Origin of the sequence: Rouxiella sp. Mn2063, from assembly GCF_049319665.1 — a bacterium.
GTDB lineage: Bacteria > Pseudomonadota > Gammaproteobacteria > Enterobacterales > Enterobacteriaceae > JBMOUD01.
This window is the reverse complement of record NZ_JBMOUD010000022.1, coordinates 1-55274: the sequence shown is the minus strand read 5'-3', so window position 1 is coordinate 55274 and position 55274 is coordinate 1. Positions and strand designations below refer to the sequence as shown.

53 protein-coding genes and 2 tRNA genes are annotated in these 55274 nt (G+C 47.6%); 20 read left to right on the top strand and 35 right to left on the bottom strand.

The window, feature by feature from the left end; all coding sequences use genetic code 11:
* Positions 1-97: 97 nt before the first annotated feature.
* The gene (gene gmhB, locus ACL9RG_RS21220; protein ID WP_422794647.1) at positions 98-664 is read right to left on the bottom strand and encodes a D-glycero-beta-D-manno-heptose 1,7-bisphosphate 7-phosphatase; all 567 of its coding nucleotides are present in this window, start codon (positions 662-664) and stop codon (positions 98-100) included.
* 177 nt (positions 665-841) lie between these two features.
* Between gmhB and metN the strand changes: the two genes are divergently transcribed.
* From metN to proS, 6 genes are all read left to right on the top strand, one after another.
* On the top strand, positions 842-1873 hold the full coding sequence (metN, locus tag ACL9RG_RS21215) for a methionine ABC transporter ATP-binding protein MetN (protein ID WP_422794646.1): 1032 nt from the start codon (positions 842-844) through the stop codon (positions 1871-1873).
* Positions 1866-2519: a methionine ABC transporter permease MetI gene (locus ACL9RG_RS21210; RefSeq protein WP_422794645.1), complete on the top strand. Its 654-nt coding sequence runs from the start codon at positions 1866-1868 to the stop codon at positions 2517-2519. The genes metN and ACL9RG_RS21210 overlap by 8 nt, the downstream gene beginning before the upstream one ends.
* A 76-nt stretch (positions 2520-2595) precedes the next feature.
* A complete protein-coding gene (locus ACL9RG_RS21205; protein ID WP_422794644.1) occupies positions 2596-3411 on the top strand; it encodes a MetQ/NlpA family lipoprotein in 816 nt (271 codons plus the stop codon).
* Positions 3412-3615: 204 nt separating this feature from the next.
* Positions 3616-4023, top strand: a complete 408-nt coding sequence (gene rcsF / locus ACL9RG_RS21200) for an Rcs stress response system protein RcsF (RefSeq protein WP_422794643.1) — start codon at positions 3616-3618, stop codon at positions 4021-4023.
* On the top strand, positions 4020-4727 hold the full coding sequence (gene tsaA / locus ACL9RG_RS21195) for a tRNA (N6-threonylcarbamoyladenosine(37)-N6)-methyltransferase TrmO (protein ID WP_422794642.1): 708 nt from the start codon (positions 4020-4022) through the stop codon (positions 4725-4727). The genes rcsF and tsaA overlap by 4 nt, the downstream gene beginning before the upstream one ends.
* A gap of 118 nt (positions 4728-4845) precedes the next feature.
* On the top strand, positions 4846-6564 hold the full coding sequence (proS, locus tag ACL9RG_RS21190) for a proline--tRNA ligase (RefSeq protein ID WP_422794640.1): 1719 nt from the start codon (positions 4846-4848) through the stop codon (positions 6562-6564).
* A 92-nt stretch (positions 6565-6656) separates the two neighbouring features.
* Here proS and nlpE read toward each other — a convergent pair whose 3' ends face one another.
* From nlpE to ACL9RG_RS21170, 4 genes are all read right to left on the bottom strand, one after another.
* Entirely contained in the window at positions 6657-7340 is a 684-nt protein-coding gene (gene nlpE / locus ACL9RG_RS21185) for an envelope stress response activation lipoprotein NlpE (protein WP_422794639.1), read from the bottom strand.
* Positions 7341-7611: 271 nt separating this feature from the next.
* A complete protein-coding gene (gene arfB / locus ACL9RG_RS21180; RefSeq protein ID WP_422794637.1) occupies positions 7612-8028 on the bottom strand; it encodes an alternative ribosome rescue aminoacyl-tRNA hydrolase ArfB in 417 nt (138 codons plus the stop codon).
* A gap of 2 nt (positions 8029-8030) precedes the next feature.
* A complete protein-coding gene (locus tag ACL9RG_RS21175; protein ID WP_422794636.1) occupies positions 8031-8594 on the bottom strand; it encodes a YaeQ family protein in 564 nt (187 codons plus the stop codon).
* 99 nt (positions 8595-8693) lie between these two features.
* Positions 8694-9485, bottom strand: a complete 792-nt coding sequence (locus tag ACL9RG_RS21170; protein WP_422794635.1) for a MipA/OmpV family protein — start codon at positions 9483-9485, stop codon at positions 8694-8696.
* A 367-nt stretch (positions 9486-9852) separates the two neighbouring features.
* Here ACL9RG_RS21170 and ACL9RG_RS21165 point away from each other — a divergent pair, with 367 nt between their 5' ends.
* Both ACL9RG_RS21165 and rof read left to right on the top strand, forming a co-directional pair.
* Positions 9853-10053 (top strand): YaeP family protein, encoded by a 201-nt coding sequence (locus tag ACL9RG_RS21165; protein ID WP_422794634.1) that lies wholly within the window; start codon positions 9853-9855, stop codon positions 10051-10053.
* The gene (gene rof, locus ACL9RG_RS21160) at positions 10040-10300 is read left to right on the top strand and encodes a Rho-binding antiterminator (RefSeq protein ID WP_422794633.1); all 261 of its coding nucleotides are present in this window, start codon (positions 10040-10042) and stop codon (positions 10298-10300) included. Before ACL9RG_RS21165 ends, rof begins: the two co-directional genes overlap by 14 nt.
* A gap of 75 nt (positions 10301-10375) precedes the next feature.
* Here rof and tilS read toward each other — a convergent pair whose 3' ends face one another.
* The 20 genes from tilS to rpsB all read right to left on the bottom strand — a co-directional run bounded on the left by tilS (position 10376) and on the right by rpsB (position 34354).
* Positions 10376-11695 carry a tRNA lysidine(34) synthetase TilS gene (tilS, locus tag ACL9RG_RS21155; RefSeq protein WP_422794632.1) on the bottom strand — a complete coding sequence of 440 codons (1320 nt, stop codon included), beginning with the start codon at positions 11693-11695 and terminating at the stop codon, positions 10376-10378.
* A gap of 32 nt (positions 11696-11727) precedes the next feature.
* Positions 11728-12120 carry a VOC family protein gene (locus ACL9RG_RS21150; protein WP_422794631.1) on the bottom strand — a complete coding sequence of 131 codons (393 nt, stop codon included), beginning with the start codon at positions 12118-12120 and terminating at the stop codon, positions 11728-11730.
* A gap of 98 nt (positions 12121-12218) precedes the next feature.
* Positions 12219-14360 (bottom strand): lysine decarboxylase LdcC, encoded by a 2142-nt coding sequence (locus ACL9RG_RS21145; RefSeq protein WP_422794630.1) that lies wholly within the window; start codon positions 14358-14360, stop codon positions 12219-12221.
* Positions 14361-14525: 165 nt separating this feature from the next.
* Positions 14526-15485 carry an acetyl-CoA carboxylase carboxyl transferase subunit alpha gene (gene accA, locus ACL9RG_RS21140; protein WP_422794629.1) on the bottom strand — a complete coding sequence of 320 codons (960 nt, stop codon included), beginning with the start codon at positions 15483-15485 and terminating at the stop codon, positions 14526-14528.
* A gap of 12 nt (positions 15486-15497) precedes the next feature.
* Entirely contained in the window at positions 15498-18980 is a 3483-nt protein-coding gene (gene dnaE, locus ACL9RG_RS21135; protein WP_422794628.1) for a DNA polymerase III subunit alpha, read from the bottom strand.
* Between the two features lie 30 nt (positions 18981-19010).
* On the bottom strand, positions 19011-19607 hold the full coding sequence (gene rnhB / locus ACL9RG_RS21130) for a ribonuclease HII (RefSeq protein WP_422794651.1): 597 nt from the start codon (positions 19605-19607) through the stop codon (positions 19011-19013).
* The gene (gene lpxB, locus ACL9RG_RS21125) at positions 19607-20770 is read right to left on the bottom strand and encodes a lipid-A-disaccharide synthase (protein ID WP_422794627.1); all 1164 of its coding nucleotides are present in this window, start codon (positions 20768-20770) and stop codon (positions 19607-19609) included. Before lpxB ends, rnhB begins: the two co-directional genes overlap by 1 nt.
* A gap of 18 nt (positions 20771-20788) precedes the next feature.
* Complete coding sequence (gene lpxA, locus ACL9RG_RS21120) at positions 20789-21577, bottom strand: acyl-ACP--UDP-N-acetylglucosamine O-acyltransferase (RefSeq protein WP_422794626.1); 789 nt, start codon at positions 21575-21577, stop codon at positions 20789-20791.
* 3 nt (positions 21578-21580) lie between these two features.
* Positions 21581-22036, bottom strand: a complete 456-nt coding sequence (gene fabZ / locus ACL9RG_RS21115) for a 3-hydroxyacyl-ACP dehydratase FabZ (protein ID WP_422794625.1) — start codon at positions 22034-22036, stop codon at positions 21581-21583.
* A 161-nt stretch (positions 22037-22197) separates the two neighbouring features.
* Positions 22198-23220, bottom strand: coding sequence for a UDP-3-O-(3-hydroxymyristoyl)glucosamine N-acyltransferase (gene lpxD / locus ACL9RG_RS21110; RefSeq protein ID WP_422794624.1), 1023 nt, complete (start codon positions 23218-23220; stop codon positions 22198-22200).
* Between the two features lie 2 nt (positions 23221-23222).
* Positions 23223-23720 (bottom strand): molecular chaperone Skp, encoded by a 498-nt coding sequence (gene skp, locus ACL9RG_RS21105; RefSeq protein ID WP_422794623.1) that lies wholly within the window; start codon positions 23718-23720, stop codon positions 23223-23225.
* A 133-nt stretch (positions 23721-23853) separates the two neighbouring features.
* Positions 23854-26277 (bottom strand): outer membrane protein assembly factor BamA, encoded by a 2424-nt coding sequence (gene bamA, locus ACL9RG_RS21100; RefSeq protein WP_422794650.1) that lies wholly within the window; start codon positions 26275-26277, stop codon positions 23854-23856.
* A gap of 37 nt (positions 26278-26314) precedes the next feature.
* Complete coding sequence (gene rseP, locus ACL9RG_RS21095) at positions 26315-27670, bottom strand: sigma E protease regulator RseP (RefSeq protein WP_422794622.1); 1356 nt, start codon at positions 27668-27670, stop codon at positions 26315-26317.
* Between the two features lie 41 nt (positions 27671-27711).
* A complete protein-coding gene (cdsA, locus tag ACL9RG_RS21090; RefSeq protein WP_422794621.1) occupies positions 27712-28560 on the bottom strand; it encodes a phosphatidate cytidylyltransferase in 849 nt (282 codons plus the stop codon).
* Positions 28561-28569: 9 nt separating this feature from the next.
* Positions 28570-29328 carry a (2E,6E)-farnesyl-diphosphate-specific ditrans,polycis-undecaprenyl-diphosphate synthase gene (ispU, locus tag ACL9RG_RS21085; protein ID WP_422794620.1) on the bottom strand — a complete coding sequence of 253 codons (759 nt, stop codon included), beginning with the start codon at positions 29326-29328 and terminating at the stop codon, positions 28570-28572.
* A 242-nt stretch (positions 29329-29570) separates the two neighbouring features.
* Positions 29571-30767 (bottom strand): 1-deoxy-D-xylulose-5-phosphate reductoisomerase, encoded by a 1197-nt coding sequence (ispC, locus tag ACL9RG_RS21080; protein WP_422794619.1) that lies wholly within the window; start codon positions 30765-30767, stop codon positions 29571-29573.
* Positions 30768-30929: 162 nt separating this feature from the next.
* Positions 30930-31487: a ribosome recycling factor gene (gene frr / locus ACL9RG_RS21075; RefSeq protein WP_422794618.1), complete on the bottom strand. Its 558-nt coding sequence runs from the start codon at positions 31485-31487 to the stop codon at positions 30930-30932.
* A gap of 106 nt (positions 31488-31593) precedes the next feature.
* Entirely contained in the window at positions 31594-32325 is a 732-nt protein-coding gene (gene pyrH / locus ACL9RG_RS21070; RefSeq protein WP_422794617.1) for a UMP kinase, read from the bottom strand.
* 180 nt (positions 32326-32505) lie between these two features.
* A complete protein-coding gene (tsf, locus tag ACL9RG_RS21065) occupies positions 32506-33357 on the bottom strand; it encodes a translation elongation factor Ts (protein WP_422794616.1) in 852 nt (283 codons plus the stop codon).
* A 271-nt stretch (positions 33358-33628) separates the two neighbouring features.
* Positions 33629-34354, bottom strand: coding sequence for a 30S ribosomal protein S2 (gene rpsB, locus ACL9RG_RS21060; protein WP_422794615.1), 726 nt, complete (start codon positions 34352-34354; stop codon positions 33629-33631).
* A 407-nt stretch (positions 34355-34761) separates the two neighbouring features.
* On the opposite strand from rpsB, the gene map reads away from it, so the two are divergent.
* The 4 genes from map (at position 34762) to ACL9RG_RS21040 (ending at position 39841) form a co-directional block, all read left to right on the top strand.
* The gene (gene map, locus ACL9RG_RS21055) at positions 34762-35562 is read left to right on the top strand and encodes a type I methionyl aminopeptidase (protein ID WP_422794614.1); all 801 of its coding nucleotides are present in this window, start codon (positions 34762-34764) and stop codon (positions 35560-35562) included.
* A gap of 216 nt (positions 35563-35778) precedes the next feature.
* Positions 35779-38499: a bifunctional uridylyltransferase/uridylyl-removing protein GlnD gene (gene glnD, locus ACL9RG_RS21050; RefSeq protein WP_422794612.1), complete on the top strand. Its 2721-nt coding sequence runs from the start codon at positions 35779-35781 to the stop codon at positions 38497-38499.
* A gap of 56 nt (positions 38500-38555) precedes the next feature.
* Entirely contained in the window at positions 38556-39380 is an 825-nt protein-coding gene (gene dapD, locus ACL9RG_RS21045) for a 2,3,4,5-tetrahydropyridine-2,6-dicarboxylate N-succinyltransferase (RefSeq protein WP_422794611.1), read from the top strand.
* Between the two features lie 71 nt (positions 39381-39451).
* Positions 39452-39841 (top strand): DUF3461 family protein, encoded by a 390-nt coding sequence (locus tag ACL9RG_RS21040; RefSeq protein WP_422794610.1) that lies wholly within the window; start codon positions 39452-39454, stop codon positions 39839-39841.
* 157 nt (positions 39842-39998) lie between these two features.
* Here the strand turns inward: ACL9RG_RS21040 and ACL9RG_RS21035 are convergent, their stop codons facing one another.
* Genes ACL9RG_RS21035 through ACL9RG_RS21025 form a run of 3 tightly spaced genes read right to left on the bottom strand, consistent with a single transcriptional unit; the run spans position 39999 to position 41583 of the window.
* Positions 39999-40451, bottom strand: a complete 453-nt coding sequence (locus ACL9RG_RS21035; RefSeq protein WP_422794609.1) for a flavodoxin — start codon at positions 40449-40451, stop codon at positions 39999-40001.
* A gap of 18 nt (positions 40452-40469) precedes the next feature.
* Positions 40470-41267 carry a tRNA pseudouridine(65) synthase TruC gene (truC, locus tag ACL9RG_RS21030; protein WP_422794608.1) on the bottom strand — a complete coding sequence of 266 codons (798 nt, stop codon included), beginning with the start codon at positions 41265-41267 and terminating at the stop codon, positions 40470-40472.
* A gap of 1 nt (position 41268) precedes the next feature.
* Complete coding sequence (locus ACL9RG_RS21025) at positions 41269-41583, bottom strand: YqcC family protein (protein ID WP_422794607.1); 315 nt, start codon at positions 41581-41583, stop codon at positions 41269-41271.
* A 267-nt stretch (positions 41584-41850) separates the two neighbouring features.
* On the opposite strand from ACL9RG_RS21025, the gene ACL9RG_RS21020 reads away from it, so the two are divergent.
* Complete coding sequence (locus tag ACL9RG_RS21020) at positions 41851-43041, top strand: MFS transporter (RefSeq protein WP_422794606.1); 1191 nt, start codon at positions 41851-41853, stop codon at positions 43039-43041.
* A gap of 695 nt (positions 43042-43736) precedes the next feature.
* Here the strand turns inward: ACL9RG_RS21020 and syd are convergent.
* Positions 43737-44288, bottom strand: coding sequence for a SecY-interacting protein (gene syd, locus ACL9RG_RS21015; protein ID WP_422794605.1), 552 nt, complete (start codon positions 44286-44288; stop codon positions 43737-43739).
* A 126-nt stretch (positions 44289-44414) separates the two neighbouring features.
* Here syd and queF point away from each other — a divergent pair, with 126 nt between their 5' ends.
* The 3 genes from queF to xni all read left to right on the top strand — a co-directional run bounded on the left by queF (position 44415) and on the right by xni (position 47692).
* Positions 44415-45260 carry an NADPH-dependent 7-cyano-7-deazaguanine reductase QueF gene (gene queF / locus ACL9RG_RS21010; protein WP_422794604.1) on the top strand — a complete coding sequence of 282 codons (846 nt, stop codon included), beginning with the start codon at positions 44415-44417 and terminating at the stop codon, positions 45258-45260.
* Between the two features lie 187 nt (positions 45261-45447).
* On the top strand, positions 45448-46812 hold the full coding sequence (gene ppnN / locus ACL9RG_RS21005) for a nucleotide 5'-monophosphate nucleosidase PpnN (protein WP_422794649.1): 1365 nt from the start codon (positions 45448-45450) through the stop codon (positions 46810-46812).
* 127 nt (positions 46813-46939) lie between these two features.
* Entirely contained in the window at positions 46940-47692 is a 753-nt protein-coding gene (gene xni / locus ACL9RG_RS21000) for a flap endonuclease Xni (protein ID WP_422794603.1), read from the top strand.
* Positions 47693-47772: 80 nt separating this feature from the next.
* Here xni and rlmM read toward each other — a convergent pair whose 3' ends face one another.
* The 4 genes from rlmM to ACL9RG_RS20980 all read right to left on the bottom strand — a co-directional run bounded on the left by rlmM (position 47773) and on the right by ACL9RG_RS20980 (position 50922).
* Positions 47773-48876 carry a 23S rRNA (cytidine(2498)-2'-O)-methyltransferase RlmM gene (rlmM, locus tag ACL9RG_RS20995; protein ID WP_422794602.1) on the bottom strand — a complete coding sequence of 368 codons (1104 nt, stop codon included), beginning with the start codon at positions 48874-48876 and terminating at the stop codon, positions 47773-47775.
* Positions 48869-49264, bottom strand: coding sequence for a DUF423 domain-containing protein (locus ACL9RG_RS20990; protein ID WP_422794601.1), 396 nt, complete (start codon positions 49262-49264; stop codon positions 48869-48871). The genes rlmM and ACL9RG_RS20990 overlap by 8 nt, the downstream gene beginning before the upstream one ends.
* An 83-nt stretch (positions 49265-49347) precedes the next feature.
* The gene (locus ACL9RG_RS20985) at positions 49348-50256 is read right to left on the bottom strand and encodes a transcriptional regulator GcvA (RefSeq protein ID WP_422794600.1); all 909 of its coding nucleotides are present in this window, start codon (positions 50254-50256) and stop codon (positions 49348-49350) included.
* Positions 50257-50700: 444 nt separating this feature from the next.
* On the bottom strand, positions 50701-50922 hold the full coding sequence (locus ACL9RG_RS20980; RefSeq protein WP_422794648.1) for a YgdI/YgdR family lipoprotein: 222 nt from the start codon (positions 50920-50922) through the stop codon (positions 50701-50703).
* Positions 50923-51149: 227 nt separating this feature from the next.
* Here ACL9RG_RS20980 and csdA point away from each other — a divergent pair, with 227 nt between their 5' ends.
* Both csdA and csdE read left to right on the top strand, forming a co-directional pair.
* Positions 51150-52364, top strand: coding sequence for a cysteine desulfurase CsdA (gene csdA / locus ACL9RG_RS20975; RefSeq protein ID WP_422794599.1), 1215 nt, complete (start codon positions 51150-51152; stop codon positions 52362-52364).
* Between the two features lie 44 nt (positions 52365-52408).
* Positions 52409-52852 carry a cysteine desulfurase sulfur acceptor subunit CsdE gene (csdE, locus tag ACL9RG_RS20970; protein ID WP_422794598.1) on the top strand — a complete coding sequence of 148 codons (444 nt, stop codon included), beginning with the start codon at positions 52409-52411 and terminating at the stop codon, positions 52850-52852.
* Here the strand turns inward: csdE and tcdA are convergent.
* Both tcdA and mltA read right to left on the bottom strand, forming a co-directional pair.
* Complete coding sequence (tcdA, locus tag ACL9RG_RS20965; protein ID WP_422794597.1) at positions 52815-53636, bottom strand: tRNA cyclic N6-threonylcarbamoyladenosine(37) synthase TcdA; 822 nt, start codon at positions 53634-53636, stop codon at positions 52815-52817. The two genes, csdE and tcdA, sit on opposite strands and share 38 nt — an antisense overlap.
* An 82-nt stretch (positions 53637-53718) precedes the next feature.
* Entirely contained in the window at positions 53719-54822 is a 1104-nt protein-coding gene (mltA, locus tag ACL9RG_RS20960) for a murein transglycosylase A (RefSeq protein WP_422794596.1), read from the bottom strand.
* 222 nt (positions 54823-55044) lie between these two features.
* Between mltA and ACL9RG_RS20955 the strand changes: the two genes are divergently transcribed.
* Together ACL9RG_RS20955 and ACL9RG_RS20950 are read left to right on the top strand one after the other, a co-directional pair.
* Positions 55045-55121, top strand: a tRNA-Met gene (locus ACL9RG_RS20955).
* Positions 55122-55201: 80 nt separating this feature from the next.
* Positions 55202-55274: transfer RNA gene (locus tag ACL9RG_RS20950), tRNA-Met, on the top strand.

The window sequence follows — 55274 nt, the reverse complement described above, 5'->3', positions numbered from 1 at the left end:
GGAGGCGCATTATAGGGAGTTTCAGAAAGCCTGCAACCCCCTTTTGATAAATAATCGCAAATAATTATCTGACCGTTTCTTTTTTACTCAAAACGCTTTATTTAACACCTTTGCGAATTGCCTCTGGAAGAGTGGCAACACTGTCGAGAACCGCGTCCGCCAAGGCTTCGCCCTCTTTTGTGACCGGTTTTCCGCTTCTGACTAAAATTTTGGTTCCAACGCCAGCTGCCACAGCTGCCTGCAGATCTTCGATTTTATCACCTACCATATAAGAAGCAGCCATATCTATATTTAGCTCTTCTTTAGCAGTAAGGAACATCCCCGCTTCCGGTTTACGGCAATCGCAGACTTGTTTGTATTCTGCAACGCTGGCCTCGGGGTGATGTGGACAGAAATAGATACCATCTAAATCAACGCCGCGGTCTGCCAAAGACCAGTCCATCCATTCGGTCAAAGTAAAGAACTGCTCTTCGGTAAACTTACCGCGAGCAATACCAGATTGGTTAGTGACCAAGACGAGCGCGAAGCCCATCTCTTTTAATTTAATCAGCGCTTCAATAACGCCATCGATAAATTGGAAGTCGTCAATTTCATGAACATAACCGTGATCGACATTAATGGTACCGTCACGGTCAAGAAAGATTGCTGGAACAGATTGTGTCACGTAGTAGCTCCTGGGGACTGGTTAACATTATCAGTATCGCATGATTACCGAGGTGAGAGAATGTCAACTTGGTTGACTTAGACGTCTAGACGCCTTAGCATCCACATCACGAAAAGGACTTATTACTAATGTATTTCTGTTATCGAGCTGCGGCTCTAAAGACAAAATAAGAAGAATATGATTAAACTTTCTAACATCACCAAAGTGTTCAAGCAGGGCTCGCGAACCATCACCGCGCTGTCTGACGTGAGTCTTCACGTTCCTGCTGGGCAAATTTATGGCGTCATTGGCTCTTCAGGTGCAGGTAAAAGTACACTGATACGCTGCGTCAATTTGCTGGAACGTCCAACACAAGGAAAAGTTCTGGTTGATGGGCAAGATCTCACCGCGTTTTCTGAAAAAGAACTGATCCACGCACGCCGTCAAATTGGCATGATTTTCCAACACTTTAACCTGCTGTCATCACGTACGGTCTTTGGCAACGTCGCCCTTCCGCTGGAGTTAGATAATCTTTCCAGTACAGAGATTAAAAAACGCGTAAGCGAATTACTAAAACTGGTCGGTTTAGAAGACAAGCAAGACGCTTATCCAGCAAATCTGTCAGGCGGACAGAAACAACGCGTTGCTATCGCTCGCGCCCTGGCCAGTAATCCTAAGGTTTTGCTATGTGATGAAGCCACTAGTGCACTGGACCCGGCAACCACTCGTTCTATTCTCGAATTACTAAAAGACATTAACCGCCGCTTAGGGCTGACTATTTTATTAATCACCCATGAGATGGACGTGGTGAAACGCATTTGCGATCAGGTTGCGGTCATTAGTAATGGGCAGTTGATCGAACAAGATAAAGTCAGCGAGATGTTCTCTCATCCCAAAACTCCGCTGGCGCAACAGTTTATTCAGTCAACGCTGCATCTGGATATTCCCGATGACTATGCACAACGTTTAGTACCTGAAGCAGCCTTGGGTCTTGTTCCTCTATTACGTTTAGAATTTACCGGACAATCTGTTGATGCACCGCTGCTTTCTCAAGCCGCGCGTAATTTTAACATTAACAACAATATTATCAGTGCGCAGATGGATTACGCCGGTGGCGTTAAATTCGGCATTATGCTGGCAGAAATGCACGGCGAAGATAAGGATACGCAGGCGGCAATCGCGTTCCTGCACGAGAATCAAGTGAAAGTAGAGGTGCTCGGTTATGTCTGAAGCAATGATGGCGTTAATGGGCCGCGGCGTACTGGAAACGGTAATAATGACGCTGACTTCTGGTTTCTTTGGTTTTGTTCTTGGCTTGCCGATTGGCGTACTGCTCTATGTCACTCGTGCAGGACAGATTGCCGAGAATAGAAACCTCTATCGGGTGTTATCGGCTCTGGTCAACGTTTTCCGCTCAATACCTTTTATTATTTTGTTGGTATGGATGATTCCATTCACTCGCGTCATCGTGGGAACCTCTATCGGGTTACAAGCTGCGATTGTTCCACTGACCGTTGGTGCAGCTCCCTTTATTGCGCGCATGGTTGAAAACGCCATGTTGGAAATTCCTAGCGGTTTGGTTGAAGCCGCACGCGCAATGGGTGCATCACCACTGCAAATTATTCGTAAAGTATTACTGCCTGAAGCCTTGCCTGGTTTAGTTAATGCAGCAACCATTACTCTGATTACTTTGGTTGGCTATTCAGCAATGGGTGGCGCGGTAGGTGCTGGCGGTTTAGGACAAATTGGCTATCAATATGGCTATATTGGCTATGACGCTACAGCAATGAATACGGTGTTAGTATTGTTAGTGGTATTAGTGTATTTGATTCAACTGTGTGGCGAACGCATTGTAAAAGCTGTTACCCACAAATAACGCAGCAATGACAGCAGAGTGAACACTCTGCTGTTTGCAATTAATCTCAACATAATAAATGTATTGAGGATAGGACATGTCCATTAAATTTAAATCTCTTGCAGTAGCGGGTGTACTTCTGGGTGCAGTTGCCTTAGTAGGCTGTGGTCCAAAGAAAGAAGATATGAACCACATTAAAGTCGGTGTGATTGTTGGTGCCGAACAGCAAGTTGCAGAAGTTGCGGCTAAAGTCGCGAAAGAGAAATATGGTCTTGATGTTGAACTGGTGACGTTCAACGATTATGTCCTGCCTAACGAAGCTCTGAGCAAAGGCGATATCGATGTTAACGCCTTCCAGCACAAGCCTTATTTAGATCAACAGATCAAAGATCGTGGCTACAAACTGGTACCCGTTGGCAACACCTTCGTTTACCCGATTGCTGGTTATTCTAAGAAAATTAAATCCATCAGCGAATTGAAAGAGGGTGACCAAATTGCCGTCCCTAATGATCCAACCAACTTAGGTCGTTCTCTGTTGCTGTTGCAAAAAGAAGGTTTGATCAAACTTAAAGATGGCGTTGGTTTGCTGCCAACTGTTCTTGATGTGACTGAAAACCCTAAGAACCTGAAAATTGTTGAGCTTGAAGCACCTCAATTACCACGCTCTCTGGATGACAACAAAATTGCTCTGGCTGTGATTAACACCACCTATGCAAGCCAGATTGGTCTGACTCCAGAAAAAGACGGTATCTTTGTTGAAGATAAAAACTCACCTTATGTAAACATTATTGTTGCTCGTGAAGACAACAAAGATGCAGAGAACGTGAAAAACTTCGTCAAAGCTTACCAATCTGATGAAGTCAGCGACGCGGCGAACAAAGTCTTCAACGGCGGCGCGGTTAAAGGCTGGTAATACGACTAAGTCGTAAGCAATAAAATCTGTTTATGCGACAAATCCCTCCTCGCTTGCTTCAAAAAGCGGCCGACAGCCCAACATCTTACCGGGCTACAGGGATAGATAAATAACAAGGAGAGCTTCGGCTCTCCTTGTTATTTTTCCAATACCTTGCTTCAATAACGCCTCTTTTACCTCATATCAAAAAGCAGAGGATACACGATGCGCGCTTTACCTCTCTGTTTGTTAGCGCTTTTACTCGCGGGATGTTCCGCTACGCATAAAACACAGCCAGTTACTGCAACACAGCCAACAACAGTAGAACCAAAACCTGAAAAACGTAAACCCGTCGTCGCGCGGCCTGTCCCAATCAAACTCTATAAAGACGCCGGAGATTTAGTGGGAACACCTTTCCGTGATTTAGGTGAAGTATCGGGTGAGTCTTGCCAACCGAGTATGCAAGATACGCCGCCAAATATGCTTACCGCACGCAAACGTATGTTGTCACACGCGGCGTCAATGAAAGCCAATGCGGTGCTATTGCATCAGTGCCAAATTATTAGTGGTGTCGCTGGTTGCAACCAGCAGGCCGTCTGTCAGGGTTCGGCGCTTGACGTCACCTTTAAATGACCGCCTTTTCATTTAATCAAATAGGGGTGATTCGTTCCCCTTATAAAGAAAAATTTGCCGTCCCTCGCCAACCAGGCCTGGTTGAGGATGGTACGGGCGAGTTGCATTTGCTTGCTCCTTATAATCAACCAGAAGCCGTCAGAGGCCTCGAAGATTTCAGTCATCTGTGGGTGATGTTTATTTTTCACCAGACAATGGAAGGCGGCTGGCGTCCAACGGTTCGACCTCCTCGTTTAGGGGGTAATGCGAGACTCGGCGTTTTCGCTACCCGTTCAACCTTCCGCCCCAATCCTTTGGGAATGTCGTTAGTTGAACTAAAAGATATTCGCTGCCAGGGGCAAGAGGTCATACTGCAACTGGGCAGTCTCGATTTGGTTGACGGTACGCCGGTGGTGGACATCAAACCTTATTTGCCTTTTGCCGAAAGTCAGCCAGCAGCAACGGCCGGATTTGCCCAACATGCGCCAGCCGCGAATATGCCAGTCGAATTTTCTGAGCAAGCAGAATATCAGCTAGAACAGAACCGGCTACGTTATCCGCATCTTCGCCGTTTTATTAGCCAAGTATTAGGCCAGGATCCTCGTCCAGCCTATCGTAAAGGCGAAGATAAAGAACGAGATTACGCGGTCTTGCTACTCGAGTTTAACGTTCGCTGGAAAGTCATTGGCGAACGGAATAGGGTTATCTCTCTGGACAGAAGCTAAATTTCTGCCTGCTCTCTTTTGACAATCCCCAGTCGCTGGTAAACTAGCGTACTTTTACGTTTTTGGCTGTCATCAGGCAGCCCGATGCAATTTGCAGTGCTAACGGAATCAACACATCATGCGTACAACTCAATACCTGCTCTCCACACTGAAGGAGACGCCAGCCGATGCAGAAGTCATCAGCCACCAGCTGATGCTGCGCGCCGGGATGATCCGCAAACTTGCCTCCGGTCTTTATAACTGGATGCCGACCGGTTTGCGCGTACTTAAGAAAGTCGAAAACATCGTGCGCGAAGAGATGAACAACGCGAATGCGATTGAAGTCTCTATGCCCGTAGTACAGCCTGCCGACCTGTGGCAAGAAAGCGGCCGTTGGGAACAATATGGCCCTGAACTGTTGCGTTTTGTTGACCGCGGCGACCGCCCTTTTGTTCTTGGCCCAACGCATGAAGAAGTTATCACCGATCTGATGCGTCATGAGATCAGCTCTTATAAGCAATTGCCGCTGAATTTTTATCAGATCCAAACGAAATTCCGTGACGAGGTTCGCCCACGTTTTGGTGTGATGCGTTCTCGTGAGTTCGTGATGAAAGATGCTTACTCTTTCCACGCCACACAGGAATCATTGCAAGAAACTTACGATGGCATGTATGCCGCGTATAGCAAAATCTTTAACCGCATGGGGCTGAACTTCCGCGCCGTGCAGGCTGATACTGGCTCTATTGGCGGCAGCGCCTCGCATGAGTTCCAGGTTCTGGCTGAAAGTGGCGAAGACGATATCGTCTTCTCTACCGGTTCTGATTTCGCCGCTAACATCGAGTTTGCAGAAGCAGTAGCACCAGCTGCAGGTCGTGCACAGGCGAGCGAAACAATGCGCCTGATTGACACGCCAAACGCCAAAACTATCGCCGAATTGGTTGAGCAGTTCCAGGTTCCGGTTGAAAAAACCGTAAAAACCCTGATGGTTAAAGCCAGCGATGAAAGCGGCCATGTGCTGATTGCTCTGTTGGTTCGTGGCGATCATGAGTTGAATGAAGTGAAGGCAGAGAAACTGCCGCTGGTTGCTGCGCCACTGACTTTCGCTACTGAAGATGAAATTCGTGCGCTGGTTAATGCCGGTCCTGGTTCTCTGGGACCTGTTAATCTGCCAATCCCAGTCATTGCTGACCGCACTGTCGCCGCAATGAGTGATTTCAGCACTGGTGCTAACATCGATGGTAAACACTATTTCGGTGTTAACTGGGAGCGCGATGTAGCGTTGCCTAAAGTTGCTGATATTCGTAACGTGGTCGAAGGCGATGCTAGCCCAGATGGTCAAGGTACCCTGTTGATTAAACGCGGCATCGAAGTCGGCCATATCTTCCAGTTAGGCACCAAATATTCTGAAGCGATGAAAGCGACGGTTCAGGGTGAAGATGGCCGCAATCAAGTTGTGACGATGGGTTGTTACGGTATCGGGGTAACTCGCGTCGTTGCTGCTGCTATTGAGCAGAATCATGACGACCGCGGTATTATCTGGCCAGATGCGATCGCACCTTTCCATGTGGCTATTTTGCCAATGAACATGCACAAATCCTTCCGCGTGAAAGACGTATCTGAAGAGCTGTATCAGACGCTGAAAGCAAAAGGAATTGATGTGATCCTTGACGATCGTAAAGAGCGCCCAGGCGTGATGTTTGCCGATATGGAACTCATTGGCGTGCCGCATCAAATTGTTATCGGCGATCGTAATCTAGATGCCGAAGAAGTCGAATACAAAAACCGCCGTACCGGTGAGAAGCAGATGCTTAAAACTAGCGAAATCGTCGATTTCCTACTCACCAATATCAAAAACTGATAACGCCAGTAATAGTATAAAAAAATGCCCTGTTTAACAGGGCATTTTGCTATGGATCACGCGCTGAGCTTTAAGACTCAGCGTATGTTCTATTATTTACTGTCGCAGTTCTTGCGTTGATCAAAGGCTATTTGCCCATCAACCACCAATGCCTTTTGCCACTGACGATCGTCATCTGAAGGCTCAACAGTGAAATGACCATCCATTGAAACGAAGATCAGTTGGTTAGGCGTACTTTGCGCTTTCACATACTCTTGATGCAGTTGCACGTTGACAGCCACTGGGATTAATTTTCCCGTTGTGCAATCAATGAAGGATGCCTTATCCGTATTGAACTGTAACATTCCGGACAACGCCATCGGTGTTTTAGGCATGCTTTGCTGCACAGGTTTCAATTGATAGTTGAACGATGACTTAATCGCATTGCCATCTACATCGAGCATATCCAGGTTCTCACCGTTAGGATGGAAGTAACGCTTTCCACCTTGCTTATCGGTCAAGACCAGTTTATCTGCCGTACGTGCCCAAGTGCCATAATCTGCCCTGCTGAATTCTTTTCCTGGCGTACCTTGGTAGTGCTGGTTGAGCACATAGGTACCATCTTCTTGCAAGAACAGCGACGTCTCAATTCCCGAGCAGTCAGCACAAGGTAAAACCCCCATAAAACTCTGTTGCATCGGGCGTAACGGTTGCTCAGGTTCGATAACTTTATTGTGGCAACCAATCAGCGAAAATGCCCCTAATGCCAATACTGCAGTAAGAATTAGTTTTCTCACAGTTTTCTCCTACTGTGTTGTATCCCTGCCATTCCGAAATCATTACCTGTATTTAATAAATATCTATACCCGTCATACGTCAAGTTGCAGAGATGCTAGCCACATCCCGGCGTTTTTTAGGTATATACTCGCCATACTTGAAGTTTCCTCTGCGTTGACTGCAGTTGCTTACCCGAATCACTTGACCGTAGTAAGCTCATCGAGATGCGCTCCCTTGTCGCCCTGATGTAACTCCAATTATTTTGGGTATAGGTATAAATTGGGCAAATGTTCAGATTTGACGAATTTTTCCTCTCAGAGCTTTCGTTGTTCCTTTGCGAACTTTACTTTCAATCCGTCGAATTTTAGAACCTTTAGTTGGCTTCGTCGCTCGTCGAGTTTTTTCAACAATCATAGCTTGCTCAATGAGCGCCGCTAGTCTGGCTAGCGCCGCTTCTCGATTGAGTTCCTGACTGCGATGTTCTTGTGCCTTGATAACCACTAGCCCATCGGCGGTAATCAAATGGCTTTTAAATGCCAACAAACGCTGCTGGTAATACTCCGGTAAACTGGAGGCTTTAATATCAAAACGTAGATGGATAGCGGTTGAGGTTTTATTAACATTTTGGCCGCCCGCACCCTGCGCACGAATGGCCGTTAAATCAATTTCGCTATCAGGTATTTCTAACCGTCCAGAAAGTATCAACAACCTTACATTCCTTCATGTTTCCAGTCAGACATCTGCCATTCAGTAAAGTGAAGCTCCAGATTACTCTGAGCATCAGAAAGCCAAATAGTTCCATCTTGCAGTGTGGCTTGCAAAGTCATGCTTCGGTTAGCAAAAGTGACCAGTTGCGCTAACAACTCATCATCAATGTAACGGATAGAAAGGTTGCTAAGCCCTTGTAACTTAGACTGTGCTTGTGCCCACCACACTTTAGCCGCTCGCTCGCCATACGCATAAAGCACGACATTACGCGATTGATTGCAGGCCTTTTTCAGACGTTTCTCATCGGGTAAACCTAATTCAACCCACAGCTCAATACCGTTATGGTCGTTTTTACGCCAGATTTCCGGTTCGTCTTCAGCGCTCAAACCTCGAGTAAATATTAAACGTTCATCAGCGTGGCATATCCAAGCTAGTAAACGCAGCATCATCCTTTGCTCTGTTTCTGAAGGGTGCTGAGCCAGAGTCAGGCTAGCATCGTAGAAAAAATTGCGATCCATATCGGCAATATTTACAGCAGCTTTATAAATTGTCGCTTTTAACGCCATGGGAAACCTCTAAATCAATGAAGCCACAGTGTACTTGAAAGCCGGGACGGGGATCACATGTTGTTCACCGGTCTTAGCGCTTCTAGTACAGAGTAAAATTTAAAATGAATAGGCAACTTCTAGCGTTTCGGTCACGTTATTGCGCTGGTCAATAATCGGGCTATTAGCTGCTTTATCATTAAGATAGGTGTAATCCACCGCAACCACGGTTTTCCAGGATTTAGAAAATTGGTGATTCCAGCTCAATATGAGTGATTCACCATAAAGGCCACCGGCTGCATTATATTGTTTGAAGTTTGAATCAGCACTTTGCTCAGCAGACACGCCGTAAAACAGCATATTGTTTCGGTGGTCACCAAATAGAATATCGGTTTCAAAATCAATCTCATCGGCGTTTTTCTGCCACAGAATTCCCTGCACAGTCGCCTGATACGCCACGCCCTGACTTGCAGTCAGTGGCAATGTCGCCATCACATCAGCCGCTAATTGCGGGCTGAATTGGTACCCCAATGAAAAAGATGTATTAAGTGCGCCTTTAATATCCCCCATTCCGCGCAAATTATTGGAACCGTCGCGCCATAGGTTATTTTGCTCAGAGCGACCAAAACTGAATCCCAGCGAATGCTCGAGATAAAAGCCGCCGACAATCGGCAGGTCATAACCCACGCCTTTCGTTGAGTCGACAAACATCGCCCCTCTTTGCAGTTGGATAACTGGCATTAGGCGAAATTCACTCTCAGATGATCCCAAGTAACGTGGCGCGTACTCACCGGCCGCACCGAGAGTGACATCAGTATGATCGCCAAAGAAGCTTTCCTGGCCCGCTTGCGCGCAAAAACTTATCCCACAAATGGAGAGGATAGATATTGAAAGTATTAAAGGGTTTTTCATGCTAACGACATTCTCTGGATGTACTTTTATCTGGGCGATAAATTACCATAATCAGCATTAGTTAGAGAAAGAATGTCGGTGAAACATCCATTTTGTTAACTCGCCGTAACGATTTCTGCCAACGTATTAGCCCGCCCGGTAAGTTCTCACTCCCCCAAAATGCCCTCTCCTTATAAAGGATATGTAAGTAGTGATTAAAGCCATAATCGACGGCTAATATCTCATTAACTCCTGTGCTATAGTCGTTGCATATGCCAAGTTTATGTCGCTAGGTCTCCAAAAAATAACCATGCGGTATAAAGGGTTTTAGAACACGTTTGGAATCGATTTTAAGCAGTAGATTTCAAACCGCTCTAAAGGAGGATCTATGCAGCACTACTCTGAGTTAGTACGCCGTAAATATGCCGAGATAGCCAGTGGCGATCTTGGTTATGTGCCCGACGCATTGGGCTGTGTACTAAAGGCATTAGACGAAATAGCAGCGAATACTGATATTGCGTCTTCCGTCCGGGAACAGGCGGCTTATGCCGCCGCTAACTTATTGGTGAGCGATTATGTCGATGAATGATGAGTACCAACCCATCAATTGCGATGATTACGATAATCTCGAGCTTGCCTGCCAGGGGCATCTGGTTTTAACGCTTACATTACGAAGCGGAGAAGTCGTGGAAGCTAAAGCTAATGACCTGTTGATGCGCAAGAAAGTGGAATATCTGATCGTTGAGGCCGCAGGGACAACGCGTGAGCTACGATTGGACCATATTGAAAGCTTCAGTCATCCTAAAATCGGTACTGTTGTAGTAAGCGCAGAATAGGTTCCTCCACTCGTAATCTGAATCATAATGGGCAATCGCAAGATTGCCCTTTTTATTATCTTTTTCTAGCGCTCGCTAGTTTTTCTCCCAGACAAGATACCATTCGCTTTCTTGTGGTTCTGGCTGAGCTTCACGAGTAACAAACACGCCCGCCGCAGCGATAAGTTGTTCATTATAAAAAATTAGCGGGATACGGTCACGCTCCCAAGGCGGAATAGCCAGCTCTTGCCAAAGCTTCTTAAGCTCCCTGGCATGCTGTCGACCAACTATTTGAATTTTCTCTATCGCATAAAAATGGACAGATAGTTGCTCGCCTTCTCGCAGCTGCCGCACACACTGCGCATTGCCTTCTTCCTGCCGTAACAATCGTAATGTGCCTAAGTTATCGGGCAATACCAAATTCTGATTAGGTTCCCAAGAAAACTGGACGTCTTTGTAACCTGAAATCTTACCGACCACATATAAACGCTGGCGGAAACGGCGGACGGTTATTGCGCCGAGCTGTAATTGCGGCGTTGCATCATCCCGACTTAGCGCCACTTCATCCCAAAGCCGCTGTAACTGCTCTCTGGCCGGCATCGGTAAATGATGGCGGCCAAGCCAGCGGCGTAATAGAGCATCGCGCCGCGAAGCCGACATGCAGAGCATCTCATCTACAGATAAGCTCCCCTGTTGATCGATTAAGCGGTTTAATGACTCTTCAAGCAACTCATCAAGCAGGGCTTCTTGTTCTGCACACAAGCTGGCACTCCGCGCCGTTGCTTGAGCAAAGTGCGGCCAGCGTTGATAAAGCTGTGGTAATACTTGCAGGCGTAAGAAATTGCGGTCAAAACGTACATCCCGATTACTGTCATCTTCAATCCAGCGGATAGCGGAAAGCTGGGCATAAGCTTCCAACTGCTGACGGCTACATGACAGCAATGGACGTAATAAAAGGTAATCATGGTTCGCCTGCTGGCGCATGGCTGATAACCCGGCAGGGCCACTGCCGCGTTTTAATGCCAGCAAAAAGGTTTCACACTGGTCATCAAGATGCTGCGCAGTAACCAGAGTCTCTGCCGGCAGCAAGTAATCAGAAAAAGCCTGATATCTGGCGCTGCGTGCTGCGGCTTCAATTCCGCCATGCTTGGCATCAACCGTCACCCGAGAAACCTTGAGTTCAACCTGCCATGAGCGGCAAATTTCTTCGCAATGCGCTGCCCATTGGTCAGCAAACTGGCTCAACCCGTGATGGATATGAATGGCTCGCAGTTGCAGTTGCGGCAATTGTGTTGCTCGCAAGCTAACCAGCGCATGCAGTAACACCGATGAATCCAGCCCACCGCTAAACGCCACGCATAATTGCTGCCGCCCGGCGATCTGTTGTGCCAGATTATCCAGCAGAGAAAGAGACATCTTCGTTTCCTGAAAGCGCTGCACTCGACTTATCAGCGAGTTTGATAAAGTTCTAGCGGTAGGTTATCCGGATCGGCAAAAAAGGTAAATTTCTTGCCGGTATAAGGGTCAATACGCACAGGTTCACAGATAACCCCAGCGGCATTTAGCCCGGCTATCGCCACATCAATATCTTCTACACTGAAGGCTAAATGGCGTAAACCACAGGCTTCAGGACGGCTGACGCGGGCAGGAGGCGTAGGAAAACTAAACAACTCAATAATATATTGCCCATTAAGCGCCAGATCTGCCTTCCATGAGTCGCGCTCTTCGCGATACACCTCAGCTAACAAGCTTAACCCCAAAGTGTCGCAGTAAAAACGCTTGCTGGTTTCGTAATGGCTGCAAATGATGGCGATATGGTCGATATGACGTAGATTTAGCATAGCGTTTCCCTGAATGTTTTGACGAATGAGACGTTACCCATCGGCTCAGCTGCCGTCAATAAAAAGCCCTCATTTATCGAGGGCTTGCAAGCAAAGTTTTACGCCGGCTGTTTCAGTACTTTCACCAGATATCGACCATCTTCTGTCAATTTAGCACCGTGAATATCGGTCTCAAACCCAGGATAATGCTCGCCAATCGAGCATAGCATCAATAAGAAATCGAGCACCGCTCGGCTCTCTTGAGTGATCATTTCACCCGGCATCACCATCGGGACTCCCGGCGGATAAGGCAGGATCATATTGGCAGAAACTTTGCCTACCAGTTGGTCGATTTCACACTCTTCAATGTTGCCACGAACCTGGTGCTGGAACATTTGATACGGCGTCATTTTCATTTCTGGCAGTACATCAAAGGCTTTGAACATCAAATGCGGCAGATCATGGTGGATAATTAATTTATGGATCCCTTGAGCCAAGTCCTGAATACGCATGTGTCGGTAAAAATCAGGATCTTCAGCGTAGAGATCTGGCAGCATGTTTTTCACACGCAAATTAAGATCATACGAACGTTTGAAATCAGTCAGCCCGCGCATTAACCCCATTGCTTTGGTTTTGTCGATACCGATACTGAACAGGAAAAGCAAATTATAAGGGCCAGTTTTCTCGACCACGACACCACGCTCATCAAGGAATTTAGCCACCAGCGCAGCGGGGATCCCCTCTTCTGCCAATGTGCCTTGCTCACTCATTCCCGGTGTCAGAATGGTCACTTTGATCGGATCAAGGTACATATGATCGGCATCTGCCTGAGAAAATCCGTGCCATTTATCCTGTGGTTGTAGCGGCCAACACTGCGCCTCATCGATCTGTTCCGGTTGCCAGATATCGAAGAACCATCCTTCAGATTCTGCACGCAAACGCTGGATCTCTTTTCTAAAATGCAGCGCCCGTTCCACTGAGCGATTGATCAAACGGCGTCCCGGATTACCCCGCAGCATCGCCGCGGCTGTCTCAGCGGAGGCCACAATACTGTAATTTGGCGAGGTGGTGGTATGCATCATATAGGCTTCATTAAAGGTATTTTCATTGTAATCACCTTTAATATGAATCATTGATGCCTGAGAAAAAGCCGCCAGTAGTTTATGCGTGGACTGCGTTTCATAAAAAACCTTGCCTGCCATTCTCTCGCCGCTCATGCCACTTTTCCCGCTATATATCGGGTGGAAATTGGTATAGGGCACCCAGGCAGAATCAAAATGGATCGAAGGTACATCGAGCGTCTGTTTAATAAAGTCGGTGTTGTACAGCAAACCATCGTAGGTGGAATTGGTAATTACCGCGTGAACCGGCCAGCTAGCATCTTTTGTATCAGCCACTTTCTGAGCAATGCTTTCACGGCTGAATTCACGTTTGGGAATGCCGCCTAATATTCCATAAGCATTTCGAGATGGGCGCAGATAAATCGGGATAACATCGGTCATCATCATTAGATGCGCCAATGATTTATGGCAGTTGCGATCGATTAATATCGTGCTACCAGCGTGTGCGGCATACATGCCGACGATTTTGTTAGCCGTTGAAGTGCCATTGGTGACGATATAGCTCTGCTCTGCGTTAAAAGTACGAGCAATATATTCTTCAGCTTCCAGATGAGGTCCGGTGTGATCAAGCAGAGAGCCCAATTCCGTGACTGAGATAGATACATCGGCCTTGAGAGCTTTCGCGCCAAAGAAATCATAAAATAATGTCCCAACCGGGCTTTTCAAAAATGCCGTGCCGGCCATGTGTCCCGGGGTGCAAAAAGTGTATTTCCCCTCTTCAACATAAGTGAACAAAGCCTTGGTCAAGGGCGGTGTAATCTCATCAAGATAATCGTTGGTGTACTGGCGAATACGTTGAGCGATGTCCTCTGCCGCATTGAGCGCATACTCAAAGAAATAGAGCACCATACGCATATCATTGCTGCTGACATCTAATGAAGAGTGGGTATTAATAAAGGCGTAAAGCGGCAGATATTCGTTCAGCTCGTTAATTTCAGCACACAGGTCTTCGCTGTGCATATCCCAATCAAAGACGACGCCACAAATACGCGCGTTGTTTTCAATAAGCTTGAGTAAATCGGCTTGATCATGGGGATAAATTGTTTTGAACCCGGCCTGCGTCAGCGCTGAATCCAACTCTCTCATCGGCTCATCTTTATAATAAGCGCCGGGGGGATGCATGATGGCGATAATATTCATCTGATGGCTCCTTGCTGATATATCTGATTCCTTGATTATAGGAATAAACATCGTCGCGTTAAGCTCTTATTCCACCTTTCCCTGCCATTACGTTTAATTATCAGAATTTGGCGGATATAAAAAAGGCAGCCTCGCGGCTGCCCTTTCACATAATTCTGACAAATATCAGCAGTAGCCGTAAGTCATCAGTCGTTGGTAACGACGGTTACGCAATTCTTCGACAGTCAACGCATCCAAATCACGAAGATCGGCTTCAAGTTGAGCACGCAAAGAAGCTGAAATTGCCGGAACGTCACGATGTGCGCCACCCAGAGGTTCTGGAATAACGGTATCGATAAGTTTCAACTCTTTCAGACGAGGAGCGATAATGCCCATCGCTTCTGCCGCCAGCGAGGCTTTATCCGCGCTCTTCCACAAGATTGACGCACAACCTTCCGGCGAAATAACCGAGTACGTGCTGTACTGCAACATGTTAACTTTATCGCCTACGCCAATCGCCAACGCACCACCGGAACCGCCTTCGCCGATCACCGTACAAATAACCGGTACATTCAAACGAGACATTTCACGCAGGTTACGTGCAATAGCTTCAGACTGGCCGCGCTCTTCCGCACCTACGCCCGGGTAAGCACCTGGCGTATCAATGAAGGTGATGATTGGCATTTTAAAACGCTCAGCCATCTCCATCAGACGCAAGGCTTTACGGTAACCTTCTGGCGCCGGCATACCAAAGTTGCGACGGATTTTCTCTTTGGTTTCACGACCTTTCTGATGACCAATGATCATCACAGGACGTTCACCCAAACGAGCAATCCCGCCAACAATAGCTTTATCGTCAGCGTAAGCACGATCACCCGCTAGCTCATCAAAATCAGTGAAGATATGTTTGATGTAATCCAAGGTGTAAGGACGACGTGGATGACGCGCCAATTGGGCAACCTGCCAGGCTCCCAGATCAGAGAAAATCTTGCGAGTCAGTTCAACGCTTTTCTCACGCAGGCGTCCCACTTCTTCATCAAGATTAATATCCAATTTTTCGTCTTGACGGCTGACTGCAGTCAGCGAGTCAATTTTCGCTTCCAGCTCCGCAATCGGCTGTTCAAAATCAAGAAAATTCAGACTCATAGCATTCCTATTTTAGTCAAATTCCAGTTCCACCTGCTCATTACCGACTAAAGTACGTAAATCCAGTAATAAACGGTCGGTTGGTGTAACACGCCAACTCGCACCGAATCGCAGCCGGGCTCGTGCGTTCTCTCGTTGATAGTACAAGTGCACTGGTATCGTCCCCGATCGATGAGGTTCCAACGATTCGCGGAGACGGTTCAAAAGCTGGTCATCAATTTGCCTGTCAGTCAGCGAGATAGCAAGACCGCGAGCATATTTTTCACGCGCTTCACTGATGTCCATTAGATCACGGGCCATCATTTTAAGCCCGCCGTTGAAATCATCAAAGCTGACCTGTCCTGTGGCTATCAGGATACGGTCTTTTTCCAATAAATGCTGGAATTTTTCCAACGCTTCAGTGAATAACATGACTTCGAGACGACCGGAACGGTCATCCAACGTACAAATACCAATACGGTTACCCCGTTTGGTAATCATCACCTTCGCAGCCACTACCAAACCGACTGCGATGGTCATTTTTCCCCGATCCGTTGGGTGCATATCTTTTAAACGCTGGCCGCCGCCATAACGTTCAATTTCTTTTAAATACTGGTTGATTGGATGGCCGGTGAGATACAAACCTAAGGTTTCTCGCTCACCATCCAATACCACCTGCTCTTGCCAAGGCGTTACGCTAGCATAAGATTTTTCAACTTGCTCGGGTTCTTCGGCCAGCACACCAAACATATCTGCCTGACCAATCGCTTCTGCTTTGGCATGTTGATCGGCAGCTTTTAGCGCATCGCCCAAAGAGTGCATCAACGCTGCACGGTGTGGGCCAAGACGGTCAAATGCCCCGGACATGATCAGCTTTTCAAGAATACGGCGATTAAGTTTTTTGGTATCTGTGCGAGCACAAAGGTCAAACAACTCTTTAAAATAGCCCCCCTGATTTCGCGCTTCAATGATCGCTTCAATCGGGCCTTCACCAACGCCTTTAATCGCGCCGATTCCGTAAACTATTTCCCCCTCGTCATTGACGTGGAAATGATATAGCCCACTGTTGATATCCGGCGGCAGAATTTTAAGCCCCATCCGCCAGCATTCATCAACCAAGCCAACCACTTTATCGGTGTTGTCCATATCAGCAGTCATTACTGCCGCCATAAATTCAGCCGGATAATGAGCCTTTAACCATAAGGTTTGATAAGAGACCAGCGCATAAGCAGCAGAGTGCGATTTGTTAAAACCATAGCCCGCAAACTTTTCTACCAGATCGAAGATTTTAACCGCAAGTTCACCATCAACGCCGCGGGATTTAGCACCGTCCTCAAATCCACCGCGTTGCTTAGCCATCTCGACAGGGTTCTTTTTACCCATTGCACGACGCAGCATATCCGCGCCGCCTAACGAGTAGCCCGCCAGTACCTGAGCAATCTGCATAACCTGTTCTTGATACAAGATAATGCCGTAAGTTGGCTCAAGCACAGGTTTTAGTGATTCATGCTGCCATTGGATATCAGGATAAGACAGTTCTTCCCGCCCGTGTTTACGGTCGATAAAGTTGTCTACCATCCCCGACTGCAGCGGCCCAGGGCGGAACAATGCCACCAAGGCGATCATATCTTCAAAGCTGTCCGGCTTCAGACGCTTGATCAGATCTTTCATACCGCGTGATTCAAGCTGGAATACCGCTGTGGTTTCCGAGCGTTGCAGCATATCGAAGCTTTTCTGATCGGTAAGTGGGATCGCGGCGATATCTATTGGCTCTAATCCGGTCTTAGCACGGCGAGCGTTTATCATCTGTAACGCCCAGTCGATGATCGTCAGCGTACGCAAGCCAAGGAAGTCAAACTTTACCAGCCCTGCATATTCCACATCATTTTTATCAAACTGGGTAACCGGGTTATTCCCTTCGGCATCGCAATAAAGCGGGGCAAAGTCAGTAATTTTGGTTGGAGCGATAACAACACCACCGGCATGCTTACCGGCGTTACGCGTGACGCCCTCCAACTTACGCGCCATATCAATGAGCGCCTTAACCTCTTCGTCAGCCTCATAAATTTCAGGCAACTGCGGCTCGGCAGCAAAGGCTTTTTCTAGCGTCATTCCCGGATCGGGCGGGACTAATTTAGATATTCTATCGACAAAACCGTAAGGGTGGCCCAATACACGACCTACATCGCGGATCACCGCTTTGGCCGCCATGGTACCGAAAGTGATAATTTGCGACACGGCTTCGCGGCCATACATTTCAGCCACGTGATCGATCACCAGATCGCGTTTTTCCATGCAGAAGTCGACGTCAAAGTCGGGCATTGAAACACGTTCTGGATTGAGGAAACGTTCGAATAGTAAATCGAATTCCAGTGGATCGAGGTCCGTAATTTTTAGCGCATAAGCCACCAATGATCCCGCACCAGATCCGCGCCCCGGCCCAACAGGAACGTCATTATCCTTAGACCACTGGATAAACTCCATCACGATCAAGAAGTAACCTGGGAAGCCCATTTGGTTGATCACTTTGAGTTCAACATCCAAACGATCATCATATTCTGGGCGTCTTTCAGCCCGTACTTGCGGATCTGGGAACAAGAACTCAAGGCGCTCTTCCAGCCCTTTTTGCGAACAGGCGACGAGGAAGTCTTCGGTGGTCATATCACCGGTTGGGAACTGCGGCAGGAAATATTCGCCCAGGCGAATTGTGACGTTACAGCGCTTGGCAATTTCAACGCTATTTTGCAACGCTTCAGGAATATCTGCGAAGAGTTCGCACATTTCCTCTTCACTGCGCATATATTGTTGCGCCGTATATTTTTTAGGGCGCTTAGGGTCATCAAGCGTAAAACCATCGTGGATCGCCACGCGAATTTCGTGCGCGTCAAAATCACTGTCGACCAGAAAACGCACATCATTGGTGGCGACAACCGGCAGTTGCCGCTCGGTTGCCAACGCGACTGCTGCATGCAGATAGTTTTCTTCATCAGCGCGACCGGTGCGGATCAATTCAAGATAGTAGCGGTCGGGAAAATATTGCTGATAGAAATCCAGGCACTGCTCAACCAAAGGGGGATTGCCACGCAGCATAAACTTGCCTACATCCCCCATTCGGCCACCGGATAGCAACAACAGCCCGTGGTTTAATTCAGCTAACCATTCGCGATCGATGATTGGCCCTGCTGCGCCGTAACCATTTTGGTAAGCCCGGGATATCAGCAACGTCAAATTCTGGTAGCCGTCATTATCCATTGCCAACACGGTCAATTGGGCCAACTCATCGCCCAATACATCGCTTTGGACATTGAAATCAGCACCAATTATCGGCTTTATCCCAGCACCGTGCGCTGAACCGTAGAATTTTACTAGCCCACAAAGGTTAGTAAAATCGGTGATAGCTAACGCTGGCATCGACAGCTGTGCCGCTCGTTTTACCAACGGGCCAACTTTGGCTAATCCATCCACCATGGAGTAGTCACTGTGAACACGAAGATGAATAAAACGAGGTTCAGCCATATCAAATTACCAGAAATGTGAGAGTTGAAGTTATGCCAAATCCAGCACGCGTCTGACGGGCGCAAAGCTACGCCGATGATATTGTGTGGCACCAAATTTTGCCAACTGCTCAAGATGCAACGGCGTTGGGTAGCCTTTATGCTGAGCAAATCCGTATTGCGGGAATTCGAGATCCAACGCAACCATTTCACGGTCACGCGTGACCTTAGCCAAAATTGATGCGGCGCTAATCTCGGCCACTTTACTGTCGCCTTTAACCACCGCCATAGATGCCATTGGCAAGCTAGGGCAGCGATTACCGTCAACCAACACCATGTCAGGCGTTACCTGTAAACCAGCTACCGCTCGCTGCATCGCCAACATTGTGGCATGCAAGATATTCAGTTGATCAATTTCTTCCGGCTCGGCCCGCCCCAAACTCCAGGCCAGGGCTTTCTCCGTTATCTCAATAAACAGCGCATCGCGACGTTTTTCGCTGAGCTTTTTTGAGTCAGCCAAGCCGATAATTGGCCGCGCAGGGTCGAGAATCACCGCAGCCGTTACTACCGCACCAACCAAAGGACCACGGCCAACTTCATCCACACCAGCAATATAATTTGCCTGTGGATAGACAAAAAGTTCGGTCATCATCGCTGAGCTAACTCCATTACCGCCTGAGCTGCCTGTTCATCAGCACCGCAACGAATGTTTTGATGTAATTCGAGGAATAAATGTTTCAATTCGGTACTTTTCTCACCACCGGCCAATAGCGGCAACAGCGCAGCACTTAGCTTATCCGGCACACACTCAGTCTGTAGCAATTCGGTGACAATCTCTCGTCCGGCTAACAGATTTGGCAGTGAAACATACGGCGTTTTGACCAAGCGCTCGGCTATCCAGAAAGTGAAAGGTTTCATTCTATACCCGACCACCATTGGGCACTTCGCCAACATGCATTCCAGCGCCGCAGTACCTGACGCCAATAATGCAGCATCACTGGCAATCATTGCAGCTCGTCCTTGCCCATCGAGTAAATGAGCAGGAAGGTCTGGTGCAATTTCAGCTTTGATGCGTTCAAACTGCTCACGGCGCTTGGCATTAACCAAAGGCACCACGATATGCAAATCAGGATAAGTTCGACGCAGCTGTAGCGCCGTTTTCAGGAAGTCAGCGCTTAACATCTCGACCTCTGAATGGCGGCTGCCCGGCAGCAATGCCAGACAATGTACATCTGGCGGAATACCTAATTCAGCGCGAGCTGCTAGCTTATTAGGCTCAAGCGGCATTGAATCCGCCATCGTATGGCCAATAAAGCGACAAGGCACATCAAATCTATCGTAAAACGCTTTTTCGAAAGGAAGAAAAGCCAGCACCATATCGGTGGCCTTACCAATTTTGAAAACACGCTTTTGACGCCAGGCCCAAACGGACGGGCTGACATAATGAATGGTGCGTATCCCACGCTGCTTTAATCGTCCTTCGAGCGTGATGTTAAAGTCCGGCGCGTCAATTCCAACAAAGACATCGGGCTTAAGCTTAGCAAAACGCTGAGTCAGGTCTTTGCGAATCTTCAACAGGCGTGGTAAACGCTCTACGACTTCTACCACGCCCATTACCGCCAGCTCTTCCATTTCATACCAAGCTTCGCAACCTTCGGCTTGCATCAGCGGCCCAGCGACGCCAACAAAATGAGCGTCAGGATAGTGATGCTTAAGTGCACGGATTAACCCTGCACCTAAAATATCGCCAGAGGTTTCACCCGCGACCAAACCGATAGTTAATGCAGGTCGCTCCTTATTTAGCAATGGCATAAAATCCCTGGAATTAAATCAACGGATGATGCCGCGCGTTGAGCGGGCAAAGAAGTCACTAAATGGCTTAACCGCTGGGAACTCATCGGCAATAGCGGTAATTTCCGGCAGAACTTCTTCCAACGTCTTACCACTGCGATATAACAGCTTGTATGCTTTATCAATCGCCTGTCGGGATTCTTTATCAAAACCGCGACGTTTCAGTCCAACCCGATTGATGCCGAAAGGTGTTGCATGGTTACCTTGAGCAATCAAGAACGGTGGCACATCTTGAGCAACCCCAGAACAGCCACCCACCATCACATGAGCACCAATGATGCAGAATTGATGCACCGCGGTCATCCCACCAATAATGGCAAAGTCGTCAACCTGAACATGCCCAGCCAAGGTGGCGTTGTTAGCTAAAATACAGTTATTACCCACCACACAATCATGCGCAACATGGGCATTAACCATAAGTAGGTTATTACTGCCTACTTTAGTTAGACCGCCGCCATCTACAGTTCCACGGTGAATCGTCACGCTTTCACGAATGTCATTATCGTCGCCCACTTCAACACGCGTAGGCTCACCAGCATACTTCAGGTCTTGGTTCACTTCACCAATACTGACGAACTGGAAAATACGGTTATTGCGACCAATTTTGGTCAAACCGTTTACGACAACATGTGATTTCAGTACCGTCCCTTCGCCGATTTCCACCTCGGAACCCACGATACAAAAAGGGCCGATATGAACACCAGCGCCAATAATGGCACCGTCTTCGACAATAGAGCTCGGATGAATAAAGGCGGTTTTATCAATCACGGATTACCCCTCTTGACTACGGGCGCACATCATCTCTGCTTCGCAAACAATCTCACCATCAACTTTAGCGACACCTTTGAAACGGGTGAGTCCACGACGCGTTTTAAGAAACTCAACTTCCAGGATCATCTGATCCCCAGGTAACACAGGGCGGCGGAAACGCGCTTTGTCGATACCTGCAAAATAGTACAGCTCACCCGGCTCCAAACGACCTACGCTTTTAAATGCCAAAATACCGGTCGCTTGCGCCATCGCTTCAAGGATCATCACGCCTGGGAAAATAGGTTTACCCGGGAAATGGCCTTGGAAACACGGCTCATTAAAGGAAACGTTTTTCACAGCGCGTAAAAACTTCCCTTCATCAAAGTCCAACACGCGATCGACCAACAAGAACGGATAGCGGTGTGGCAGTAAATCCAATATCTCTTCGATACGCAGAGTATGAGTTTCGGTTGTCAAAATACTCTTCCTGTCTATAAAAAACTGATGTCATCAATAACACGGCCTGCTTGCCTCTCAAAGAGAGACATTGTGCAGGCCGCAAATAGGAACTTATGTTAACACAAACCTTGATAATACAATGAATCATCAAAGCTTAAGTGATTATTGTCAGCAGTAAATTAGTCTTTTTCGATTTTACGCTCGACAGCTTTTAAGCGTTTGTTCATCTCATCGATATTCATTACCAACGCTGCGGTCTTACGCCAAACTTTGTTCGGCTGTAGTGGAATGCCGGAGGAGTATACCCCAGGTTCAGTGATTGGACGCATCACCATTCCCATACCAGTGACGACTGCTTTGTCACAAATTTCCATATGACCATTAATCACGCTGGCGCCACCAATTTGGCAGTAGCGGCCGATCTTCAGACTACCAGCCATGATTACACCTCCAGCAACCGCTGTATTGTCTCCAATCACAACGTTGTGTGCAATCTGGCATTGGTTATCAATGATCACACCATTGCCAATAACGGTATCATCTAACGCGCCACGGTCAATGGTAGTACAGGCGCCAATCTCTACGCGATCGCCAATTAGGACTGTTCCTAATTGCGGAATTTTGACCCAGTTACCACGGTCATTCGCATAGCCAAACCCATCAGCACCGATAACGGTACCTGACTGGATAAGACAATGTTCACCAATTTCAACGCGATGATAGATTGATACATTCGCCCAAATACGGGTACCTGCACCGATGCGTGCATGTTTACCAATAAAGCAACCTGCACCGATGATGACGTTGTCTCCGAGTTGTGCCCCGGATTCAATAACTGCATTCGCACCAACCGAAACCTGCTTACCCAGTACCGCATCTGGAGAAATCACTGCACTTGGTGCAATATTTTCTGCAGGCGTTGGCGTGGTATCAAGCAATTGCGCCATACGGGCATAAGTCAGATACGGATTTTTAACAACGAGTGCCGCTGTTTGGCAAAATGGCAGATCCGCTTCCGTCAACACAACAGCACCTGCGGTGCAGGACGCTAACTGTTCACGGTAACGGCTGTTTGATAAAAACGTGATTTGCTCAGAGTGTGCGGAATGCATTGAAGCAACGCCGGTGATGACGATATCGCCATCACCGTGCAATTGTGCATCCAACTGCTGTGCGAGATCAGCAAGTCGAATTGAAGACATGTTTATTTAACCTGTTTCAGCACATCAGCAGTAATGTCTTTCGCGTCCGCTGCATAAGCAACAGCGTTAGAATCGATTACTACATCGTAACCTTCTTTGCTTGCTACAGTTTTCACTGCGTCCTGGATACGACCCAGAATTTTATTACGCTCTTCACCCTGACGGCGACGATTGTCTTGCTCAAAAGCCTGAGCTTTAGCAGAGAAATCTTCACGTTGAGCCATGACAGATTTTTCTAACTTAGCACGGTCGCTAGCTTTCATGGTTGAACCATCACGTTGCAACTTCTGCATTTGAGTTTGCAGAGCAGCTTCCTGAGATTGCAACTGAGTTGCACGGCCTTTGAACTCGTTTTCCAACTGTTTTGCTACCGCTTCACGAGCTGGCATTTGTTGGAAAATTTGTCCGACATTGACAACAGCGATTTTGTCAGCAGCCATAACGCTTGCTGAAGAAGCCATAACTAAACCGAGGCCTGCGGCATACAACCACTTTTTCACTATAAACTCCTTCCATACACCCGTTTGCGCCATTTGGCACAATAAATTTCACAAAAGTCTTTGCCAATTTAATGGCTCAGACTTTTGCGCTCCTGCTTAAAATCTTTATGCGTTTAACGCATTCAGCAACAGATTACCACGTTTTACCGATGTTAAACTGGAACTGCTCCGATTTGTCGCCTTCGTATGTCTTGACTGGCTGCGCATAAGAGAACGACAGTGGACCCAATGGAGACTGCCACTGCAATGCGATACCGGAAGATACACGAATATTGCCTGGTTTACTGTAGTCAGGAATGCCGGCAGCAAGACTCTCCGCAGTATTTTCCCAATTAGTATCCCAAGTTGTACCACTGTCCACAAACAGAGAAGTACGTACTGAGTTAGCATATTTTTCGCTGATAAACGGCGTAGGTACGATCAACTCAGCACTGAGAAGGCCCATGGCGTTACCGCCGACGGCATCTGTGGAGTTAATAAGCGGACAACCGTTATAAGACGTTGCACCCTGAGGACAAGCATAATAAGCCGCTTTAGGACCAATCGTATTCGATTGGAAACCACGAACGCTGCTTGAACCACCGGCGTAGAAGTTGTCATAGAACGGTACTTCTTTACCGCCCAAGCCATCCGCATAACCCGCGCGAGCACGTCCCATCAGAACCCACTGATGACTCTCGGTCAATGGCAGGTAGCTGGTGGCATCAAAGGTAATTTTATAGTATTCGTTATCCGAACCTGGCACCGTGACTTTACCGGTCAGGCTAGCTTTAGAACCAGCGGTCGGGAAGAATCCACGGTCAAGGTTGTTATAACCCCAACCTAAGCTCAGGAAGAAGTCATCGGCACTGAAGTCAGAATCCGAGTTCTCTTGATAGCCAACCACATTAGGGTTAATCCCCATAGAGTTCAGATAACGGAACATACTGACCTGAGGTTCCATATTGGACAGGTCGTTATGAACGTAATCCAGACCCAAGCGCAATGAGTTATTCTCATTGACAGGGAAGCCCAAGTTGCCACCAATACCATAACTTTTATTGGTGTACTCAGACAGGTCAGCATCATCGGCTTTAAAGTCGTTATAGAATATACGACCACCCAGACTCACACCGTCAACAGTGAAGTAAGGATCGGTAAGCGTAAATTCTGCGTAGGTCTGGTAGTCATTTTTGGTACCGCTGATACCAACAGTGTTACCTGTACCCAGCCAGTTATCTTGGGTGACACCAACCTGGAAACTCACGCCACTTTCAGTACCGTAACCAACACCAAAGTTGAAGCTACCGGTGTTACGTTCTTTCACTTTATAGACAACGTCAACCTGGTCAGTTGTTCCCGGCACGCGCTGAGTATCAACATCAACGCTCTCGAAATAGCCGGTACGATTAAGACGTTCTTTGCCTTTATCGACTAGATCGCTACCTAACCAAGCCCCTTCCATCTGACGCATTTCACGGCGAAGAACACTGTCTTTACTGGTGTCATTACCTTCAAAACGTACGTGACGAACGTAGTAGCGATTGCCCGCATCAACGTTGACATGCAGTTTGACGGTTTTATCCGCGTCATTGATTTCTGGTTGAGTATTTACCTGCGGGTAAGCATAACCATAACGGCCCAACATCGCTTTGATGTCGTTTTCCATTTTGGTTACTTTCGCGCCGTTATACAGTTCGCCTTTATCAATCTTGGTCAGATTCTCAACTTCCAGAGAATGTCCGGCCATGTTCCCTGCAACTTCAACGCCAGACAGTTTGTACTGATCGCCTTCATGAATGTTGAGGGTGATATAAATACCTTTTTTGTCCGGCGTCAGGCTAACTTGCGTCGAGTCAATGTTGAAGCGAGCATAGCCACGATCCAAGTAGAAACTACGTAACGTTTCTAAGTCACCAGCAAGTTTCTGCTTCTGGTATTTACGATCGGCCACCACGTTCCACCAAGGCACTTCGTCACGAAGTTGGAAATGTGAAACCAGTTCATCAGTGCTAAAGGCATGGTTACCAACGATGTTGATCTGCTGAATTTTCGCAGATAACCCTTCGGTGAACACTAGCTTCAAGTCAACACGGTTACGTGGTAAAGGCGTAACAACCGCTTTTACTGAAGCACTGTATTTACCGACGCTGTAATAAAAATCTTCCAGGCCTTTTTCAATGCTAGAAATAGTGGTCCTGTCGAGCGCCTCGCCAACCCGGACGCCAGAGGCTTCCAGATTTTGCTTAAGCATATCGTCTTTCACGGATTTATTACCCGAGAAAGTAATACTGGCGATAGTAGGACGTTCTTTAACTTGAACAATCAGAGTATTACCATCGCGTAAAACGCGGACATCCTCAAAGTTGCCAGTGGCAAACAGAGCACGAATAGTATTACTGATGTCATCATCTGTGACCGTATCGCCTACGCGAACAGGCATATTGAGTAACGCCGCACCGACGGCAACTCGCTGCAGGCCTTCGAAATGAATATCTTTCACTACGAATCCATCTGCACCGTATACGGTGGCGCTGCCAAACAGCAGCGACGCTATGAGCAACTTTTTGAGAGCCATCGTTGTTATGCGTTCTTCCATACCTAATCCCCTGCCCTTACAGACGGGAGAAATCATTGAAAAGTGCAAGCCCCATTAATAACACCAGCAATATTGAGCCAATGCGATAACTGAAGTCCTGAACTCGCTCGGAAACTGGCGCACCTTTAAGCTTTTCTATTATCAGAAATAGCAGGTGTCCACCATCTAACACCGGTAACGGGAACAGATTGATTATCCCGAGATTGACGCTAATCAGCGCCAAAAACATAAGATAATAAACCAACCCATACTCAGCTGACATCCCAGCGCCCTGTGCAATGGAAATCGGGCCACTCAGATTATTCAGCTTTACATCCCCGGTTATTAACTTGCCCAGCATGCCTACTGTTAGTTTCATCAGTTGCCAGGTTTTATCCCCAGCCTCATAAAACGCAACAAAAGGCCCATACTGGCGAATTGTTTTGTACTCATCAGGTAACGGAATTACTTTAGGTACAACACCAGCAAACCCTTGTTTCACACCTTTACCCAGAGTTTTAGTGTCTGGGATTAACGTTAAGTTCACTGTTGAACTGTTGCGTTCGACTTCCAGCGCGATCGACTTACCTGGATTATCGCGTACCTGGACGACAAAAGCTTGCCAGCTAGCTAAAAGCTGACCATCGACTTTAACGATCCTGTCCCCTGCTTGCAAACCTGCTTTTTGTGCGGCCGAATTTTCTTGTACCTGCTCGAGCACGGATTCAATTTGCGGCCCACGGGGAATAATCCCTAACGCAACAATGGGGTCTTGCTTCTCTGGGTCAAAATGCCATTGGCGGAGATCCAGAGTTTTCTTGGTCACCACCTCTGAACCAAAAGGAGCAACACCAATCGTGGTTTCGCTATCGCCAATCTCGCCAACCAACGCTAAGCGAGCAGAATCCCAATCAGGCGTTTCGATACCGCCAACAGATTTAAGTTCCATCCCCGGCGAAATATTCGCTTGTGCCGCGACAGATTGTGGCGTGATTTCACCAATCACCGGACGAACACTGGGCACGCCGATAATAAACACCAGCCAATAAGCAACAATGGCAAACAAGAAATTGGCAATAGGCCCCGCGCTGATAATCGCAGCGCGCTGCCAAACAGTTTTGTTGTTAAAGGATTGGTGGCGCAATTCGGGGGCAACAGCCTCGACACGCTCATCGAGCATTTTGACGTAGCCACCGAGTGGAATCATCGCTAATACGTACTCAGTACCAAGCTTATCTTTGCGGCGAAAAATCGCCCTACCAAAGCCGACAGAGAAACGTTCAACACGTACACCACAACGACGAGCAACCCAGAAATGACCAAACTCGTGCACAGTGATAAGAATCCCTAATGCAACGATAAAGGCGGCCAAGCTCCAGAGTATGTTCATCATATTACCAACAATTCCTTAAAAACGTCCCTGAGCAAGACTGATTAATACACTAACAGCATCAAGCAAGCGAATACAGGTACCGCCGCCGTTAAGCTGTCAATACGATCTAAAATGCCGCCATGACCGGGTATTAAATTGCCACTATCCTTGATACCGGCTTCACGTTTGAACATGCTCTCAGTCAAGTCGCCCAACACCGAGGCGAGTGTAGCAACTACTGAACAAATTAGTAAGGTTGACGGGCTCAGGCTCAACGGAACAAAAAGACTGAATAGCCATGATATCAGGGCCGAGGTCAGAAGACCGCCGATTAATCCTTCCCATGTTTTACCTGGTGAAACTTTAGGCGCCAATTTGTGTTTACCAAACAGCTTACCAAACAAGAAAGCACCAGAATCTGCTCCCCACACCAGCAACATTACATACAATAACCACCACGCACCGGTGTGATGGTTATCGGCATAGCCATATTGGCGCAACGAAACCATACCCCAGAAGAAAGGTACGATAGTCAATAAACCAAAAATGAGTTTCAATGCCCGAGAATGGCGCCAAAGCGCAGCAGAAGCGGGATATCCAATAACCAGCAAAAAGGCCAGTACCCACCAAGCCAACGATGCCCAAAGTGAACCCGTAACCTGCACAAGCTCAATCGCTCGTTGATATGCGGGCAGGCTCAACATCATGGCCGCCAGAATAAAACCGCAAAGAATAGCCAGCCAGATACGCTGGGTACGCGAATGAAATCCAGATAATGGCCCCCACTCCCAAGCTGCTAGCATGCAAACCACTAGGGTCACAATGGAGAAACCCACCGGCGGCAGCAAGAAAAGCGCCGCAATGACGATAGGAATTAAAATCAGAGCCGTGATAATGCGATACTTCAGCAAAAGTTCTCCCTAGGACGCATCGACGCCAATAGGTGTTGTTCCGCCGAAACGACGCTCGCGTTGTGCAAAAGCATTCAGCGCACCTTCAAAGACAATTTCATCAAAATCAGGCCAGAGGACATCAGTAAAATACAATTCAGCATAGGCAATTTGCCACAGCAGAAAATTGCTAATGCGATGCTCCCCACCGGTTCTGATCACCAAGTCAACAGGAGCAAGTTCACTCATGCAGACAGACGCATTTAGCGCTTCTTCTGTGATTTGCTCGGCTCTCAGTTTACCAGCCTCGACCTGCTCAGCCAGTTTTTTTACGCCCTGAATAATATCCCATCGACCACCATAATTAGCAGCGATGTTAAGCGTAAGCCCGTCGTTATTTTGTGTAAGGGTTTCTGAACGACGAATTCTTTCTTGTAAGCGCGAGCTAAAACGACTGACGTCACCAATTACCCGCAGCCTGACATTATGCTTGTGCAGATTTTTGACTTCACTATCCAATGCGCGGACAAACAACTCCATTAACGCGGTAACTTCCTGCGCAGGACGGTTCCAGTTTTCACTACTGAAGGCATAAAGCGTGAGCGCATCAAGATGATGGTTGGCAGCAAAGCTCACGGCTTTACGGACGGATTTGACTCCCGCTTTATGGCCAAAAACACGCATTTTACCCTGAAGTTTAGCCCAGCGACCATTGCCATCCATAATAATAGCAACGTGGCGTGGAGACAGGTTAGCAGTATCAGCCATGTGTTGGTTTTCGAGCGACATAACTCGTACTCATTCCCTAATAATAAGAATACAAAGATTTCCACCGATACTCAGGCAACGGCAACACAACGGTTAACCCACGGCAAAAACACCAAGGTCGACTTACAACATGCTGTTTACTGCGCCATCTCGCTATAACGCTTAAATCACTTCTAATCCATCATGCGTTATTCGACGGCGCAGACTATATCATTTCAACGTTGCACGAACAAACTCTCGAAAATGCAGTGATATAGATAACGTTAATTCGCCAGAGTTCGTAAGCGCTCACGCGCCAGTTCGCGCGCGCGGCCATCAAGTTCAATGACCTCTTCAACGCTACGTGGTTCTGAGGCAACTAGCTTTTCCATTACATGAGAGTTCAGGCTGGCAATATCAGTAAAACGAATCTGACCATCAAGGAATGCGGCGACAGATATTTCATTAGCAGCATTTAGCGCAGTGGTGGCCGCCTGCCCGATGCGACTGGCTTCAATGGCTAACTGCAAGCATGGGTAGCGGCTATAATCAGGCTCGCTAAAAGTCAAAGCCCCCATTCTACAGAAGTCCAGATGTTCAACGCCCGATTCAATACGATGCGGGTAAGCCATCGCATGTGCAATTGGCGTTCGCATATCTGGTGATCCTAACTGCGCCAATACACTGCCATCACGGTAGCGAACCATCGAATGAATAACTGATTGAGGATGGATAATCACTTCCATTTGCTCTTGCGAGGCGTTAAATAACCAGCGAGCCTCAATATATTCCAGCCCTTTGTTCATCATCGTGGCGGAATCAACAGAGATTTTTCTACCCATTGACCAATTTGGGTGAGCACAAGCTTGATCGGGAGTGACTGAGGCAAATTTATCCATAGGCAATTCGCGGAACGGGCCGCCAGAACCGGTGAGAATGATACGAGACACGCCGTATTCTTCCAGCGAGGCATAGCCTAGTTGTTGCTGGATTTTCTCAGGCAGGCTTTGGAAGATAGCATTATGTTCGCTATCAATAGGCAGGAGCTGGCTACGACTATGCTCAACTGCCTCCATAAAAATACGCCCGCAAGTCACTAACGACTCTTTATTCGCCAGTAGAACCTGTTTTCCAGCTTTGACTGCGGCAAGCGTAGGCAGCAATCCGGCCGCCCCAACAATCGCTGATAGCACTAATTGTACGTCATCCAGCGCAGCAAGCTCACAAGAAGCCTGTTCGCCGTATAATACTTCGGTCTGCAACCCTAGCTCATGGAGATTGATTCGTAACGCTTCAGCAGCCTGTCGATTTGCCATTGAAACATAGCGAGGACGAAACTCGATACATTGTTGCGTCATCATCTCGACATTAGTGCCCGCGACCAAAGCACAAACAGCAAAATCCTGGGAGTTAGCGCGAACGACGGCAAGCGTGCTGGTACCGACAGACCCTGTCGAACCAAGAATAGTCAGTTGCTTCATGAAAATGCTCAGTCTAACTAAAATGATGTTTCTAAATGTGCCACAGTCTGGTACCTCTTAACCCACTTGTCTATGGGAATTAAGACCTAGCCCTCAAAAGTTTATTGCTACCAAAAAGAAAGCGCCGCAATTGCGACGCTTTCTTAGGCATGGTAGCGAGGATCAGAAGTCCATCAGCTCAGCTTCTTTCTCAGAAAGTGCAGCGTCAACTTTCTTGATAAAGATGTCAGTCATTTTCTGTACATCTTCCTGGCAACCGCGCTCTTCATCTTCGCTAATCTCTTTATCTTTGAGCAGCGCTTTCACTTTATCGTTAGCATCACGGCGAACGTTACGAACTGAAACACGACCTTGTTCAGCTTCACCACGAACAATTTTGATCAGGTCTTTACGACGCTCTTCAGTCAACGGTGGCAATGGAACACGGATAACCGTTCCAGCAGACATTGGGTTCAAACCAAGGTCAGAAGACATAATCGCTTTTTCAACTGCGCTGCTGATAGAACGGTCGAAAACGCTGACCGCCAGAGTACGAGTATCTTCAACAGTGACGTTAGCCAATTGGCGCAGAGGGGTTGATGAACCGTAGTATTCTACGTGAATACCATCGAGCAAGCTCGGGCTTGCACGACCGGTACGAATTTTGCTGATATGATTTTTAAAAGCTTCAACGCATTTTTCCATGCGGATTTCAGCGTCTTTTTTAATGTCGTTAATCACGTTGCGAACCTTTAGAAACGGGTAACTTGGCAGACTATCCAGTCATGGTAGTCCCTGTATATTCCACGCTGCCGGCACTCTCACCGACAGCTTATAGAGATAAAGGTTAGACGCCTTTGGAGATCAGCGTACCTTCATTCTCCCCCATCACCACGCGGCGCAGTGCGCCAGGCTTATTCATGTTGAAAACACGAATCGGCAGGTTATGGTCACGAGCCAGCGTAAAGGCTGCCAAGTCCATCACTTTCAATTCTTGTTCCAACACTTCCTGATAGGTTAAATGTTCAAACATTGTCGCATCAGGATGCTTCACCGGATCGGCGGAGAATACACCATCAACTTTAGTGGCTTTCAATACCACATCGGCTTCAATTTCGATACCACGCAGACAAGCTGCTGAGTCAGTAGTAAAGAAAGGATTACCGGTACCGGCAGCAAAAATTACCACACGGTTATTACGCAATTGGCTGATTGCTTCAGCCCAACTATAATTGTCGCATACGCCATTCAATGGAATAGCAGACATCAGGCGCGCGTTCACATAGGCACGGTGCAGAGCATCACGCATTGCTAGTCCGTTCATCACCGTAGCCAGCATTCCCATGTGATCGCCCACTACACGATTCATCCCGGCTTGTGCTAAACCAGCACCGCGGAACAAGTTACCGCCCCCAATGACCACACCAACCTGGATGCCCAGCTCAACCAATTCCTTCACTTCCTGAGCCATACGGTCCAGAACGCTTGCGTCGATACCGAAACCTTCACTGCCTTGTAAGGCTTCGCCACTAAGTTTTAGCAAGATACGTTGATAAACGGGTTTCGCATTGGTAGCCATGGTGTCTGTCCTAAGAAGCAATGTGTTGAATGGGATATTCAGTCTCATTATCAAAAATCGACAGCCTCAAAGGCGGCCAAAATAAGATAGTTTGGGCATGAATTTATTAAAAATATGGGGCCAGATATAACGGAACCGCCAGTTAAGTAGCGGTTCCGTTTTTATTGCATCAAACCAGTATTAAGACTGTTTGGTCATTGCTGCAACTTCAGCAGCAAAGTCAGCTTCAACTTTCTGGATGCCTTCGCCCACTTCAAAGCGGATGAAGTTAGTCACGTCAGCACCGTGCTCTTTCAGAGCTTGGCCAACAGTTTTGCTTGGGTCGATAACGAAAGGTTGACCAGTCAGAGAAACTTCGCCGGTGAACTTCTTCATACGGCCTTCAACCATTTTCTCTGCGATTTCTTTCGGCTTGCCAGATTGCATCGCGATGTCCAACTGAACTTGGTATTCTTTTTCTACCACTTCAGCAGATACGTCTTCTGGTTTAACGAACTCAGGCTTGCTCGCTGCTACGTGCATAGCAACTTGCTTAATCAGTTCTTCATCAGCGCCTTTAGCGGCAACCAGAACACCGATGCGAGCACCGTGCAGGTAGCTACCCAATACATCGCCTTCCAGAACGGCAACGCGACGGATGTTGATGTTCTCACCGATTTTCGCAACCAGTGCAACACGTTCTTCTTCGAACTGTGCTTTCAGCACTTCAACGTCAGTCACTTTACCTGCAACAGCTGCGTCCAGAACTTTGTCAGCGAATGCCTGGAAACCACCGTCTTTAGCAACGAAGTCAGTCTGGCAGTTAACTTCCAGAATTACACCAAAGTTGCCTGAAACCTTAGTTTTGATCACGCCATCAGCAGCTACGTTGCCTGCTTTTTTAGCTGCTTTGATCGCACCAGATTTACGCATGTTTTCGATCGCCAGCTCGATGTCACCATCAGCTTCAACCAGTGCTTTCTTACAATCCATCATGCCTGCGCCAGTACGCTCACGCAGTTCTTTTACCAGGGCAGCGGTAATATCAGCCATTGTTTTTTCCTCGGTTATCTCACAGCGAAATGGGTTTCGCCAAGAGACATTTCTCGCATTTAAGATAAGCAAAGGGGGCCAATCAAGGCCCCCTAACCAACATATTCAATACCTGGTTAATAAGGGCTCTATACTCGTCATAGTTCAAGTTGTGTGTTCGTTGGCTACGTTCGTTCCCCCTAGCCACATAGTTATCTATGCGTCTAGGGATTCTCTCTTGCCGTCTTCCTACAACTCGAAATATTAAGGGTATATACGAGAGCCTGTCTTATTATTCAGCTTCTACGAAGCTTTCTTCTGCCTGAACAGCCAGATCTTGCGAACGGCCTTCACGAACAGTGGCAGCAACAGCGCTCAGGTACAGATTCACTGCACGGATTGCGTCATCGTTACCAGGGATAACAAAATCAACGCCATCCGGATCGGAGTTGGTATCAACAATAGCGAATACCGGGATACCCAGGTTGTTAGCTTCTTTGATAGCGATGTGTTCATGGTCTGCATCGACAACGAACAGTGCATCAGGAAGACCACCCATATCCTTGATACCACCCAGGCTGTTTTCCAGCTTCGCAAGCTCACGAGTGCGCATCAGCGCTTCTTTCTTGGTCAGCTTTTCGAAAGTGCCGTCTTGAGACTGGATTTCCAGATCTTTCAAACGTTTGATGGACTGACGAACGGTTTTCCAGTTAGTCAGCATGCCGCCCAACCAGCGATGGTTCACGAAGAACTGGTCGCAGTTGTTTGCAGCGTCTTTTACCGCTTCGCTTGCTGCGCGTTTAGTACCAACGAACAGGATCTTACCTTTACGGGAAGAGATCTTGGTCAACTCAGCCAGAGCTTCGTTGAACATTGGTACAGTTTTTTCCAAGTTGATGATGTGAACCTTGTTACGAGCGCCGAAGATGAATGGCTTCATTTTCGGGTTCCAGTAACGGGTTTGGTGACCAAAGTGCACACCAGCTTGGAGCATATCGCGCATGGAAACAGTTGCCATGATAAAACCTCTAAATAGTAGATATTGGGGTTATGCCTCCACGTATCCCATACAACCGACCCTGAAAGAATAAATTCTTAGGGCACCCCGGCGCAGGTGTCGATACGTGTGTGTTATTACTTATTTGTTCAATAAGCACACAAAAGAGTGAGTGTTCGGTTTTATCCATCCTCAGAGGGCAAACATTGCTATTTGCAAACTCTGTAGAGCGGATTACCGGCGCGCTTTATACCATAATTTCGCCGGACACTCCAACTTTTGTTGTTATTTTTATGCCTGAGCGCTTCGTGCGACAAATGGTATTTGGCAGAGAATATCTGGGCTGATACCATATCTCAAAGCTTATTTATTGGTGACATTGGGGTAAAAATACCGGTCACAGGAAAACGGGATAAAACTAAAACATCATGGCTATTTCAATCAAAACAGCAGCAGATATCGAGAAAATGCGCGTTGCAGGCCGCCTGGCTGCAGAAGTGCTAGAAATCATTGAGCAGCACGTACAGCCGGGTATCAGCACCGGCGAGCTTGACCGCATTTGTGCGGATCATATCGAGAACTCGCAAAAAGCGATTTCGGCTTGCCTCAACTACCATGGCTTCCCGAAACACGTTTGTATCTCTGTGAATGAAGTGGTCTGCCACGGTATTCCAAGTGATGACAAAATTCTTAAAGACGGTGATATCGTCAATATCGACGTCACAGTGATTAAAGACGGTTTCCACGGCGATACTTCCAAGATGTTCATTGTCGGCAAACCGACCATCCTTGGTGAACGTCTGTGTAAAATCACCCAAGAGAGCCTCTATCTGGCACTACGTATGGTAAAACCGGGTATCCGTTTACGCACTCTTGGTAAAGCTATTCAGCAATTTGTTGAAGCTGAAAAATTCTCTGTGGTTCGCGAATACTGTGGACATGGCATTGGTGAAGTGTTCCACGAAGAACCTCAGGTTTTGCATTACGATGCCGATGACAGCGGCGTAGTATTGCAAGCGGGTATGGCCTTTACCATTGAGCCGATGGTCAATGCTGGTGATTTCCGCATTCGTACCATGAAAGATGGTTGGACAGTCAAAACCAAAGACCGCAGCCTGTCTGCTCAATATGAGCACACGCTGGTTGTGACCGAGAATGGCTGTGAAATTATGACGCTGCGTAAAGATGACACCATCCCCAACATTATTACGCATGACATGAATGCCTAATTAATCAGTGAACATCAAGCCGGCGTAAGCCGGCTTTTTATTCGGTATTTTTCGCTTAATACGCTGTGTTCTGAGAGTTATTTTTTCACTTTTTATATAAGTAGCTATTACCGTTTTCGAGTTTGTTGTTGCCGTTATAGAGTTTGTGCTCGCAGTTATATAGATTGTTCTTACCGTTATAGGCTTTGTTTTCACGCTACTATGGGCGACGCACTTATGTCTGACTCTCTACATCCAGAAAATTCTTCCTCGAGCCAGCGTACTGGCGCAACAGTTGCCTCATCGCCACTCCCAAACGAGATCAATCGGTTTCTCCTGCAGTCACCGCTGTCACCAATGAATTACCCAGATGAAGACCTAGCCCGTCAAACGCTAAAACAGCGGATGGAAGCTTTTCATCAGTGGCTAAGCGATGCATTTAAAAGCGGGGAACAAGTAGAAACCTTGATTGCAGCGCGATCATCTTTTATTGATCATCTGCTGCAACGCCTATGGATATTCTATGGTTTCGATAAAATCCCGGAAACGGCTATCGTTGCCGTGGGGGGATATGGGCGAGGCGAACTCCAGCCATTATCTGATATCGACATATTGATCCTCAGCCAAACGCCACTGAGTGAAGACAACGCACAGCGGGTCGGCGAACTCATCACGCTGCTTTGGGATCTGAAACTCGAAGTTGGCCATAGCGTACGTACGCTTGAAGAGTGTTTGCTAGAAGGGTTAGCGGATCTAACCGTTGCGACCAATTTAATTGAATCGCGCCTGATTTGTGGCGATGTCACGCTGTTTCTTAGCATGCAGAAACAAATTTTCAGCGATGGTTTCTGGCCGTCGCCGAGTTTTTTCCGCGCCAAAATAGATGAGCAAAACGAACGTCATCAGCGCTATCACGGCACCAGCTATAATCTGGAGCCAGATATTAAAAGCAGCCCAGGTGGCCTGCGCGATATCCACACCATTTTATGGGTCGCCAGACGCCATTTTGGTGCGACCTCACTCAATGAAATGGTCAATTTCGGCTTCCTTACCAAAGCCGAGCGTAATGAAATTAACGAATGCCAAAGCTTCTTGTGGCGCATCCGCTTTGCCTTGCACTTAATTTTGACTCGTTATGATAATCGTCTGCTGTTCGACCGTCAGCTCAGCGTTGCTCAATTGCTGCAATACCAGGGTGAAGGCAATCAACCGGTTGAGCGCATGATGAAAGACTTTTATCGCATGACTGGCCGAGTCAGCGAGCTCAATCAGATGCTGCTACAACTCTTCGATGAAGCCATTCTAGCTATTGGGCCAAATCAAAAACCACGTCCGTTGGATGAACACTTCCAACTGCGTGGCGACTTGATCGATCTGCGGGATGAAACACTGTTTACCCGCAGTCCGGAAACCATCATGCAGATGTTCTATCTAATGGTGCGTCATCCTGAAATCAAAGGTATCTATTCCACAACTGTCCGCTTGCTTAGACATGCGCGCCGTAATCTACAGAATCCGCTGTGTACTATTCCCGCTGCACGAGAAACCTTTATGGCAATCCTGCGCCATAAAGGGGCGGTTTCACGCGCGTTGCTGCCAATGCATCGCCATAGCGTGCTCTGGGCCTATATGCCGCAATGGAGTTTGATCGTCGGACAGATGCAGTTCGACTTGTTCCATGCCTATACGGTCGATGAACACACCATTCGCGTACTGCAAAAACTAGAAAGCTTTGCCCACGAAGAGACACGTCCGCGCCACCCACTGTGCGTTGAACTCTACCCTCGCCTGCCGCAGCCGGAATTGCTGCTGATGGCCGCGCTGTTCCACGATATTGCCAAAGGGCGCGGTGGCGACCATTCCATATTGGGTGCTGAAGATGCGCTAGAATTTGCAGAATTGCACGGCTTGAACTCGCACGAAACCCAGTTGGTTTCCTGGCTGGTTCGCCAACATCTACTGATGTCGGTAACTGCTCAGCGTCGAGATATTCAAGACCCGGCAGAAATTCAAAAATTTGCTGAGGCGATGCAAACGGAAAACCGCCTGCGCTACTTAGTGTGTCTGACCGTTGCCGATATCTGTGCCACCAATGAAACCCTGTGGAATAGCTGGAAGCAAAGTTTGATACGCGAGCTCTATTTTGCGACTGAAAAACAGCTGCGCCGCGGAATGAAAAATACCCCCGATATGCGTGAGCGTGTTCGCCACCACCGTCTGCAGGCGCTGGCGCTGTTACGTATGGATAATATCGATGAAGAAGCTCTGCACAGTATTTGGAGCCGCTGCCGTGCTGATTACTTCTTACGCCATTCGCCAAATCAACTCGCCTGGCACGCGCGTCATCTGCTAGCACATGACTCAGCTAAACCGCTGGTACTCATCAGCCAACAGGCTACCCGCGGCGGTACAGAAATCTTTATCTGGAGTCCAGACCGCCCTTACCTATTTGCCACCGTAGCGGGTGAGCTAGACCGGCGTAATCTGAGTATTCACGATGCACAGATCTTCACCAATCGTGACGGTATGGCAATGGATACCTTCATTGTACTCGAGCCGGATGGCAGCCCGTTGGCGCAAGACCGCCATGAGGCTATCCGCTTTGCGTTAGAGCAGGCGATGACTCAAGCCTATCAGCCTCCACGTACACGCAGGCCATCGTCTAAACTGAAAAACTTTAGTGTGACTACAGAAGTCAGTTTCCTGCCGACCCATACCGATCGTCGCAGCTATATGGAATTAGTCGCACTCGACCAACCAGGCTTATTGGCCCGGGTCGGTGAGGCATTTTCTGATTTGGGTATTTCACTGCACGGCGCACGCATTTCCACCATCGGCGAGCGCGTAGAAGACTTATTTATCTTGGCAAATAGCGATCGTCGAGCACTTGATAAGCAGACGCGCAAGGAAATCTCGCGCCGATTGGTTGAGGTGCTCAACCCCAACGAAAAAATGTGATACAAGTAGGGACTGACGATTAATTTTCACCATCATTAACCAGGTAAAAGAACAGTATGTCGCAATTACAAACCATTATTGAACAAGCCTTTGAACGTCGCGCAGACATCACGCCAGCCAACGTTGACAGCGAAACCCGTGATGCAGTTAACCAAGTGATCAACAAGATCGACAGCGGCGAACTGCGCGTGGCCGAGAAGATTGACGGCGAATGGGTGACCCATCAATGGTTGAAGAAAGCGGTATTGCTCTCTTTCCGTATCAATGACAACGTTGTGATGGAAGGTGCAGAAAATCGCTTCTATGACAAAGTTCCAATGAAATTTGCCGATTACGATGAAGCGCGTTTCCAACGTGAAGGCTTCCGTGTTGTCCCACCAGCAGCCGTGCGTAAAGGCTCGTTTATTGCCCGTAACGTGGTGCTGATGCCTTCTTATGTCAATATCGGCGCTTACGTTGATGAAGGCACCATGGTTGATACATGGGCAACGGTAGGTTCTTGTGCACAAATCGGTAAAAACGTGCACTTGTCTGGTGGCGTAGGCATCGGTGGCGTACTGGAACCACTGCAGGCTAACCCAACCATCATCGGTGACAACTGCTTTATCGGCGCACGCTCTGAAATCGTTGAAGGTGTGATTGTTGAAGACGGTTGTGTCATTTCAATGGGCGTTTATATCGGCCAAAGTACCAAAATTTACGACCGTGAAACTGGTGAAGTGCATTATGGCCGTGTGCCAGCAGGCTCCGTTGTTGTTTCCGGCAACCTACCTTCTAAAGATGGCAAATATAGCCTGTATTGCGCAGTTATCGTGAAGAAAGTAGATGCCAAAACATTGAGCAAAACCGGTCTGAATGAGTTATTGCGTTCTATCGACTAAAATAAATTGGGCGGGTTTATACCCGCCATTTTTTGGGTATTACTCGTAATCAAAATCATAAAGGTGCTGCTATGTATGACAACCTGAAAAGCCTGGGTATTAATAATCCTGAAGATATCGACCGCTACAGCCTGCGCCAAGAAGCTAATAACGATATTCTGAAGATCTATTTTCGCAAAGATAAGGGTGAGTTTTTCGCCAAAAGCGTGAAATTCAAATATCCTCGTCAGCGTAAAACTATTGCTGCGGATAATGCCGGTCAGGGTTATAAAGAGATCCACGAGATCAGCCCAAATCTTCGTTATATCATTGATGAATTAGATAAGATTTGCCAACGCGATCAGGTTGAAGTCGATCTGAAACGCAAAATCCTTGAAGACTTACGTCATCTGGATTCAGTCGTATCAAATAAAATCGCTGAAATTGAAGCTGATTTAGAAAAACTGACTAGCGGCCGCTAATCCGGCTCGCGGTGCTTTTAATAACGGAATTAAGCGATGAATCAAGCGATATAATTGCTACAAAAATTTTCGCTATTACTGGCATAACTCTGACTCAAGGAGATTCAGCTCTTCCTGAGTCAGAAAATTATTAGCATCACATCTTAAGCTTTATTCTTTAGCTTTTAACGAGTGTTGCCCACTTCTCAACCCAAGGAAGCGCAACAACTTCTGGTTCAGGCTGCTCGATAGCATCTATTTCCAGCAATTCGCCAATACGGTTTGCACCTTGCTCTTGCAGCAAATCATCGATTTTATGCCCGCCGCCACAGAAGAAATCATAGCTGCTATCGCCAAGCGCAATCACGCCATAACGCAGTTCTGGCTGGTAGCCAACGTTATCACGGATTTCTTGGAATAAAGAACCGAGGCTATCAGGTAAATCGCCCTGTCCGGTAGTAGAGGTAATAATCAAAGCGAAATGGTGACGATAATACTGCCACGCTTCCAACGTCCCTTCTTCAAACACCTTAACGTCATGTCCATGTTCTTTTAGAACAGTTTCAGCTTCTTCAGCAACCAATAATGCATTTCCATAAACGGTGCCAACAAAAATACCAATCTCAGCCATTCTTCTCACTCCCCTGTATCACAGAAATTGTTCGCTATCCTGACTGGAGTCAGCAGCAAACTCAACCCTTTCAAGCTCTGGAACCGCGTCTTTCCAACCAAATTGTGTCATCACACTTTGCCAGCGTTGATCCCATGGCGCCTTGATAGACAACATCTCACCGGTTGCTGGATGTGGAAGCTGCATATGACTGGCGTGTAGCATCAATCCAGAGCAATTAAAGTGCTGCACCATACCACGGTTTTGTTTCAAATCGCCGTGGGTGGTATCACCAATGATTGGGTGACGCAGATGGGACATATGCCGACGCAATTGGTGCTTACGCCCGGTCTCTGGCTTGAGTTCAACCAGGCTATAACGCGCCGAGTCATAACGACCAATGGCGACAGGCATTTCAGTTTGTGCCAGCACGCGATAGTGGCTCACCGCAGGCTGAGGCGCTTTATCTGGCGAGGCAAATTTATCGGCAATTTTGTCGAGTTCTTCGGTGAGCGCATAGTCAACTGTCCCGGCATCAGATTCCCCCTCACCGGATAAATAACCGCGAACGACAGCATGATAAACCTTCTGCATCTGGTGCTGTTCCAACTGCTGAGACAACATGCGGGCGACGTCACTTGATAACGCCAGCAACAATACGCCAGAAGTCGGTTTATCCAGGCGGTGTACGGTAAAAACATGCTGACCAATCTGATCGCGCAATGTTTGCATCACAAAAACGGTTTCATGCCTGTCCAGCCAACTGCGATGGACCAACATCCCTGCCGGTTTATTCACCGCAATCAGATATTGATCCTGATATAAAATTTCCAGCATCTCAGTCTTCTATATTTAATAAATCATCCAGACGCTGCAATGCAGTTAGCAGCCGCCCGTGTTGAGGTAAGGCGACTTCAAAATAAGGGGTAATAGAAAAACGCGTTGGCAGCGTCGCATTAGCATCAAGTAATGCATAAAAGCGCGGCAGCAATATCCACTGCAACCATTGCTCCCCAGACATGGTGTCCACAGCAAAAGGCTCTTTGCTTTCAAATGCCTCAGGCTCTGGGGCAACCTCTTCCCACAGCGCCAAGTCACGCATTACCTGTTCAATATCCTGCAAAATCTGTCGGACCTGATTTTCTATCATCATCGTCTCACTATATTGATTATTCGAAGGCCAAACATCCTGCCAAAAAAGGCGCAAAGCATAGCATTGAAGCCCGGAGTAACCCAACTTTCAACAAGTAACTTATTATGCTCAACCCATTAGATTTTCATACTGGTGCAGCAGGTGTCATACGTGCAAAATAGCGGCACTTCACACTTAATTGATTTTTATTATGTCTTCGCACACACCAATGACTAGCAAATCAACCAATAACAAACCCAAAAAAATTCGCCCACCCCGGCTAAAGCGATGCTGGCATCAGTCACAGGCTATGCAATGGACGGCTTTGACCTGCTGATCCTCGGTTTTATGCTGCCCGCAATCTCCAGCGAGTTAGGGTTAAATGCCTCACAAAGCGGCTCATTAGTCACCTGGACACTCATCGGTGCAGTATTGGGAGGCGTAATATTTGGTCCTATCAGCGATCGCTTTGGCCGCATTCGCGTTTTAACTTTCACTATTTTGATGTTTTCTCTATTCACCGGGTTATGCGCCTTTGCTCAAGGATACTGGGATTTACTCACCTATCGCACGCTGGCAGGCGTTGGCCTCGGTGGTGAATTCGGCATTGGTATGGCATTAATTGCCGAAGCTTGGCCGGCTGAAAAACGCAATCGCGCATCGGCTTATGTGGGTATGGGTTGGCAACTTGGCGTGCTTCTGGCGGCATTCCTGACGCCATTACTGCTTGGCGTCATAGGCTGGCGCGGGATGTTCTTGATAGGCCTTGTTCCAGCACTGGCTTCGTTTTTAATTCGCCGCACTATGGGAGAACCAGAAGCTTTCGAGAAACAGTCTCCTCAACAACACAACAGTTCGCTGTTATCGCGTATTGGTATGCTGTTTAAGGACCGAACCACCAGCAAAGCCAGTATTGGTATCCTGATCCTCTGTTCGGTGCAAAACTTTGGTTATTACGGATTGATGATTTGGATGCCAAGTTATCTGTCGAAGAACTTCGGCTTTACTCTGACAAAATCTGGTTTGTGGACGGCCGTGACGGTGATCGGCATGACTTTTGGTATCTGGCTGTTTGGCACATTATCTGACCGCTTTTCGCGCTGGAAAATCTTTATTGTTTATCAGATCGGTGCCGTGGTGATGGTCATTGTTTACGCCCAGCTACGTGACCCAACCTTGATGCTCTTTGCTGGCGCGGTGATGGGAATGTTTGTTAATGGCATGATTGGTGGCTATGGCGGCCTGATTTCTGACACCTATCCGGTGCATATTCGAGCTACGGCACAAAATGTCTTATTTAACGTGGGGCGAGGTGTGGGTGGCTTTGGCCCACTAGCGATTGGCATGCTGGTATCAAACGTGTCTTTTGTCGCGGCAATCAGCCTGTTAGCAACCATCTATCTATTGGACATTTATGCCACGCTATTCTTACTGCCTAAAAAACAGGGAAAAGACGACACATTGGGTGCGATTGGCTAAGCGAAGTAAAAAGAGGATGAAAGATGAAATGGGTCGCGCAAAGCGTCGCGACTTATTGCACTAAACGATTAGAAACTAAAACGCGGCACAAAAAGTTGGGGGTACTGTTTTCACAGTACCCCCGGTTCGTTTTATAGCAATCCAGCTACCTGTGTGCTCCCTGCTCAATCCCTGAAAACTTTTCCTGCGGTTATCCTAACCTAGCCTTCCTTTGCTGCGTCCTTCTTTCTTCCTGACACATCATCCATAAGTCTTCCAGACTGTCATCCCTTGGTCTTCCTAACCTACCTATCATCCGTTACAGGCTCTCAATCTCCTTCCTGGAGGTGTCCCTTGTTTCATCCTGAAACATCCTAGCATGCTCCGATGCTGTCCTTACTCATCAATGAGTATTCCCCTTCTTTATGAAACCGCCATCATCCTAATGTTCGGTCTCACGCCATCCCTTTGGCCTGATAAGAATCGTTGATTTCGCACCGCTAAACAATATGTCGTGTAGGAAAATAAAGTGAAATTATGTAATACCTTTACATAACAAATATCCTAACCGATTGTATTTATTTATAAATAAATACATTACATGGATATCACTCAACAGATTAAAGGTGATCTCTTACAGTGTTTGTGAGAGATCTCTCACAAGGGCGTGAGCCAATCTTGCCATTTATTTTCGCCGTTAATCAGGCAAATTGCGGTTAATCAGGAAAGCGTGGAACTATCGTACTTAAAAACTCGGACAACGAGGGGGATAGTATAGTTCGTTTTTTGCTGCCGAATTGCTCTAATACGACTTCACCACTCAAATTACATAGTGAAATCAACATCAACTCAGACTCTGTAGTCGCCAGGAATATTGTTGGTGAGAGCTTTAAACGTTTTTGCGTCAGCAGATGGCCAATAAGATTTTCCTGCAGGCGGGTAAAGTCATCCTGACTCCAAACCTGGAGCAAAGTGAAATCATGCTCACCAAGCCTGGCGGTCATATCTCCAGCAAATTGACTGGTGAAATAATCATGCGCTTCTGGACGAAGAGAGATATCTAACGCTCGCTCAACATTATCCAAGCAAGATGCCGGTATAAAAGGCTGAGTTTGCCAGTAAACCGCCGTATCCGTGCTTTTCACGACACAAGGTGAATCCACACCAAGCAGCTCTTCACTGGAAGGAGGGAAACCGCTCTCGCTTTGCCACATATCGACATAGCGCTGAGTAAATTCACGTAACGCCTCTGGTACTTCTGAATACATAATTTTCTCTCATCTCAATCAAGCAACTTCCAGATACAATAGGCGGCCAACGCCCTGCATCTTGAAGGGTAAAGGATATAAGTTACAATATCGCCAATTGTACCTATCTCTTTTCAAGGCGACAGCATGTCTTCCTATCAGAATAATCCAGCACTTTCACAACTGACACTCGGTAAAACAACGGCTTACCACGAGCATTATGATGCCAGCCTGCTCCAATCGGTACCACGCAGCATGAACCGTGAACCATTAGGACTTTATCCCGATGCACTACCTTTTCACGGTGCCGATATCTGGACACTGTATGAAATCTCATGGCTCAATGCTAAAGGACTGCCACAAGTTGCCGTTGGAGAGATCAGTTTACAAGCACAAAGTCTTAATCTGGTAGAGTCTAAAAGTTTTAAGCTTTATTTGAACAGTTTCAACCAAACCCAGTTTGAAGATTGGGAAAGCGTACGCAGTACCATTGAGCGCGATCTCAGCCACTGTGCGCAAGGTGACGTCACGGTGACACTGCGAAAAATTAGCGATGTTGAAGGCACGGCAATCGGCCATTTCAGCGGCGAATGTATTGATGAGCAAGATATCGAGATTAACAACTACAGTTTTAGCACCGACTATCTGCACCAAGCAACAGAGCCAGAACACGTCTCTGAGACTTTAGTCAGCCATCTGTTGAAATCCAATTGCCTGATCACCAACCAACCTGATTGGGGTTCAGTACAAATTGAATACACTGGTGCAAAAATCAATCGCGAAGCTTTGCTACGTTATCTCGTGTCTTTCCGCCAACATAATGAATTTCATGAACAGTGTGTAGAACGTATTTTTAATGACCTGCTACATTTCTGCCAGCCTGAAAAACTCGCGGTATATGCACGTTATACTCGTCGTGGCGGTCTGGATATCAACCCTTGGCGCGCAAACTTCCCGTTTGTTCCTGCAACAGCGAGATTAGTCAGACAATAGCATTGGCTAATCAAACAACATTGCGTGATGGCGCTCAATTAATGCGCTAACAATCAAGCAGTATTGGTAAAAGCCAAGGGAGAGCATTACTGTTATAGCCAATAGGCTTCGAGATACCGTCAATAACGCGGTAACTCGAAGTATGACGGGTAGACATCATTATCCCTACGAAGGTAAAGGAGCACCATTGATTACACATATCAGTCCCCTTGGCTCGATGGATTTATTGTCACAGCTAGAAGTGGACATGCTCAAACGAACGGCAAGCAGCGACCTTTATCGCTTATTCCGTAATTGTTCACTTGCTGTCCTTAATAGCGGTAGCCAAACCGATAGCAGTAAAGAGCTGCTTGAACGTTTTGAAAGCTTTGATATCAATGTGCTGCGCCGCGAACGTGGCGTGAAACTTGAGCTGGTTAACCCACCAGAAGAAGCTTTTGTTGATGGGCGAATTATTCGCTCTTTACAGGCTAACCTGTTTGCCGTGTTGCGCGATATCTTGTTTGTTAACGCGCAAATCAATAATGCTGAGCGTTCTCAGGACCCAAATGGGCAGAATTCTGCTTATCTGACCAATATGGTGTTTTCCATTTTGCGTAATGCGCGCGCATTACACCTTGATGAAGACCCAAACACCGTGGTTTGCTGGGGTGGGCACTCTATCAATCCTATCGAATATCAGTATGCCCGCAATGTTGGCAGCCAGTTAGGCCTGCGAGAACTGAATATCTGCACCGGCTGTGGCCCGGGAGCGATGGAAGCGCCAATGAAAGGTGCTGCGGTTGGGCATGCGCAACAGCGTTATAAACAAGGCCGTTTTATTGGCATGACTGAGCCGTCTATTATCGCCGCCGAGCCACCGAATCCGCTGGTTAATGAATTAATCATCATGCCGGATATCGAAAAACGTTTGGAAGCATTTATCCGTATTGCTCACGGCATTATCATTTTCCCAGGCGGTGTAGGCACAGCAGAAGAGCTGCTTTATCTGCTTGGTATTCTGATGGACCCAGAAAACAGCAATCAAATATTGCCGTTAATTCTCACCGGGCCAAAAGAGAGTGCCGAATACTTCAACGTTCTCGATGCTTTTATCCGCGATACGCTCGGCGAAGCGGCAACTCAGCATTACACCATTATTATTGATGACCCAACCGAGGTCGCTCGCCATCTGAAACGTGCGATGCCACTGGTGAAAGAGAATCGCCGTAACAGCGGGGATGCCTACAGTTTCAACTGGTCAATTCGTATTGCACCAGATCTGCAACTGCCGTTCGAGCCGAACCATGAAAACATGGCAAATCTCGATTTGCACCTCGACCAGCCGCCAGAAAAGTTAGCCGCAGCCTTGCGCCGCGCGTTCTCAGGTATTGTTGCCGGTAATGTTAAAGAGTTCGGTATTCGAGAAATCGAAAAACATGGGCGCTTTAAATTGCATGGCGATCCACAATTGATGAAGAAAATGGACAGCCTGCTGCAAGATTTTGTTGCCCAACAACGGATGAAACTGCCGGGCAGCGATTACATCCCTTGCTATGAAATCTGTTCCTGACAGCAGAGCGCTCCCGTAGGCAAGGATAGCCAACTCCCCTGCAACTTGAGTACCCAATAAACTTCTAGATGCAGGGGTATTAAGGCGGCAATTGCCGCCTTAATACTGAATGGGATAGTATTAAATTATGAAAATTCATCTCCTTATTATTGACGCACTCAATCTAATTCGACGCATCCATGCGGTACAGGGTTCCCCCTGTTTAATTGCTTGTCAGAATGCTATTGCTCAACTAATTCAACATACCGAACCAACGCATGCCGTTGCTGTATTTGACGAGGACGATCGCAATGACAGCTGGCGTCATCAATGCCTGCCGAACTACAAAGCAGGTCGGACACCGATGCCAGATAACCTGTTCCAAGAAATGGAAAGCCTCAAACAAGGATTCGCTGCACGCGGTGTTACCTGCTGGCATTCTGCGGGTCAAGAGGCAGATGATCTGGCGGCAACCCTGACGGCAAAAGTTGCCGCAGCAGGGCATCAGGTGACGATTGTTTCAACAGATAAAGGCTATTGCCAATTGCTGGCGCCTAATGTGCAAATCCGTGACTATTTCCAAAAACGCTGGTTAGATTTACCCTTTGTACAAAATAGCTTTGGAGTATTACCCACACAACTCACTGATTATTGGGGGCTGGCCGGTATTAGCAGCAGTAAAATTCCTGGCGTACCGGGTATGGGGCCGAAAACGGCAGTGACATTATTACAACAGGCAGAAACTTTGGATGCGCTTTATGAAAATATTGATGCTATCCCAGAGAAGTGGCGGGCTAAATTAATTGAACATCAAGAGCTGGCATATATTTGCAAACGCGTCTCCACTCTGCAAACTAACGTTGAGCTCGATGGGAACTTGCAACAATTACGGCTGAAATAAAACAGGGAAAGTCAGAAAGAGTTTACCAAGAAATATCTGGCGACGATTGCCGCCAGATTATGTTTCAAGCCAAGCAGAGTTTATTCGCGCTCATCACGACGGCCGCCAACGGCTGACCAGCGACGGCGAACATGCACGGTGATCTCTTCACGGTCGTGGTACAAATGCTTAGCAAACACCTCGGCGTTAATTCCATTCTCCTCAAGACGCGCTTTCATACGCTCAAGAATTTGCGCCACTTCTTCATAACGCTTTTTCATTGGTAATTTCAGGTTGAAAATCGTCTCACGGCACCAACCGTTGACAATCCAATCCCCCATTAACGACGCTACTTTGGCGGGCACTTCTACCATGTCACACACCATCCAATAAATGTTGGTGCGAGTCGGCACGTGGCGGAAGCCATCCTCACGCAGGTGGTTAACCTGCCCGGTTTCCATCAAGCTTGGCGCCATCGGTCCATTGTCAATGGCATCAACCATCATGCTGCGTTTGACCAGTTGATAAGTCCAACCACCTGGACAAGCACCTAAATCGACTGCACGCATACCGCTAGCCAGACGCTCTTCCCACTCATCAGCAGGAATAAACAAATGGAAAGCCTCTTCGAGTTTCAGCGTTGAACGGCTCGGCGCATCGGCTGGCAATTTCAATCGCGGAATCCCCATATAGAAAGGCGAATTGTTATTGCTGTACGAATAACCAACATAACAGCAGCCCGGTGCAATAAAGAACACATGTACAACTGGGCGTAATGGATTTTCTTTCTTACCCAACACACGTTGCTCACGCATTGCAGCGCGCAATGGCACAGTCAATTTACGGCAGAACTTGGTCAGCTCTTTACTTTCGTTGGTATCCGGCACTTCAACCCGCAGCTCACCACCGTTGGTGATCACGCCGTGCAACATACCAACAATTGGCGAAACGCGATCGTCTACCGGTAAATCTTTCAATAGCTCACCGACTACAATCAACTGGCGCGCAAAGATCAATTCACGGAATGGGATCTCTTTTGCCAGGCGATCGGCATTTTCTTGCTGATAACACTCAAACAGGACATAACCACTGTTTTCTTTCACCCGTGCGAAACCGAAGATTTCAAGTTCCGCGGCTTTTGCGGTGATCTCGGCCGCACACTCTTTCTCAAAACCTGCACGGCAATACAAAGCAACTTTATTCATGGCGTTCTGCCTTTTTTCTCAGACGCAGAGCGCCGACTAACATCAAAATCCAACCAAGCAGGAAGAACATTCCCCCTACTGGCGTAACGAAAACCCACAGCTTGAGGTCAGACAACGCAAGACAATAAAGACTTCCGCTGAAAAGTACTGTGCCTAACGCCAAACAGGCGCTGCTCCAGTAAAACCACAGGTTACTGCGACGTTGCATAACAGCAGCCAATGCCAGTACAGCGATGGTATGGATGCTTTGATAATTTAACCCAGTCTGGATCCAGGCCATTTCAGCCGTCCCCAGAGATTTACTTAATACATGCGCCCCAAAAGCACCAAATGCGACATAAACAAAGCCGCTAATGGCGGCAAAAATCAACATTGAACGACTGGTCATAGAAGGTTACCTACTCTCGTTGTTGTTCATCTCTTTTAGATAACATCCCAAATGGGCTGCTTTCCCTTTTCGGTAGTATTTTATTAACGAAAGCGCAATTTCTCTTGCTCACTCGCGGCGCGAGCCAAGATCCACTGGCGAAAGGCGGCTATTTTACCCAGTTCTGCCTGACTGTCATGACAAACCAGATAAAAAGCATTTTTACTGATTAATACTTCATTAAAAGGACACACCAAACGCCCGGCTTCGATCTCGGTTTGCGCCATGACGTTATTCGCCAGTGCGACCCCCTGACCATGCACTGCAGCTTGTACCACCATTGCGCTATGGCTGAAAATAGGCCCTTGTTGCACATTGATATGCTGCAATCCCAGCTGTTTGGTATAAGCCATCCAATCTCGGCGAGAAGCATCATGTAGCAGGGTATGTTTACTGAGATCCTCAGGAACTTTCAGCCCGTTTTCTCCCATTAATAGTGCCGGAGCACAAACAGGCAGCAGATATTCAGCGTATAAACGTTCCGCTCGTAGGCCCGGCCAATTGCCGCGACCATGGAAAATAGCGACATCAACATCATCCGCTAATTTATCTTCTTCGCGATCAACAGCTTGAATACGAACATCAATGCCCGGATAAGCTGAGTTAAAGCCAGACAAACGCGGCACCAACCATTGAATAGCAAAACTTGGTGGCAAACTGACCGTCAGCGCCCCCTTGGCACTTCTGGCCTGCAGTTTACGTGTGGCTTCATTTAAGGAAGAAAAAATCTCTTTAATATCCAGATAATAGCTCTGCCCTTCTTCCGTCAGTAACAAAGAACGGTTACGCCGACGAAACAGTTTTAACCCTAAAAAGTCCTCAAGTGACTTGATTTGGTGGCTTACTGCCGCTTGAGTGACGAACAGTTCTTCAGCCGCCTTAGTAAAACTCAGGTGCCGGGCAGCCGCGTCAAATACACGCAACGAGTTTAAAGGAGGTAGACGTTTTGACATGGAATAGATGAATCTCGTTGGATAGCAGTCAATCAGACTGGCCGCTAGTTTAGTTATTAGTTTTTTTAATCCGAGACATTATAAATTGTCCATTGAGGAAGTACAGGCAAAATCCTATAGTTGCGCCACTTCCAAGGGCCGGAACGGAAAGTAGATTGGTATGAGGATGCTGAGATACTTTTGGCTTGTGGTTGTGATGTTGTGTTTGCATTGTCTGGAATTCCAGACCGTAGCCTAGGGCTACACAAATTTTCACTTCCTGTACATTACCCTGTCTGTCCAAAGTGATTTTTTAGCACCGCATTTTGCGGTGCTTTTTTTTATCCAAAATTCAGGCTGATGACATTTTAACCTGTAACGATGTTAAGTATGGATAAGTATATAAAATGGTGCTTCCCGCCTAGGAAAGACACCCGGTGAAAACAATTTAGTGAGTTTTCACCATTAGTTAGCTTTCGCCATCTCTTTCACATCTGCCTTATTGATCTGCTGTTTGTTACCATACGCATCGGTGTAGCTGATCATGCCAGTATCCGTATCGGTAGTTGGTTTACCGTTGGCAACAATAGTGCGGCCGTCATTGGTATGCATAACATAGTTGCTTGAACATGCAGCCAGGGTCAAAGTCAGTGCAACAGCGGAAACTACGGCGGCAATTTTTTTCATCATAAACTCCTGTAGATTAATATGCTTAAAATGTCTGTTAAATTATCGAACAATAGTTCACAGCCTCATAATTGAGCATAACAAGCTTCTGGTATATTTCCAGTTAAGCATTCCTAAAAATGATATATGCCTAAATCACACCAAAAATTCGGCTACGTCAGCCGTTTCTTGCAGTGAGTAGATGATAACGTTATTGATAGACTTTGATTCCAGGATTTATTTTCGCTATGACTCTTTTTGATTTCGAGGCTTTTCGTCGTGAATTCCCCGCGTTGGCAACTCAAGGGGATGAAAGCTCTTGCTATCTTGATAGCGCCGCTACCGCGCTAAAACCTCAGGCCGTCATTGATGCCACCATTGCCTTTTATCAACAAGAAGGCACGGTGCATCGCAGCCAGCATAAAGCCGCGCAATCTCTTACCGCTCGCTTTGAGCATGCCCGCCAGCAAGTGAGGGATTTTATTCATGCGCCAGCAGCGGAAAATATCGTCTGGACACGAGGTACAACCGAGTCCATCAATCTGGTCGCACAAAGCTATTTACGGCCAATCCTGCAACCCGGCGATCAAATCATCGTGAGTCAGGCCGAGCATCATGCCAATTTAATTCCTTGGTTAATGGTGGCAGAACAATGTGGTGCGCAAGTGATTACGCTACCGCTTGATGCTGATAACTTGCCTGATATGCAGGCACTTCCTGCATTGCTGACGCCAAATACTCGCTTACTCGCTTTAGGGCAGATGTCTAACGTCACCGGCGGTATTGCGGATATTGCTCAAGCGATCAAGCTGGCACATGCCAAGGACTGTAAAGTGTTGATTGATGGTGCGCAGGGCGTAGTGCACTGCCCGGCCGATGTTCAGGCGTTGGATATCGATTTTTATGCCTTCTCCGCACACAAACTCTATGGCCCAACCGGTATCGGCGTGCTGTATGGCAAAACAGAGTTATTAGAAGGTATGCAGCCGTGGCAAGGCGGCGGGAAAATGCTCACTCAAGCGACTATGCAAAGTTTTGTTGCCCAACACGTTCCACAGCGCTTTGAGGCTGGTACTCCTAATATTGCCGGCGTATTGGGCTTCGCTGCCGCACTGGAGTGGCTGAGTAATTTTGACCTGCAACAAGCCGAGTATTATTGCCAAAACCTGGCCACGCTCGCCGAACAACAATTAGCCAGATTACCCGGTTTTCGTAGTTTCCGTGCAAATAACGCGTCGCTGTTATCTTTCGATTTCGCAGGCACACATCACAGCGATATTATCGCTTTGCTGGCTGAACAAGGCATTGCACTGCGCGCAGGACAACACTGCGCGCAGCCATTGATGCAGGCATTAGGCGTCAGTGGCACCTTACGCGCCTCTTTTGCGCCTTATAATACGCCACAAGATGTCGAGCGCTTAGTGACCGGCGTGACTTATGCGTTGGATTTATTAGGGGAATAACCTTTACTATTGGCGCAAAGAAATCGCCCTAAAGAGAGAATACGATGTTAGCTCCTCATCCGTTCGGTCACGACATCACGCCAGAGACGCTGATTGAACGTTTCGGCGCATTCCAGCAGTGGGAAGACCGTTATCGGCAATTAATTATGCTCGCCAAAGCGTTACCAGCGTTAGATGACGAGCTTAAAGTGCCTGCAATTGAATTAAGTGGTTGTGAAAATCGGGTGTGGCTCGGCTATCAACGCAACCCAGACGGCAGTCTGCATTTTTACGGCGATAGCGAAGGCAGGATAGTAAAAGGGCTGCTGGCGGTGTTGCTCACGACGGTAGAAGGGCAAACTCCACAGGCCATTTTAGCCAGCGAACCTTTAGCGCTGTTTGATAAGCTCAAGCTGCGCGACCAGCTTAGTGCCAGCCGCGCCAGTGGATTGCATGCCTTAGCAGAAGGCATCAAGCAGATTGCGCGTCTTGCTGACGCTGCGCCTTAGCCATCATCTTCTTCAGTACATGTGAGACAGCGACAAAGCCAAAGGTCGCTGTCACCATCGTGGCCGCGCCAAACCCCGAAGCACAATCCATTCGTTTCGGACCTTCAGCCGTGGCGCGGGAGGCGCAAACGGATCCATCGGCCTGCGGATACATCAGCGGTTCGCTGGAAAATACACAGTCGATACCCAACTTCCCTTGACTATTTTTAGCCACGCCAAAATCACTTTTTAACCTTTCACGCAGTTTAGCCGCTAAAGGATCTTGGATCGTTTTAGCCAGATCCACCACCTCAATTCGCGTCGGATCAATTTGTCCGCCCGCGCCACCGGTAGTCACTACCGGGATTTTATAACGTCGGCAATAGGCCAGCAGCGCCGCTTTAGGCCGCACGCTATCTATCGCATCAATGACATAGCTGAAGTTGCGATTCAGCATCTCAACCACGTTATCTGGCGTGATAAAATCATCGATGCAGGTCACCTGGCATTCAGGATTAATAGCCAGAATACGCTGAGCCATGATTTCCGTTTTCGATTGCCCGACATTCCCCTTCAAGGCATGGATCTGACGGTTAGTATTAGTAATACACACATCATCCATATCAATCAGGGTGATAGCGCCAATACCGGTACGTGCTAAGGCTTCAGCAGCCCAAGATCCCACGCCACCGATGCCTATTACGCAAACATGGGCAGAAGAGAACAATGCCAGCGCCTGCTGACCGTATAAACGAGCCGTGCCGCCAAAGCGTTGTTGATAAGCTTCGGAGTAACCTGCTGCCATGACCATCTAACCTCTTGATAAAAATAGAATGAAGCTGGGCATCACTGTTTTCGCCACACCCAGCTTCGATAACTCGTAGATATTAACTTTGGAATGGATTTTGGGCCGCAGAGGCGGATTTCAATACCCATACGCGCCCATAGTGATTGTAATATCCCGCAGCATGGCCAGCATCAGCACCAATACCTTGGTACATATCAAAGTGCTGACCTTTAATTGCGCCACCAACGTCTAGTGCAACCATCAGGCGCAAATGATATTTACCCGTGAATTTACCTTGGTTATTCAGCTCAGGCACTTCGGCTAAAATTGTGGTACCCGTTGGGATCAATGAGCGGTCAGACGCCACAGACGCTTTGGCAATCAAAGGTACTGCTGCTGCGCCGCGCACCGGAGTGAAAGGTTCTGGCTTGAAGAACACGTAAGACGGGTTCTGTTCCAGCAACTCTTTCACCTGCTCAGGGCTATGGTTATCGGCCCAATTACGAATAGCTTGCATCGACATGTCGGCGCGGGCAACTTCACCGCGGTCGATCAGTACCTTGCCAATGCTACGATAGGCGTGGCCATTCTTGCCAGCATAACCGAAGAAAGTCAGTGGGCGACCATCACCGTAATCGACATAGCCGCTGCCCTGCACTTCCATCATGAAGTTATCCATCAGCGAGTTGCTCCAGGCAATCACCAGATTTGGGCTTAAAGCACCATTATAAATAGCGGAGCGATCGGGTAAACGTCCACCGCGACGTTTTGGCGGCATGCGATAGAGAGGATATTGAAACTCACCTTGTCTGGTATAACGCGCTTGAACCACCGGTGTGTAATAACCCGTAAATTGCACGTTACCAAAATTATCAGCGCCTTCCATCTGATAAGCATTGATGCCGTATTGTTTCAACATCCGGGTATCTGCACCAGCGCGAACCCACTGCTCAATCGCATTATATGTGCTGCTATTTCTACCATACAGTGCCGAAGAAGCCGATCTCACCTCAGATACCTGATCGACAAAATCACGAGCATTGACAGGTTTGCCTGTAGCATTCGGCTCATTGACATATTCAAGCGCATTGTCCAATCGACCATCTTTATACTGCTGTCCGCGATCGGTAGGCCGCGATGAACATCCAGCCAATATGGCTATCAGCAGACCACCCAGCAGGTATTTACTAAAACGTCCTTTCATTAATGCGCTCTCTTGCTTACGGATAAGGTTTTTACCGGCGGAAAAGATAACAAAGGGCTAATCAGAAAGGAATTGCCCTATACAAAAATATAAACTCAAAACAAATGGCGGAAATAACCACCAAAATGAATAAAATTAAAGCAATAAACACTTTTATCTCTACTCAGAGACAAAAAGGGGTTGCATCAAATTCAATGCAGAGTATAGTTCGCCTCCATCGGACGCGGGGTGGAGCAGCCTGGTAGCTCGTCGGGCTCATAACCCGAAGGTCGTCGGTTCAAATCCGGCCTCCGCAACCAATTCAATCATGTGTTATTCACTGAGCATGCATTGACGGTAACGATGAAGCCTTTAAGGCTAGCAATAAGCAGTAGACGGACGCGGGGTGGAGCAGCCTGGTAGCTCGTCGGGCTCATAACCCGAAGGTCGTCGGTTCAAATCCGGCCTCCGCA

Excerpts from the sequence above, each read along its gene's own strand:
- proS (WP_422794640.1), top strand. The coding sequence starts at position 4,846 with ATGCGTACAACTCAATACCTGCTCTCCACACTGAAGGAGACGCCAGCC.
- csdE (WP_422794598.1), top strand. The coding sequence starts at position 52,409 with ATGTTAGCTCCTCATCCGTTCGGTCACGACATCACGCCAGAGACGCTG.
- pyrH (WP_422794617.1), bottom strand. The coding sequence starts at position 32,325 with ATGGCTACCAATGCGAAACCCGTTTATCAACGTATCTTGCTAAAACTT.
- dapD (WP_422794611.1), top strand. The coding sequence starts at position 38,556 with ATGTCGCAATTACAAACCATTATTGAACAAGCCTTTGAACGTCGCGCA.
- lpxB (WP_422794627.1), bottom strand. The coding sequence starts at position 20,770 with ATGCCATTGCTAAATAAGGAGCGACCTGCATTAACTATCGGTTTGGTC.
- ACL9RG_RS21210 (WP_422794645.1), top strand. The coding sequence starts at position 1,866 with ATGTCTGAAGCAATGATGGCGTTAATGGGCCGCGGCGTACTGGAAACG.
- ACL9RG_RS20990 (WP_422794601.1), bottom strand. The coding sequence starts at position 49,264 with ATGACCAGTCGTTCAATGTTGATTTTTGCCGCCATTAGCGGCTTTGTT.
- rcsF (WP_422794643.1), top strand. The coding sequence starts at position 3,616 with ATGCGCGCTTTACCTCTCTGTTTGTTAGCGCTTTTACTCGCGGGATGT.
- ACL9RG_RS21150 (WP_422794631.1), bottom strand. The coding sequence starts at position 12,120 with ATGCTAAATCTACGTCATATCGACCATATCGCCATCATTTGCAGCCAT.
- lpxD (WP_422794624.1), bottom strand. The coding sequence starts at position 23,220 with ATGTCTTCAATTCGACTTGCTGATCTCGCACAGCAGTTGGATGCACAA.
- glnD (WP_422794612.1), top strand. The coding sequence starts at position 35,779 with ATGTCTGACTCTCTACATCCAGAAAATTCTTCCTCGAGCCAGCGTACT.
- metN (WP_422794646.1), top strand. The coding sequence starts at position 842 with ATGATTAAACTTTCTAACATCACCAAAGTGTTCAAGCAGGGCTCGCGA.
- ACL9RG_RS21025 (WP_422794607.1), bottom strand. The coding sequence starts at position 41,583 with ATGATGATAGAAAATCAGGTCCGACAGATTTTGCAGGATATTGAACAG.
- csdA (WP_422794599.1), top strand. The coding sequence starts at position 51,150 with ATGACTCTTTTTGATTTCGAGGCTTTTCGTCGTGAATTCCCCGCGTTG.
- syd (WP_422794605.1), bottom strand. The coding sequence starts at position 44,288 with ATGTATTCAGAAGTACCAGAGGCGTTACGTGAATTTACTCAGCGCTAT.
- bamA (WP_422794650.1), bottom strand. The coding sequence starts at position 26,277 with ATGGCTCTCAAAAAGTTGCTCATAGCGTCGCTGCTGTTTGGCAGCGCC.
- ACL9RG_RS21205 (WP_422794644.1), top strand. The coding sequence starts at position 2,596 with ATGTCCATTAAATTTAAATCTCTTGCAGTAGCGGGTGTACTTCTGGGT.
- mltA (WP_422794596.1), bottom strand. The coding sequence starts at position 54,822 with ATGAAAGGACGTTTTAGTAAATACCTGCTGGGTGGTCTGCTGATAGCC.
- ACL9RG_RS21145 (WP_422794630.1), bottom strand. The coding sequence starts at position 14,360 with ATGAATATTATCGCCATCATGCATCCCCCCGGCGCTTATTATAAAGAT.
- tilS (WP_422794632.1), bottom strand. The coding sequence starts at position 11,695 with ATGTCTCTTTCTCTGCTGGATAATCTGGCACAACAGATCGCCGGGCGG.
- tsaA (WP_422794642.1), top strand. The coding sequence starts at position 4,020 with ATGACCGCCTTTTCATTTAATCAAATAGGGGTGATTCGTTCCCCTTAT.
- ispC (WP_422794619.1), bottom strand. The coding sequence starts at position 30,767 with ATGAAGCAACTGACTATTCTTGGTTCGACAGGGTCTGTCGGTACCAGC.
- tsf (WP_422794616.1), bottom strand. The coding sequence starts at position 33,357 with ATGGCTGATATTACCGCTGCCCTGGTAAAAGAACTGCGTGAGCGTACT.
- rof (WP_422794633.1), top strand. The coding sequence starts at position 10,040 with ATGTCGATGAATGATGAGTACCAACCCATCAATTGCGATGATTACGAT.
- ACL9RG_RS21170 (WP_422794635.1), bottom strand. The coding sequence starts at position 9,485 with ATGAAAAACCCTTTAATACTTTCAATATCTATCCTCTCCATTTGTGGG.
- ACL9RG_RS21175 (WP_422794636.1), bottom strand. The coding sequence starts at position 8,594 with ATGGCGTTAAAAGCGACAATTTATAAAGCTGCTGTAAATATTGCCGAT.
- rlmM (WP_422794602.1), bottom strand. The coding sequence starts at position 48,876 with ATGAATAAAGTTGCTTTGTATTGCCGTGCAGGTTTTGAGAAAGAGTGT.
- rpsB (WP_422794615.1), bottom strand. The coding sequence starts at position 34,354 with ATGGCAACTGTTTCCATGCGCGATATGCTCCAAGCTGGTGTGCACTTT.
- tcdA (WP_422794597.1), bottom strand. The coding sequence starts at position 53,636 with ATGGCAGCAGGTTACTCCGAAGCTTATCAACAACGCTTTGGCGGCACG.
- ACL9RG_RS21165 (WP_422794634.1), top strand. The coding sequence starts at position 9,853 with ATGCAGCACTACTCTGAGTTAGTACGCCGTAAATATGCCGAGATAGCC.
- accA (WP_422794629.1), bottom strand. The coding sequence starts at position 15,485 with ATGAGTCTGAATTTTCTTGATTTTGAACAGCCGATTGCGGAGCTGGAA.
- ACL9RG_RS21020 (WP_422794606.1), top strand. The coding sequence starts at position 41,851 with ATGCTGGCATCAGTCACAGGCTATGCAATGGACGGCTTTGACCTGCTG.
- ACL9RG_RS21035 (WP_422794609.1), bottom strand. The coding sequence starts at position 40,451 with ATGGCTGAGATTGGTATTTTTGTTGGCACCGTTTATGGAAATGCATTA.
- xni (WP_422794603.1), top strand. The coding sequence starts at position 46,940 with ATGAAAATTCATCTCCTTATTATTGACGCACTCAATCTAATTCGACGC.
- dnaE (WP_422794628.1), bottom strand. The coding sequence starts at position 18,980 with ATGGCTGAACCTCGTTTTATTCATCTTCGTGTTCACAGTGACTACTCC.
- rnhB (WP_422794651.1), bottom strand. The coding sequence starts at position 19,607 with ATGACCGAACTTTTTGTCTATCCACAGGCAAATTATATTGCTGGTGTG.
- map (WP_422794614.1), top strand. The coding sequence starts at position 34,762 with ATGGCTATTTCAATCAAAACAGCAGCAGATATCGAGAAAATGCGCGTT.
- truC (WP_422794608.1), bottom strand. The coding sequence starts at position 41,267 with ATGCTGGAAATTTTATATCAGGATCAATATCTGATTGCGGTGAATAAA.
- queF (WP_422794604.1), top strand. The coding sequence starts at position 44,415 with ATGTCTTCCTATCAGAATAATCCAGCACTTTCACAACTGACACTCGGT.
- ispU (WP_422794620.1), bottom strand. The coding sequence starts at position 29,328 with ATGTCGCTCGAAAACCAACACATGGCTGATACTGCTAACCTGTCTCCA.
- ACL9RG_RS21040 (WP_422794610.1), top strand. The coding sequence starts at position 39,452 with ATGTATGACAACCTGAAAAGCCTGGGTATTAATAATCCTGAAGATATC.
- ACL9RG_RS20985 (WP_422794600.1), bottom strand. The coding sequence starts at position 50,256 with ATGTCAAAACGTCTACCTCCTTTAAACTCGTTGCGTGTATTTGACGCG.
- rseP (WP_422794622.1), bottom strand. The coding sequence starts at position 27,670 with ATGATGAACATACTCTGGAGCTTGGCCGCCTTTATCGTTGCATTAGGG.
- ACL9RG_RS20980 (WP_422794648.1), bottom strand. The coding sequence starts at position 50,922 with ATGAAAAAAATTGCCGCCGTAGTTTCCGCTGTTGCACTGACTTTGACC.